Source organism: Fibrisoma limi BUZ 3, from assembly GCF_000296815.2.
GTDB lineage: Bacteria > Bacteroidota > Bacteroidia > Cytophagales > Spirosomataceae > Fibrisoma > Fibrisoma limi.
Genome location: NZ_CAIT01000006.1, coordinates 1785145 through 1842815, shown reverse-complemented (window position 1 = coordinate 1842815; position 57671 = coordinate 1785145). Strand labels below are relative to the sequence as shown.

40 protein-coding genes and 2 pseudogenes (2 of these 42 only partly in view) are annotated in these 57671 nt (G+C 49.5%); 24 read left to right on the top strand and 18 right to left on the bottom strand.

Annotated features, from left to right (window positions below; translation table 11 throughout):
- The 5 genes from BN8_RS31820 to BN8_RS15480 all read left to right on the top strand — a co-directional run.
- Positions 1–3636: the 3' portion of a sensor histidine kinase gene (locus BN8_RS31820; protein WP_009282849.1), read on the top strand. 42 nt of this gene lie to the left of the window's left edge; the window shows 3636 of its 3678 coding nt (coding positions 43–3678); the start codon falls outside the window, past its left edge; its stop codon occupies positions 3634–3636.
- 9 nt (positions 3637–3645) lie between these two features.
- Positions 3646–5793: an ATP-binding protein gene (locus BN8_RS32170; RefSeq protein WP_009282848.1), complete on the top strand. Its 2148-nt coding sequence runs from the start codon at positions 3646–3648 to the stop codon at positions 5791–5793.
- 10 nt (positions 5794–5803) lie between these two features.
- Entirely contained in the window at positions 5804–7939 is a 2136-nt protein-coding gene (locus BN8_RS32510; RefSeq protein WP_144051677.1) for an ATP-binding protein, read from the top strand.
- Positions 7940–8038: 99 nt separating this feature from the next.
- Positions 8039–11521 (top strand): sensor histidine kinase, encoded by a 3483-nt coding sequence (locus BN8_RS15485; protein WP_192579057.1) that lies wholly within the window; start codon positions 8039–8041, stop codon positions 11519–11521.
- Positions 11522–11690: 169 nt separating this feature from the next.
- A complete protein-coding gene (locus tag BN8_RS15480) occupies positions 11691–13682 on the top strand; it encodes a hybrid sensor histidine kinase/response regulator transcription factor (protein WP_009282845.1) in 1992 nt (663 codons plus the stop codon).
- Positions 13683–13801: 119 nt separating this feature from the next.
- On the opposite strand, the gene BN8_RS15475 is transcribed toward BN8_RS15480, so the two are convergent.
- The 9 genes from BN8_RS15475 to BN8_RS15435 form a co-directional block, all read right to left on the bottom strand.
- Entirely contained in the window at positions 13802–14278 is a 477-nt protein-coding gene (locus BN8_RS15475) for an RES family NAD+ phosphorylase (protein ID WP_009282844.1), read from the bottom strand.
- A complete protein-coding gene (locus BN8_RS15470; protein ID WP_040005848.1) occupies positions 14279–14851 on the bottom strand; it encodes a hypothetical protein in 573 nt (190 codons plus the stop codon).
- 86 nt (positions 14852–14937) lie between these two features.
- The gene (locus tag BN8_RS15465; RefSeq protein ID WP_009282842.1) at positions 14938–16011 is read right to left on the bottom strand and encodes a hypothetical protein; all 1074 of its coding nucleotides are present in this window, start codon (positions 16009–16011) and stop codon (positions 14938–14940) included.
- Between the two features lie 275 nt (positions 16012–16286).
- A complete protein-coding gene (locus BN8_RS15460; protein WP_051041060.1) occupies positions 16287–17006 on the bottom strand; it encodes a VOC family protein in 720 nt (239 codons plus the stop codon).
- A gap of 108 nt (positions 17007–17114) precedes the next feature.
- The gene (locus BN8_RS15455) at positions 17115–17612 is read right to left on the bottom strand and encodes a hypothetical protein (protein WP_192579056.1); all 498 of its coding nucleotides are present in this window, start codon (positions 17610–17612) and stop codon (positions 17115–17117) included.
- 516 nt (positions 17613–18128) lie between these two features.
- Positions 18129–20099: a sigma 54-interacting response regulator gene (locus BN8_RS15450; RefSeq protein ID WP_009282840.1), complete on the bottom strand. Its 1971-nt coding sequence runs from the start codon at positions 20097–20099 to the stop codon at positions 18129–18131.
- A 72-nt stretch (positions 20100–20171) separates the two neighbouring features.
- Positions 20172–22418, bottom strand: coding sequence for a tetratricopeptide repeat-containing sensor histidine kinase (locus tag BN8_RS15445; RefSeq protein WP_009282839.1), 2247 nt, complete (start codon positions 22416–22418; stop codon positions 20172–20174).
- Positions 22419–22649: 231 nt separating this feature from the next.
- Entirely contained in the window at positions 22650–23897 is a 1248-nt protein-coding gene (locus tag BN8_RS15440; protein ID WP_009282838.1) for an MFS transporter, read from the bottom strand.
- Positions 23898–24354: 457 nt separating this feature from the next.
- Positions 24355–25803, bottom strand: a complete 1449-nt coding sequence (locus BN8_RS15435; RefSeq protein WP_040005845.1) for an amino acid permease — start codon at positions 25801–25803, stop codon at positions 24355–24357.
- A 494-nt stretch (positions 25804–26297) separates the two neighbouring features.
- Here BN8_RS15435 and BN8_RS15430 point away from each other — a divergent pair, with 494 nt between their 5' ends.
- From BN8_RS15430 to BN8_RS15395, 8 genes are all read left to right on the top strand, one after another.
- Entirely contained in the window at positions 26298–27635 is a 1338-nt protein-coding gene (locus BN8_RS15430; protein ID WP_009282836.1) for a glycosyltransferase, read from the top strand.
- A gap of 528 nt (positions 27636–28163) precedes the next feature.
- On the top strand, positions 28164–28919 hold the full coding sequence (locus BN8_RS15425; protein WP_192579055.1) for a DUF5602 domain-containing protein: 756 nt from the start codon (positions 28164–28166) through the stop codon (positions 28917–28919).
- A gap of 152 nt (positions 28920–29071) precedes the next feature.
- A complete protein-coding gene (locus tag BN8_RS15420; RefSeq protein ID WP_009282834.1) occupies positions 29072–29845 on the top strand; it encodes a crotonase/enoyl-CoA hydratase family protein in 774 nt (257 codons plus the stop codon).
- 39 nt (positions 29846–29884) lie between these two features.
- A complete protein-coding gene (locus BN8_RS15415) occupies positions 29885–31756 on the top strand; it encodes a feruloyl-CoA synthase (protein WP_009282833.1) in 1872 nt (623 codons plus the stop codon).
- A 299-nt stretch (positions 31757–32055) separates the two neighbouring features.
- Positions 32056–33996 carry an acyl-CoA synthetase gene (locus BN8_RS15410; protein WP_009282832.1) on the top strand — a complete coding sequence of 647 codons (1941 nt, stop codon included), beginning with the start codon at positions 32056–32058 and terminating at the stop codon, positions 33994–33996.
- Positions 33997–34158: 162 nt separating this feature from the next.
- Positions 34159–35199, top strand: a complete 1041-nt coding sequence (locus BN8_RS31815) for an alpha/beta hydrolase (protein WP_009282831.1) — start codon at positions 34159–34161, stop codon at positions 35197–35199.
- Between the two features lie 142 nt (positions 35200–35341).
- Positions 35342–35746: a hypothetical protein gene (locus tag BN8_RS15400; RefSeq protein ID WP_144051675.1), complete on the top strand. Its 405-nt coding sequence runs from the start codon at positions 35342–35344 to the stop codon at positions 35744–35746.
- A gap of 322 nt (positions 35747–36068) precedes the next feature.
- Positions 36069–37415: an NAD(P)/FAD-dependent oxidoreductase gene (locus BN8_RS15395; protein ID WP_009282830.1), complete on the top strand. Its 1347-nt coding sequence runs from the start codon at positions 36069–36071 to the stop codon at positions 37413–37415.
- Positions 37416–37438: 23 nt separating this feature from the next.
- On the opposite strand, the gene BN8_RS15390 is transcribed toward BN8_RS15395, so the two are convergent.
- Positions 37439–37789 carry a hypothetical protein gene (locus tag BN8_RS15390; RefSeq protein ID WP_009282829.1) on the bottom strand — a complete coding sequence of 117 codons (351 nt, stop codon included), beginning with the start codon at positions 37787–37789 and terminating at the stop codon, positions 37439–37441.
- Positions 37790–38089: 300 nt separating this feature from the next.
- Between BN8_RS15390 and BN8_RS15385 the strand changes: the two genes are divergently transcribed.
- The 7 genes from BN8_RS15385 to BN8_RS15355 all read left to right on the top strand — a co-directional run bounded on the left by BN8_RS15385 (position 38090) and on the right by BN8_RS15355 (position 50424).
- Positions 38090–39043 carry an NmrA/HSCARG family protein gene (locus BN8_RS15385; RefSeq protein ID WP_009282828.1) on the top strand — a complete coding sequence of 318 codons (954 nt, stop codon included), beginning with the start codon at positions 38090–38092 and terminating at the stop codon, positions 39041–39043.
- Between the two features lie 619 nt (positions 39044–39662).
- Positions 39663–43076: a PQQ-dependent sugar dehydrogenase gene (locus BN8_RS15380; RefSeq protein WP_083882504.1), complete on the top strand. Its 3414-nt coding sequence runs from the start codon at positions 39663–39665 to the stop codon at positions 43074–43076.
- A gap of 837 nt (positions 43077–43913) precedes the next feature.
- Positions 43914–44804 (top strand): cytochrome c, encoded by an 891-nt coding sequence (locus BN8_RS15375; protein ID WP_009282825.1) that lies wholly within the window; start codon positions 43914–43916, stop codon positions 44802–44804.
- Positions 44805–44948: 144 nt separating this feature from the next.
- A complete protein-coding gene (locus tag BN8_RS15370; protein WP_009282824.1) occupies positions 44949–48014 on the top strand; it encodes a sensor histidine kinase in 3066 nt (1021 codons plus the stop codon).
- Between the two features lie 82 nt (positions 48015–48096).
- A complete protein-coding gene (locus tag BN8_RS15365; RefSeq protein ID WP_009282823.1) occupies positions 48097–48741 on the top strand; it encodes a response regulator in 645 nt (214 codons plus the stop codon).
- Between the two features lie 69 nt (positions 48742–48810).
- Positions 48811–49578, top strand: coding sequence for a cyclase family protein (locus BN8_RS15360; protein WP_040006126.1), 768 nt, complete (start codon positions 48811–48813; stop codon positions 49576–49578).
- 204 nt (positions 49579–49782) lie between these two features.
- Positions 49783–50424 (top strand): isochorismatase family protein, encoded by a 642-nt coding sequence (locus tag BN8_RS15355; RefSeq protein WP_040006125.1) that lies wholly within the window; start codon positions 49783–49785, stop codon positions 50422–50424.
- Positions 50425–50521: 97 nt separating this feature from the next.
- On the opposite strand, the gene BN8_RS15350 is transcribed toward BN8_RS15355, so the two are convergent.
- The gene (locus BN8_RS15350) at positions 50522–51319 is read right to left on the bottom strand and encodes an SDR family NAD(P)-dependent oxidoreductase (RefSeq protein ID WP_009282821.1); all 798 of its coding nucleotides are present in this window, start codon (positions 51317–51319) and stop codon (positions 50522–50524) included.
- Between the two features lie 262 nt (positions 51320–51581).
- Here BN8_RS15350 and BN8_RS15345 point away from each other — a divergent pair, with 262 nt between their 5' ends.
- Genes BN8_RS15345 through BN8_RS31810 form a run of 3 tightly spaced genes read left to right on the top strand, consistent with a single transcriptional unit; the run spans position 51582 to position 53603 of the window.
- A complete protein-coding gene (locus tag BN8_RS15345; RefSeq protein WP_040006124.1) occupies positions 51582–52706 on the top strand; it encodes an alkene reductase in 1125 nt (374 codons plus the stop codon).
- On the top strand, positions 52703–53092 hold the full coding sequence (locus BN8_RS15340) for a nuclear transport factor 2 family protein (protein WP_040005843.1): 390 nt from the start codon (positions 52703–52705) through the stop codon (positions 53090–53092). Before BN8_RS15345 ends, BN8_RS15340 begins: the two co-directional genes overlap by 4 nt.
- A 34-nt stretch (positions 53093–53126) precedes the next feature.
- Positions 53127–53603, top strand: coding sequence for a cupin domain-containing protein (locus BN8_RS31810; protein ID WP_051041057.1), 477 nt, complete (start codon positions 53127–53129; stop codon positions 53601–53603).
- 62 nt (positions 53604–53665) lie between these two features.
- Here BN8_RS31810 and BN8_RS33910 read toward each other — a convergent pair.
- From BN8_RS33910 to BN8_RS31800, 7 genes and pseudogenes are all read right to left on the bottom strand, one after another.
- Positions 53666–53806, bottom strand: a pseudogene (locus tag BN8_RS33910) (IS3 family transposase); the annotation flags it as partial.
- Positions 53787–54041: a DDE-type integrase/transposase/recombinase gene (locus tag BN8_RS33905; RefSeq protein ID WP_374755528.1), complete on the bottom strand. Its 255-nt coding sequence runs from the start codon at positions 54039–54041 to the stop codon at positions 53787–53789. The gene BN8_RS33905 and the pseudogene BN8_RS33910, both read right to left, overlap by 20 nt.
- Before the next feature lie 14 nt (positions 54042–54055).
- Positions 54056–54478: an IS3 family transposase gene (locus BN8_RS32495; RefSeq protein ID WP_083882501.1), complete on the bottom strand. Its 423-nt coding sequence runs from the start codon at positions 54476–54478 to the stop codon at positions 54056–54058.
- 4 nt (positions 54479–54482) lie between these two features.
- Positions 54483–54854: a transposase gene (locus tag BN8_RS33900; RefSeq protein WP_083882500.1), complete on the bottom strand. Its 372-nt coding sequence runs from the start codon at positions 54852–54854 to the stop codon at positions 54483–54485.
- 100 nt (positions 54855–54954) lie between these two features.
- Positions 54955–55800: a DUF1206 domain-containing protein gene (locus BN8_RS15325; RefSeq protein WP_009282819.1), complete on the bottom strand. Its 846-nt coding sequence runs from the start codon at positions 55798–55800 to the stop codon at positions 54955–54957.
- 761 nt (positions 55801–56561) lie between these two features.
- Positions 56562–56636, bottom strand: a pseudogene (locus BN8_RS33895) (hypothetical protein); the annotation flags it as partial.
- Positions 56637–56666: 30 nt separating this feature from the next.
- The gene (locus BN8_RS31800; RefSeq protein WP_262493838.1) at positions 56667–57083 is read right to left on the bottom strand and encodes a Fic/DOC family N-terminal domain-containing protein; all 417 of its coding nucleotides are present in this window, start codon (positions 57081–57083) and stop codon (positions 56667–56669) included.
- Positions 57084–57292: 209 nt separating this feature from the next.
- Between BN8_RS31800 and BN8_RS15315 the strand changes: the two genes are divergently transcribed.
- Positions 57293–57671, top strand: the 5' portion of a protein-coding gene (locus BN8_RS15315; RefSeq protein ID WP_009282816.1) for a VPS10 domain-containing protein. The gene runs 2729 nt beyond the window's last position; the window shows 379 of its 3108 coding nt (coding positions 1–379); its start codon is at positions 57293–57295; its stop codon lies beyond the right edge, outside the window.

Here is a 57671-nt window from a genome sequence, read left to right as displayed (position 1 = left end):
CTTTTCGGGCAGAATCTGTCGGCCCAGCAACCTACACAACCCCAAAAGGTCGGCCTGGCCCAGCCCTCAGCTTCAGTACTCCAGCCTGACCGCATCCGCTTCGAGCACCTGACCGTAGCCGATGGCCTGCCCGAGAACTCCGTAAGCTGCATGATTCAGGACCATCAGGGCTTTATCTGGATGGGAACGTACGACGGTCTGGTTCGGTATGATGGCACCCAGATGGTCGATTTCCGTTCAGACGCTAATCTGCCATACGCGTTCAAAGGCAAGCAAGTCAGATCAATGCATGAAAGTCGCAACGGCGATATATGGATTGGTTGTGAACGGCTGATTCGTTATGAACGGACCACCGGCCGATTTATCGAATATCCGCAACAGGCCCCCGAAGGTAATCGAACCCGGACCTTCGTGGCATTTATTCACGAAGATCAGCAGGGCAACATCTGGACCCTTACCTGGAGTTATTTAGACGAGGTTATATTATTGAACCGATTGAATCGGAAAACCGGCACCTGGACCTATTTTCGCCATGACCCCGCCCATCCCTATAGCTTAGCCGCCAACTCGATCTTTGTAAGCAGTACGTACGGGATCGATACCTTCGCCTTTCTGGAAGACAAGTCGGGCACCATCTGGGTGACAACCTCGGGCGATGAACACGTCCTGCACCGCTTCGATCCTAAAACGGATCGCTTTAATCGCTTTACTCCGACCGCAAACCCGGCTGTTTTGACTGATTTCAAGCGAATCAAAACCCTAACCGAAGACGCACAAGGTGAACTTTATGCCTCCTCAGAGGGCAAAGGTTTGTTCCGGATCAATCCCAGGACAGGACAAGTGACCCAGTTCAGACACGACCCCAAAAACCCGTATTCGATTCGGAACGATTCTGTAACTCACGTCTGCGTGAGCCGGGACGGGACCGTTTGGGTGGCTACAACTCAGGGCATAGATCGACTCAACCGGACCGCCGGACCGTCCCAAACCGGCAGTGGGCCGCTGCCGCGATTTACTCACCTTGTGTCGAAACCCAGCGATCCTAACAGTCCCAGCCCGGGCCTGCTCCAGTTTCTGGCTGAATCACCCAACGGCGATCTGTGGTTTGCCACTGCCGATGGATTGAACCGGTATAACCGTCGCCGACAGGCGTTTGAGCGATACCTAAGAAGCAACGAGCCGGATGAATTAAACACTGGCTATGGAATCCGATCGTTTCTGGCAGACCAAACCGGCGTGGTCTGGGTAGGTACGTCTAATGAAGGCGTGTATAAACAGAGCCGAACGGTTAACTTTTCGTCCATCACTCAGGAGCCTGATTCGACCAAACCGGGTTCCTCTGGTTCAGTGGCCAGCTCGACTATCATTCGTCTCTACGAAGCTCCCTCCGAGCCGGGCATCATCTGGTTGGGTACGGAGCTTGGATTAGAGCGGCTGGATCGAAAAACGGGCCGCCGAACGCTGTATCGGCACGAAGATGGGAACCGCTACTCAATCGGTAAGGGCGAAATCTTTGCTATGGCGGAGGATAAGCAGGGCCGGTTCTGGGTAGGAACAGTGGGCGGAGGGCTGCATCTGCTCGACCGAAAGCGGGGGACGTTTACCCGGTTCGTTCGCGACCCGGCCAATCCCAATAGCCTGATAGACGATAATGTCCGGGAAATCCTTCCGGCTTCGGATGGTACGCTTTGGATTGGCACCTATGGGGGACTTGACCATTACGACCCGGTTCGTCAGACGTTCGTCCACTATCGCCGGACCGATTCAGTTAAGGACTGCGTCAATGGCTTGATCGGCGACGCTGTTTTCGCGCTTGCAGAAGATGCTCAGAAACGAATCTGGATAGGTACACGGCCAGGTAGTTTACAGGTGCTGGCCCCCCGCACGGGCCAGTTTACGACCATCCTACCTATCTCAAACGGCCTTGCCGCCGTCCAGTTCCTGTTAGCCGATACGCATCCCAATTGTTTTTGGGTGGGTGATTTTACCAGTGGTTTGTGGCTGATCAATGACAAGGGGCGGGTGCTGAAACACTATACCCGCACCAACGGCCTACCGATTAACACCGTATTTACAGGCCATCGCGACAAAAAGGGGTTCCTGTGGATAGGTACAGGTAACGGCATGGTCCGGCTCAACCCGAGTACCAATCAGATGCGCCATTTCACGCAGCGTAACGGGCTAAAGGGCTTGTTTACACCCACTTGGTGCGCCAGCAATGGTGAAGTTTATGCGGGCAGCAACAATGATGTTTTGGCGCTTTTCCCCAACCAGGCTCAGGACGACCTGCTCCCTCCACCCGTAGTATTAACCGATCTGGCCATCAATGGACAACCAGCCACCGTAGGCGAAGGCGGGCAGCTGCCCACCCACATTTCGGTAGCCAAATCCATCACGCTGCCCCACGACCTGAACGACCTCACCTTCCAGGTTGCCGCCCTGAGCTACAATCGAGGCAGCGAATCGAAGTATGCCTATCAGTTAGCCCCGATTGATAACGACTGGGTGCAGAATGGCATCATTCGCCAAATACGTTACAGCGATCTGCGGCCCGGAACATATACCCTGCACGTGAAAGCGGCCAATGCCGATGGGGTATGGAATGAGAAAGGCGTGAGCCTGACTATAACGATTCGTCCGCCCTGGTGGCAGACCTGGTGGGCATACCTGCTGTATGGACTGGTGCTGGGTGGTATGGTCTGGACGTTTATCCAATACCGGTCGCGGGCTTTGGTACGCGCGAATCGCCTTTTGGAGGAACGAGTGACCCAACGCACCAACGAAGTGCGGGAGCAAAAAGAAGAGATCGAAGCGCAACGTGACCACCTCGAACAAACCTTAACCGAACTTCAGAATATGCAGGCCCAGCTTATCCAAAAAGAGAAACTCGCCAGTCTGGGCGAACTGACCGCTGGCATTGCCCACGAAATTCAGAACCCGCTCAACTTCGTCAATAACTTCTCAGAGGTGAGCAGTGAACTTCTCGAAGAACAAAAAGAAGCTCTCGCCAACGGCGATTTGGAAGAAGCCGGAGTCATCGCCGACGACCTGAGCAGTAACCTCCGAAAGATCCATCACCACGGCGGTCGGGCGGCCGCCATCGTGCGGGGCATGTTGGAACACAGCCGCACCGACTCGGGTGAGAAACGCCCCACCGACCTGAATGCCCTGGCCAATGAATATCTCAAGATTGCCTATCACGGTTTAAGGGCGAAGGACAAGACCTTTAACTGTGAGTTAGTCACTGATTTTGCCGCAGACCTAGGCAGGTTGGAGGTCGTACCTCAGGAGATTGGCCGGGTGTTGCTGAACCTTTACAACAACGCCTTTTATGCGGTGCAGCAGCGACAGTTTCTGGCCGAGGCTGACTATCAACCTACGATCAGTGTCTGTACAAAGCGGCTGATTGATAAGGTCGAAATTCGCGTCTCGGACAACGGCACAGGCATTCCGGAGCCGGCCAAAGCCAAGATTTTTCAGCCTTTCTTCACCACTAAACCCACGGGTGAAGGCACAGGGCTGGGGCTGAGTCTGAGTTATGACATCGTCACCAAGGGGCATGGGGGAACGCTGGCGGTGGAGACGGAAGAGGGAAAAGGAACTGAATTCATCATCACATTACCGACGCCGACTTAACCCATTGGTATGAAACCACTGCTACTGATTTGGTTTTTGGGGCTTACCAGTCTGACGGGGCTGGCCCAATCGGTTTTCCGCATCGACAGCCTGCCCCAGCAAGGCGTCGTGCTGGACAAAAACTGGCGATTTCACCTGGGCGACGATCCAGCCTGGGCCAAACCCGGTTTCGATGACTCTCGTTGGGATACACTTAACCCCACTCAGTTAGTCGCGCAACTGAATCGACTACCACAAGATAGTATCGGCTGGCTAAGAATTCGCCTGCATATATCACCCGCGCTACGGGGAAGACTGATCGGTGTGAATATTCAACAGGCCGGAGCCGCCGAACTCTTTTTGAATGGGAAAAATGTGCATCGATGTGGAGTGATTAGTAGCCAGAAGCGTATAGAAGTAGGCAGTATTTATCAGTACCACGTATTTATTTCTTTAGGTGCTGACTCCATACCAGTGCTTGCTATCCGATATGCTTTTTCAAAAGATCAATTACTTCCTCGGGCAATACCCTCCGCCTTCTATACCCTGAAGCTGACATCCTTCGAAGTAGCCGAAGAGAATGAGAAATATTTGAGCTTTAATATTGTCATGGAATTTGCCCTGTTTGGTGTCTTTTTAGGACTGGGCTTTTTACAGCTTCTTCTTTATCCAACGGCCACTAAACAGCAGACCACTCTTTCCTTAAGTTTATTTCTAATTACGCAAGGAGTTGTTCACTTATTAAACGGATGCTCATTGTCTTATGCTATTTCTAGGCTGTTTGCCTTTACCAATAGTTTAATTACTTATGAGTTATCCTATATAGTTTGGGTCATCGTCATAGTTATTTCTTCATTCTATTATCTGATAGGTACTTATCAATATTTTGAACTCCCCAGAAAGGTATCTTTTTGGATAGTAATTGCCCTTACCTTTACAGCCATTCCAGCAAGTTTATTTCTCAAATTTCCGTATTCTAGTTTGGCTCAATATATTCCGGCTATTATAATTCCCTTCATTGAAATTTTACGAGTTGGCCTATTAGCTGTTAAGCGAAATCGATCAGGAGCCATACTTTTTACGCTCGCTCATGGAATTACATTACTAGTTTTTTTAAGCTGGACGATTAGCACGTTTTTGCCAACAATTAGCGAATTTTTGGCGAAAAATGGACTTTATTTATTCAGCGTATGTTATCTGGGTCTAGCCCTGACTATTTCGCAGTTACTAGCACAGGAACGTGCCAGCCTTAACCAACTTCTTCGGAAACAACTTGTCGACTTAGAAGTTTTGTCCCAAAAAAACCTCGCTCAGGAACAGGAAAAACAACAACTACTTGCCACCCAAAACGAACGGCTCGAACAACAAGTCGAAGCCCGTACCGCCGAACTAAAGGCCTCCCAGGCCCAACTGATTCAGAAAGAAAAACTCGCCAGCTTAGGTGAGCTGACCGCCGGTATTGCCCACGAGATTCAGAACCCCTTGAACTTCGTCAACAACTTCTCCGAAGTGAGTGCCGAGTTAGTGGGGGAACTGAAAGAGGAATTAGCCAAAGGCGATACCCAAGAAGCCCAATTCATCGCCGACGACCTGAGCAGTAACCTGCAAAAGATTCACCACCATGGCGGACGGGCGGCAGCCATCGTGCAAGGCATGCTCGAACACTCCCGCACGGACTCAGGCGAGAAGCGCCCTACCGATCTCAATGCTCTGGCAGATGAATACCTCAAGATCGCTTATCATGGTTTTAGGGCGAAAGACAAAGACTTCAATTGCCAACTGGTGACCGAGTCCGACCCAGGCCTAGGTCGGGTGGAGGTCGTACCGCAGGAGATCGGACGGGTGTTGCTCAATCTCTACAACAACGCTTTCTACGCCGTTTCAGAGCGACAAAAGCAGGCCGGGAACGATTACCATCCCAGCGTCCGGGTAACCACGAAACGCTTGGCAGACAAAGTTGAAGTCCAAGTATCTGATAACGGAACGGGCATTCCGGAGTCGATCAAAGCCAAGATCTTCCAACCTTTCTTCACCACCAAACCCACGGGTGAGGGTACGGGGTTGGGGCTATCGTTGAGTTATGACATCGTCACCAAGGGGCATGGGGGATTGCTGGAAGTGGAGAGCAGGGAGGGAGAAGGCACGGAGTTTAGTATCTCCTTACCCAAACACAATTAACCGACCTAACATGAACCAAACCCCACTTCTTCTCGGGCTCTGTTTGTTTTCCTCGGTGGCCTTTAGCCAACCCCTTTTCCGCATCGACAGCCTGCCCCGGCAAGGGATAGTGCTGGATAAAGGCTGGAAATTTCATGTAGGCGATAATCCCGATTGGGCCAACCCCAATTTTGACGACTCCCGCTGGGATTCGTTCAATCCTGCGATCCAGTCGAGGCAATTGCCTCAACAAGGTATTGGCTGGCTCCGGATTCGCTTGCAGATTGCTCCTCCGTTAAGAGGAAAAACCATAGGCTTACTCATTCAACAGAGCGGAGCCTCTGACCTGTTTTTGAATGGAAAACTTGTGGGGCAAAATGGTCAAATTAGTCCGCAGAAGCGTATTGAAGTGGGAGCTGGAAGAGGCAATCTACCTTTTATTGCTTTAAGTGCTGACTCGGTGCAACTCCTGGCAATTCGATATGCCTTCTCAAACGAACAATGGCTTCCCGTTAAATGGCGGGAAGCTTTTGTCGTGGTTCGCGCCGTATCGACAGAATTTGCTCAGGTAGACAGCGTGGATCAACTCTCAACAAGCATGTGGGAAACCCTTCTTTTTGGTATTTTTCTGGCTTTAGGCATCTTACAACTCCTACTCTATGTAGTATCGACCCAACAACAAGCCACGCTCAATTTAGGCTTGTTTTTAGTAACGCAGGGGATTACACATCTTATCGCCACTGATTCATTAATTAAAGTGACAGGCGTTACTCAGGTGGGGTTGACTTTAGATCTTCTAAAAATCCTGTTTACGATAGCCCTGACATTGTCTGGCTACTGTTATCTGATAGGCATCTACCAATACTTCCAACAACCCAAACGGTTTCTCTTTTACACAACAGCTGCTCTTACGCTGGCGACAACCCCAATTTGTTTCTTTTTCCCTAGCTTCGAAGGCCTTGCCTTGTTCATTCTTGCCATACTTGTTCCCTGGCTAGAAATCTTGCGAATTGGCGTTGTTTCCCTAAAACAAAAAAAATCGGGAGCGAAGTTGTTTACAATTGCCCATGGCGTTCTGGTAGCTGTGTTTATCGTGTATACGTTAGCCGTTTTTGTTCCCTCGTTCAGTAATTTCATAGGCCATTTCGGGGATAATTTGTTTCTCATTAGTTTTTTGGGGCTGGCCCTAACCATTTCGCTCTTACTGTCGAATGAACGGGCTGCCACTAATAAACTGCTTCGCAAGCAGCTTGCTGAGTTGGAGAAGCTTTCGCAGAAAACCATTGCTCAGGAGCAGGAAAAACAGCACCTTCTCGCTACCCAAAACGAACGGCTCGAGCAGGAAGTCGAAGCCCGCACGGCCGAGTTAAAAGCCTCTCAGGCCCAACTCATCCAGAAGGAGAAGCTGGCCAGCCTGGGCGAGTTGACCGCAGGTATCGCCCACGAGATTCAAAACCCCCTGAACTTTGTCAACAACTTCTCGGAAGTGAGTGCCGAGTTAGTGGCCGAACAAAAAGAAGCCTTAGCCAAAGGCGACCTGGAAGAAGCCGGATTTATCGCCGACGATCTCAGCAGCAACCTCCACAAGATTAATCACCACGGTGGTCGAGCGGCAGCCATCGTACGGGGCATGCTCGAACACTCCCGCACTGACTCGGGCGAGAAACGCCCCACCGACCTCAACGCCTTGGTTGATGAGTATCTCAAAATCGCCTATCACGGTTTGCGGGCTAAGGATAAGAATTTTACTTGTGAGTTAGTCACCGATTTTGATGGAAAGTTGAGTAAGGTTGACGTGGTTCCTCAGGAAATTGGGCGAGTGGTGTTAAATCTGTTTAACAACGCTTTATATGCGGTCAATGAGCGAGCTAAGCAAACCAGTGCTCCTGACTACAAGCCGAGAGTTGGGGTTCGTACCCGACGGCTGGCAGACAAAGTTGAAGTCCAAGTATCTGATAACGGAACGGGCATTCCGGAGTCGATCAAAGCCAAGATCTTCCAACCTTTCTTCACCACCAAACCCACGGGTGAGGGCACGGGTTTGGGGCTATCGCTGAGTTATGACATCGTCACCAAGGGGCACGGGGGAACGCTCACGGTAGAAAGTACAGAAGGGAAGGGCACCGAGTTTGTGCTCAGCTTGCCCACTCAACATACGACAGTGTGAATCGGGTCAATCACGGAAGTAGAGCCCAATTTTGGCTGTCATCTTGCTATGATTTCTTTTGATCTAAATCGTTTCATGCCGACTTTTCTGCCTGAACCTATGAATCGATCCATTAGTAGATACTTCCGTAGTGGTTACTGCCGCCGGTGGTTTCTGGTTGTCCTGCCTACGTTGATTACCTCCTTTGTGTTTGGGCAGCATCCACTGGGGCAGTATCCACTGGGGCAGCATCCACTGGGGCAGCAATCATTGAGGTTCGAGCACCTGGGTACCGACCAGGGCTTGTCACATAACCGAATTTTCTGTGTTTATCAGGATCGGCAGGGGTTCATGTGGTTCGGGACCGGCGACGGCTTGAATCGCTACGATGGGTATACGTTCACTGTGTATAAACCTGATCCCAGTGACCCCAATAACCACATGGCACACAATACTGTCTGGGATATGGTGGAGTCGCAATCGGGGGAAATCTGGTTTGTTACGCCGGGTGGGGGGCTGCACCGACTCAACCGGCAAACGGGTCGGATCAACTTCTTTCGGGTGGAACGGGATGGATCAGATCGGTTTGCGCCGTACGACATCTGTTATACAATGATCGAAGATAAGCAAGGAATTTTCTGGATTGGCTCAGAAGGGGGACTGGCCCGATTTGATCCTCGCACCAAGCAATACCGGCTCTACGACATACCCGTTGCCCAGGGAGCAGACGACCGGGTGTGGGCTATTCAAGAAGATCGGTTCGGCACCTTGTGGATTGGTACATCCAACGGGCTATTTACTATGAACCGACAAACCGAGAAATTCACCCCATTTTACTTTGGCCCCGAACCAACCGGAAAGCAGCCCAGGGTCGAGTCGATGTACCTCGGTTCCGATAATAGCTTGTGGATAGGGACTAAATACCAGGGCCTGCACCGACTACGACCGTCAAAAGGTCCAACCCCCAGCCGGAGCAGAGCAGCGACTACATACATGCCCACGGGCCAGGTGTATTTGATGAACCTGGAGATACTACCGAAGGGATTGGGCGAAGATGAACGCCATCAGCTGATGGTTGGTACCAGGGATGGCCTGTTTCAACTGAACCCTGAAACAGGGGAATACATCAACTATCAGGAAGACCCCAGCGTTGCTGGTGCATTGAGTCACAATGTAGTGTGGGCACTGCGGGCCGATAACCAAGGAACCTTCTGGATTGGTACATCCAATGGAATTGACCGGTACTCTATGTTGACGCCCCGGTTCGCCTTCTATCAACCGATTCCGGATCACAACGCAACCCCCCGGTCGACGAACAATGTTACCATGCTGTCTGCCGACGGGCAGGGTAATATTTGGTTCTGCAACCCGATTCAATCTTACATTAAGGGTGTTTTCCGGCTGAATCTGTCGAGCCATCGGACCTATCTCAACAACACCTCCAAGCCGCTCACACCTGATGTGTTTACACCGGAACGTGTTGTGGCGCAATCACCCGCCGATGTTATCTCGAACCTCCACTGCGACCGGAGTGGACGAATCTGGATGGCCACCCCCTCGGGGCTACACACCATAGACGCGAAGGGACAGTCGCTGCACTATCCGGCCGGCTTTCCTATCACCAGTATCGACGAAGACGAGGAAGGGAAGCTGTGGGTCGGCGGTCAGTCGAATCTGGCTCAGTTCGACCCAATTGACGGCCGGTTTACGCTGTATCGAATTGATAAGGACAAGCCCATTGGCAAAGGAGGAGGTCAGGTTAACGACATCCTGATTAGTCGTTCCGGAGACGTCTGGGTGAGTGTAGGGGGCTTAGGCCCCTGTAAACTGAACCGCCGTACGGGTCGGTTTAAATGTTACCATCCACACTATGGCACAAGTCAAAAGGTTTTTTATGGCCGGGATGTGACCGCGTTGAGCGAAACACCCGACGGAGCCATCTGGGCGTCGACCAACATTGGTGGCTTGTTCCGTATAGACCCGATGTCGGGCGCTGTCTCGACCTTTACAATCCACGACGGCCTGCCCGACAACCATGTCGTTGCGCTGGTTACTGACCAGCAGGGGATGCTCTGGATGGCTACCGGCAAAGAATTATGTAGATTGGACCCGGTGACGCGCACCCTACGGGTATTCGACGAACAGGATGGCCTGCTAAGCCAAATCTTCTCGGGCGCTTGTACCCGAACGCCCACGGGCGAGCTGGCCTTTGGCAGTACGAATGGATTCGTGGTATTTCGGCCATCGGAGATAATCACGAATGGGTATAAACCAGCCGTTTATATCACCCAGGTGCAGGTATTGGATTCGGCCCGACTCTTCCCATCTTCGCCCCTGAAACTGAATTACCATGACAATGTCATTTCATTCAACTTCGTAGGACTTAACTACATAGCTCCGAAGAAAAATCAGTATGCTTACCAGCTCGAAGGGGTGAATAACAAGTGGGTGTACTGCGGAACCCAGCGATCGGCCACCTATTCGTTTCTGGCCCCGGGCAACTATGTGTTTCGGGTAAAAGCGTCGAATAACGACGGAATCTGGAACGAGAAGGGAGCCGCGATTAGGCTGGTAATTCTGCCGCCCTGGTGGCTTACCGGGTGGGCCTATATCCTCTACACGGGGCTGGTGGCGCTGGGCGTATGGGGCCTAGTTCGTTATCGGTCGCGGCAACTGCTGCGGGCCAATCAACTGCTGGAACAGAAAGTTGCCCTGCGTACGGAAGAAGTGATTCAGCAGAAGCAGGAAATAGAAATCCAGCGCAACCACCTCGCCGATGCCCTGGCTAATTTAAAAACCACCCAGGCCCAACTCGTCCAGAAAGAGAAACTGGCCAGCCTTGGTGAGTTGACGGCTGGTATCGCCCATGAAATTCAAAATCCGTTGAATTTCGTAAACAACTACGCTGAGTTATCGACCGACTTGGTGGATGAATTGTCTGGCGAAGCCTTGGCTGGTCGCAACGAGCATGTACTAGACATTGCCAATAGTCTCAAATCTAACCTGCGCAAAATAAACCACCATGGTAGTCGGGCCAGCAACATTGTGCTGGGGATGCTCGAACACAGCCGGGCGGATTCGGGTGAGAAACGCCCCATTGACCTCAACGCGTTAGCGGATGAATACCTTAAGATTGCCTACTACGGTATGCGGACAAAGGATAAGACCGGTTCGCCCGGGGAGCCAAACCGATTTAATTGCAAGTTAGTCGCCGATTTTGATCCAACTTTAGAACGGGTAGACGTGGTGCCTCAAGAGCTAGGTCGGGTGTTGCTGAACCTCTACAACAACGCATTCTACGCTGTTGCACAGCGAGCAAAAGCACAGTCTGAGGGCTACCAGCCGACGGTTCGGGTCAGCACACGACGCCTTATGAGTGCCCTTGAGATTCGAGTATTAGACAACGGGACGGGCATTCCGGAGTCGGTCAAAGCGAAGATCTTCCAACCTTTCTTCACCACCAAGCCTACGGGTGAGGGCACGGGCTTGGGGTTGAGTCTGAGCTATGACATCGTGACGAAGGGGCATGGGGGAACGCTTACGGTTGAAAGCACAGAAGGGAAGGGCACCGAGTTTAGGATTGTATTGCCCTTAACCAGATAATCCATACCAGAGAGCATGGCTTGATTCAGTTAGTCAAGCCGGTTGGCAATGAAAAATACTAGTATTGCCGGGTGCACGTATTCGCAGTTGATATTGCGACAATGTGAGGGATTCGCCTATTTTTGCTTGGTACAGTTCTGATAACCAATCAAAAAGTCCACATCGGCCCATGGCAATAAAAATTCTGCTGGCTGACGACGAAGAAGATCTCGAAGATCTTTTTCGGCAACAGTTTCGTCGGCAAATTCTTGACCACACCTACGAGTTCATTTTTGTTACCGATGGTACCCAGGCATTGGCCGCCCTAGAGCAGCACCCCGACCTGGACATCTTCCTAAGCGACATCAACATGCCCGGCATCGATGGGCTAAGCCTGCTGACCAAAGTGCCCACCATTAACCCCATCCTGCGTACGGTCATTATTACCGCCTATGGAGATATGAGTAATATCCGTACGGCCATGAACGAGGGCGCTTTCGACTTCCTGACCAAACCCATTAATTTCCGGGATCTCCAAAAGACTCTGGAGAAGACTATTCGCTCGGTAGCCCAGCAGCGGGAAACGGCCCATCTCAAAGCCATGGACGACATGAAAACGCGCTTCTTCGCTAACATCACCCATGAACTCCGCACCCCGCTTTCGCTGATCATTTCGCCCCTGGACAACCTGCTCGAAACCGCTGACTTAACTGCAACGCACCAACAGCAGCTGGCTACCGTACAGCGCAACGCCCGCCAACTCCTGCGGCTGATCAATCAACTCCTGGACATCAACAAGCTGGAAGCCGAGCAGATGGAAGTTGTTTATGAAGTAGGCGACCTGCCAAGTTTTGTCGGCCAGATGGTGGATCTGTTCCGGCCGTCTACTGACATTAAACAGCTGGCGCTGACCTACCAAACCGACCTGCCGGCGGGCACTTATCTGTTTGATACGGACAAGTGGGCAAAAATACTCTACAACCTGCTGTCCAATGCCATCAAGTTTACCGACACCGGTCAGATTACCGTTTCCCTCACCCACACGTCGACTGGGGTCCAACTCCAGGTCAGCGACACCGGCATTGGCATTGCGCCCGACAAACTGCCGCACATCTTCAACCGATTTTACCAGGTTGACTCCGCCCGCAACCGGGCCTACGAGGGCACGGGCATTGGCCTGGCGCTGGTGCGGGAACTATCTACCCGGCTGGGAGGAAGCGCCCACGTGTACGCCCAGGAAATAGGACCCGGAACTCGGTTTATGGTCGAGATTCCTTTGCCACGTGCTCCCCTCGACCAGCCAACACAACCGCTTACCTTCCCGCCTGCGGTATCTCTATTGGCTGATAGGGTTTTTTCAGTAGCTGATCCACCCAGCGTTCATAGCGTTTCTGTTCCCGAAACGGCCAGTTCCCTGGCAGAAACAACCCCCTTGCTGCTGTTGGTGGAAGACAACGCGGAACTGCGTGAGTTCATCGTCACTGAGTTGGCGATGCACTACCGGATTCGCTCGGCGGCCAACGGATATGAAGGCTTGCTGCTGGCCAGAGATGAACTACCCGACTTGATTATTACTGATTTGATGATGCCCCGGATGGATGGCTACGAGCTCATCGAACAGTTACGGGTGGATATCGAGACAAGCCACATTCCGGTCGTGGTCTTGACGGCTGAGCTGGAGTCAACGAGTCGATTGAAAGGATTGGCTTTAGGGGCTGATGAATTCCTCACCAAGCCATTCAGCATGAATGAACTGCGATTGCGGTTGCGAAACCTGCTGACCCGTCAGGCTAACCTACGGGAATCCTACCGCCGGCAGCTCGCCCAGGCTCCCACTCATACATCACCCGAGCCCTTGCAAAAGGTGGAGGACCCATTCCTTCGTCAGCTTTATGAGTATCTGGAAGCCCATTTGGATGACTCAACCTTAAACGTTGAGTGGCTGGCCGGGGAGCTATCCATGAGCCGCCGGAAGCTGCACCGTAAGCTTCAAACCCTGCTGCAACTATCTCCCCACGATGTCATCCGGCAGTACCGGCTTCGGCGATCTATCGACCTGCTGCAGGCAGGTTACAACGCGTCGGAGACGGCCTACCGGGTCGGCTTCGAATCACCTTCCTACTTTACCAAGGTCTTCAAGGAGTTTTATAGCCAGACCCCTTCTGAGTATCTGCGTAGGTAAGCCAGTAGCCTAAGCAACCTAGCAAAAGAATTTGGTGATTGAGAGCCTCGGCACACTGTATTAATGAAATAGCTCAATCTTTCAGCACAAAACTTTTTAAGAAAACAACGGTATGCGGTTCATGGATTAGGTATGTTCCACAACCGGCGATCAAGTGTCAGGTCATGCTCATCGACAACCTGAATCGTTTGGTAAAGAGAGTGTTGAGGGTGCAATAGCACATTGTAGGAGATGTCTACCACAGCCGAAGGCACGCCTAAACCCAGATCCGCCGGTTGCTCGAGCCACTCGGCGAAGATGGTTTGGGTCAAGGGTAAAGCCGTTGGCTCAGCCCACTCATCGGGCAACAGGTCGGCATAGATCCAGCGGACCTCTCCATCGGGCACTTCCAAGGTAAACACCCGCAGCCGGGGCAGTTGCTCATAGATGACCTTAGGAAAGTGCACCAACGTTTCTAATAAAGCCAGCTCAGGGGAGGTAGCCGTATAAAGAATGCCTCGTCCTGGTGGGTTCCACCGCCCGCCGGCTATGTCGGCTCCGATGACCGACAAGGGATCATCCCAGTAGGGCTCTTTGAGAATGCGATAGACGTTCACTTAACTGAACACGCCAGCTTCAATACGAATAAAGACGTTATCAACCAGTTTACATCCGGTGATGGTATCCAACAAGGATAAAGGGGTCGGAAAAGAACGGCCCGACTCTTTGGGCGCTTGAGCTGCCCGTTGACGACGGGTTGAAGCAGCCGCAGACAGACTAACCGGCCCCTGTTTGGTGCCCATTTGGTCAATGGGTATAGGCGTATAAGCTGCCGTAGGACCTGGGAAGCCAACTTCAGGTGTCGCCAGTTCAGCTAACGGCGTGCGTAACCAATCCTGGAAAGGGATCTGCTGGCCATCGAACACGGCCAGGCCATGCTCAAAGAGCTTCTCCAGAATCAGCAATCGTTCCGACAGGGGTACTGATAAACTACCCGGATGCTGGTTATAGAGATTGCGCTCGGTAACGCCTAGTATTTGAGCCATCTCTTTTTTGGTCAACCCCGCCAACAGGGCCACTTGATCAATGCGGTCTCGGGAAAGCTTCTGGCGAGCCAACAGGATTAGGTCATTGGTAGGGAAGCCCCACCCCGATGAAGTGCGGGTTGCCATAATACTGAAAGTTTGCATAAAGGTAACAGAAGTTTTTCAACTTTAGTTGTCCACTTGTGCATGCTACGACTTAGACCTCAGCCGTATCGATATAACCACCTAATCTAGGTATAATCAAAGCAGGATGTGTAGAGCGGTTTTAAGGTGAGTAGTCTCTGCTCCGAAACACCAACCGCTTTGATAAATACGTGGGTGGCTACATCTTTTTCAAACCCACTGAGAAAGCCCATAGCTTTACTTATGAGGACAGGAACCAACGGATCGGACTGGTCAATTTCGCACATGGCCGAATGCTGCCCAAAGTGAGCAAGTACGCTTTCCAATAAAACAGGTAGCAGGTTGGGGCGGCCTTCTTCAAAATAGATCCCTTCCAATACCAGAAAACAGTTCTGAGTCGGATTGAAAAACCTACGAGTCAACCCGAAGCGAGGTAATATGTTCATAAACATCCAGCCTCTGATACCAGCGATCTGATGAAAACGCCAGCAAATTGGATTGGCCTGCACCCCAGCTACGATCTGCCCCGACTCTTTCAGCACGAAGTAGTGCTGGTTGTAGCCGATATTGTCGAAGGTTTTGAAGGTATGCTGTTGATAAAATTGATTTAATAGGGAACGTATCTCAGGCAATTCTTCGGCGGATGCTACAACCAATCCTGGACTTTTTTGAGGTGAAAAACGCCGAAAAAAATAAGTGTTTAACGTAGCGATGGACTCAAAGCCCTGCTGTCGGGAAATTGCGATCGAACGGGTGTTTTTCGCTTCAATGTAAGAATAAAACAGGATAGGAGGTTGGGTGCACTGCTCGACAAAGGCAACGGCCTGTTCTTTCATCAGCCGACCGTATCCATTGCTAACGTGGTTCTCGTCGATGGATAGATAGCGTCCGTAAAACGCGGTAATTAACTGTGAGTCAATATCAAGCGGGCGCTCTACTAGGCAGTACGTCCCAATCAGTTGTCCTAACCGATAAAGATGGAAGAACAATGGATTCTGTAAACTACGGATTTTTGTCTCCTGATTCGTATGCTGATAACGTACGCCAGATGTACCGTAAATTGTACGCTTTAACAGAGTAACCGCTGCCGGATCTATCTGCCGACTTACTGATATGATCAAGCCTGAATTTCGATAAATCTCGATCTTTTCTGGGTTATTTAACGTAGGCAAGTCAGGCATAATATATAGTATTTCTCCGGGAACCACAACACACAAACGAGTGAACTAGCTCCGCTTTCCAAGTCTATGGATTCTCGGTGATGTCGCCCCAAGAAAGATCGAAGGAACCTTATTCAAAATTGAAGTAATCGAACCGCACCGAGCGAAAATAAAGGACTGCCCAATCCAAAGCATAGAAGACAATGGAAATCGTATATAAACGTAAAAATGAATTTACTCTAGTAATTAGTCGGTTAGTAGCTGCTAGCTTTGGGCGACTTTATGGTATGTAAATTTCATGACAAAATGGATTCAATGCTTTGGTGAAGACGGATGTCTTCTTGTTGTGGTTTATACAGCTCATGGCTATTTATTACTTGAAGTCGAGCATTTGTGTCGGTATGAAACACCGTGTACGAGTAACTTAATTTTGCCTTCACTTGGGTAAAAGGCCAGGAACTATTCAGTCGCGAAACAATAAAAAGGCCATTATCATCGCCCAGCATGTTTAAATCTGGTGAGGGCTTGGCGTTAGGGTGCTGCCTAATACCAAATTGCTGGAGGAGCTGAGATGTTGTTTGGGCAACGTTTAGAGTGCTGATTCCAAGTTCGCAGATGCCTTGGAACAGATCGGCTAGGGTAAGGTTAGGGTCGTCCAGCGGTAAATCGGCCCGACTAACAAATTTGATTAGATTGCCATTGTTGTCGTAGAAGTAACAGGCCCGCGTCCGGAAGACGGGAAATTCAGCAATGATCTGTCCCGGCGCTTGAAGTTGAAGGTAATCGAACGCAAAGTAATAGGTGCATTCTTCCAGCAAGCTATATGGCACATTAATACCAAAGTGGTAGGGCGCGATTGGCAGGTTGACGGAGTAAAACGTCAAACGGGTCCAGCCGACCTGAAAGCTCAGATGAAGTGGTGATTCGCTAACGATGGGCAGGCTCAATTCGCGGCTATAAAACGCGCGAGTCCCGGCTAAATCATTAGTATACAGGTTTATTTCGAGTAGTTTCATAAAAAGTCGATTGAAGGCTACACTTCCTGGTAGAGCTATAAGCATAGGCCGCCCTACCAGGAAGTGACACAACCTTTCTTAAAATTGCATGAAGCCGAACGGGGGAGCTCAGTTCGTCAGGACTAAGTTGCTTTTGATGCTCCGGCCTTCTTCCGTGATATCCATGCGTACCATAAGCTTTTGGCTCTCATTGACCAGCACCTGCCAGTTAAGTACGTTGTCTGGATTGGCTACATCACGTAACTGGAGCATATGAGTAGCCTTGTTGAAACGCCAAATGTACACTGGTTTGGTTGCAGGTTCATCAGCGTTACAGTGTTGCTGACCAAGATCGACTATGACTTGCCCGTTTGGTAGAAAGATTATTGAGTCGTCCTGATAGCAGTCACCTGGAAACGTGGTCAGATTGCTGTCGGGCTTATTGTCGCCGTCCAAATCGATTGGGGCATCGAGTGTGAAAGATGCCATTTTCCATTTTTTATTGACAAATTCGGGTTCACTCTCAGCCATGGGCCACAGAGTGCTTGGTAAACGCTCGCAGGCAGTAACGAGCCAAAGGAAACAGGCAGTTAATAGTATTCGTAATAACGACTGTGGAAGATTCATAATTACTTGAGTTAGTTGAGGTGCCGAACAGCGTTATCGTTAATACAACGCCAGATTGACGGTAGCAAAATTGGAGCTTTTTGCTACCGTTTCTTTACCCAAAATGGGGGGCATCAACTACCCTTGATTGGGGAGCTTGTAGCAGGATAAAACAAATTTTCCTGGGTACTAAAATTCAGAGCCGGACCAAGTGGATGACCTGAAGATAGTTCATAGATTAAGCTAAATAATCCTGCGGACCAATGTATCATTAAGAGAGTTATGGGAAGGGTGCCAAATCGGGCCAAACTTTTTTGACTTAAGTAATCCCTCAGGTGAACCAGAAAAATCTGCCTGCTGATCGGGCCGGTATGAGAACGTCCAGTGAAATTGTTGTTTACGTTTACATGAACGGTCTGCTTGGGGAAAGGTCAAACAGAGTTTATGTAAACAGGTATGTCTGTCGCGTCAGTCGACGCTTATTCAACAGTCGTCGCTGCCAGGAAAACAATGATCCGTTAATAACACTTACGAGTGTCAATCGAAAATATCCTCTTTCTTAATGCCCAGCTTGGCCATCCGTGACTCCAATGTCGTTGGCTTAAGGTTCAATACTTCGGCCGCACCACCATGTCCGCGTATACGCCCCCGGGTACCTTTCAGAATGGAGAGCAAATAATCTTTTTCGGTTTGCTCCTGAATTGTCTTCACATCCAATAAGGTTTTAGGCGACTGATGAGCAGAAATCGCACCCCCGTTGACAAACGGCCCACTTACTAGCGGCCGTTTTAATTCCAGGGGTGTCAGTGCATTATGGAGAATGACGGATTGCTCTATGCAGTTTTCCAGTTCCCGGATGTTACCCGGCCAAATCCACCTTTCCAACTCCGTCATCATCGCATCGCTGATACCAAGAAAAGGTTTATTGTATTGCTGGCAGAACTGGCGGGCAAAGTGATTGGCTAGTGGTTTGATATCATCGCATCTTTCCCGCAGGGGCGGAAGCACAATAGGAAATACGTTCAGGCGATAATACAGGTCTAGCCGGAAGCGACCTTCGGCAATCTCTTTTTCCAGGTTTCGGTTCGTGGCTGCCAAAATTCGCACATCTATTTTGATGGGATCTTTACCGCCCACTCGTTCGATTTGTTTTTCCTGTAAAACGCGCAGTAACTTCACCTGTAAATCCAGCGGCATCTCGCCAATCTCGTCCAGAAAGAGCGTCCCCTCGCTAGCCATTTCAAACTTTCCGATGCGTCGGTTCACCGCGCCGGTGAAGGCGCCTTTCTCGTGACCGAAGAGTTCGGACTCAATTAGATTTGCTGGCAGCGCACCACAATTTACGACTACTAAGGGCTTTGCATGTCGGGGCGATTGCTGATGAATGGCGCGGGCAATGCGTTCTTTTCCCGTACCACTTTCGCCTAAAATAAGCACCGAAGTTTCGTACGGAGCCACCTGCGTCAACTGATCGAAAATCGATACCATTGAGGGACTGTTACCAATTATTTCTTTCAGCGGTGTTGTCCCGGCAGATGCAGACATTTGCTGGGTATCCAGCCGGTTTTGCTCGCCAAAAGCGTTGTTTTTTTCTGCAACGACTGATTGGATGACTTCAATAAGCGCAGGTTGTAAACAACTCAGGAACGCCAGCTGCTCGGCTTTGTAAGCATCCGGACTACGGCTATACAGGGCTAGGACAAGCGTTGTTTCGGCAGACAGGTGGAGGGGGAGGGTAATATTCGATTGCAACCGAAAGGTAGTTGCCAGCAATTTCCGGAGCGGTTGCTGCTGACAGATGCGTTTGAAATCGTCATTAACGAACCGAACTGGTGTTTCGGGAACCAACGTAGTGGCTTGCATAGCCGTTAAGGCCCCTTCTTTTACGCCCGTTATGGCTGCCAGTTCGGACAGTCCGGCCGTCTGATACTCATCATAACCAATTCGTAAAAAAGAACGGTTCACCGAAACGGCTCCCAGTGGTTGTTCCAGACCGACGGTCAGGCAATCGAACGGCACGTAGGGCAGTAAGGCCTGTCCAGTTTTCAGCAGTTTTTGGTCGCTGCCAATGGGTTCCGTTACGAGTTGATCTAATGCGTGTTGAAGCAGTTGCCGCTGCCGTCGATCAACCGCCCGATTCTGCTCATAACGATAATGAGCAATGTCCAAAGAAATTAATACGTCTTTTTCCCGAAACGGCTTAACGATAAATCCGTAGGGATGCGTCGATTTGGCCGCTTCCAGCACGGACTGGTTCGTATTGGAAGACAGATAAACAAAAGCAATTGCTTTTTCCTGAAGTTGATGGGCCAGATCAATACCCGTCAGGTTGCCTTTCAACTGGATATCCAGCAATACCAAATCGGGAGTCTGATCCCGTAGAATGTCCATCGCTTCGGTCACTGACTTGGCGATGCCACATACGGTGTAGCCATTACGCTCCAGTAACAGACGCAAGTCTTTGGCAATGATGAATTCATCTTCAACAATCAGAATCTTTTTATCCATACGATCGAAGTGTACCAAATCGTCAGCCGCACAGCTCGCAAGCCACACAAATTAATAGATACGTTGCCGGATTTATACTTCTTTAATAATCAGCTCCTCTTCGGCAAAGACCACCGAAATGTTTACACCATTGTCATTTTCTACCGTAAAGTGTCCATCCAGTTGCTGACAGAATCCTTCCATCAGGCTAAATCCTAAAGAGTTGGTTTCGGAAACGTCGAAATCTGGCGGCAAACCCACACCATTGTCCGCCACGCTCAATAGTATACTTTTGGGTTCAATACGCTTCAGGGTTAGGTTGATTTGTGCCTCCTGTTGATTGGGAAACGCATACTTAATTGCGTTTGTGATGGCTTCATTCAACAGTAAGCTCAGCGGAACAGCCTGGTTCACGTTTAGCTGAATGGGGTCGATCCGCAGGTCAAAAACGATCTGGTGATCTACGTCAAAAACTCTTTTGAGATAATTAATGAATTCAGGAACGTAACCCGCCATATCGACGGCCGCTACGTTTTCCGATTGGTACAGCCGCTGGTGGATCAACGAGATCGCCTGCATCCGCTGTTGCATGTACCGAATCGCACCCACTGCAGCCGGGTTTTCCTGGTACGCGGACTGCACATTCAACAGACTCATGACGACCTGCAAGTTATTTTTTACCCGGTGGTGTACCTCTTTCATGAGCCATTCTTTCTCCTGGAGCAGCTTGTTCTGCCGCTCGAGCAATTGCTGGAGCGCCGTGTTTTTTTGATGAATGACTGTCTGCTGGGCCTGAAGTTGCTGATTACTTTTCTGCTTGAGTCGGTAGCCTTTATAAAGCAGGCCGACAATGGCACACAGTAATGCCACGCCCGTTAGGGTTATGTTTCGCGTAAACGTAGCCTGTTGCAACTGGGCTTGCTGGATCTGTGACTGTTTTACCAGCAATTGAATATTTTTCTCTTTCAGCTTGATGTCTTTGTTTTTCTTTTCGGTTTCGAAACGTATTTCGAGCTGGTTGATCTGTCGGCTCTTGGACTCATCGACCAGCGAATCGCCCAGCGCTTTAAACTGTTGGTACTGCGTAATAGCCGATAAATAATTACCCTGAGCCGAATCCAGTCTGAACGCCCACAAATGACTAATCATCAGGCCGGCTCTTAACTGGGTTTGCTCGGCAATAGCTCGGTGAGCCTTCAGATACTTTTGAGCCAGTGCATACTGTTTGGTGGCGAAGTAAAATTTGATCAGGCTCAGATAGGCGACCCGTTGCAATTCCTCACCTAACTCATGGCGGGTTACTAAGGTTACTAATTGATTACAGTAGCGCTGACCCAGCGAGTATGGCTTCAAGGTTCCGTAAATGGTAACAAAACTGGCCATCACCCGAACCCGGTTGTCAATGTTTATCGGTGCGTAGCGTTCAGTAATATCTCGGAGAAAGACCAACGCTTTTTTCGGTTGGTTCAAACGTAATAAACTGTTGGTGATGTTCAAGGCCAGTACATGTACAGTATTGGCATCGTGATGCTTTCCCGCAATGGTCAGCGCCCTGCGAAAGTATGTATCCGCTTTTACGTATTCTTTTAGTTCATAATAACTGATGCCCAACTGATTGTACAGGGTGCTCATCTGAAGCGTGCTATCGTTAAGCGTTTCGCCGGTCTGAATCGCCAGCAACCCATACCGAATGCCTTCTTTCAGGTCGCCCGCTGAGGCTGAAGTGGCACCCAACAGCCCATAAACCCCCTGCAACTGACGGTAATGCACCGACTGATACAGAGTGAGTGCCTGCTTTAGTTCGTTTAAAGCCTGATTGTAATCGCCCATCGACTGGTGCAGATCGCCTAATTCCTTTAAGCAGTCGGCTTCATGTTTGGGTGATTTTCCCTGAAAAATTAGTTGCGCTTTCCTGACTAGCTGAATGCGCTTTTGTAATTCCTGACCCGTTAAATCATAGTTTCGACTTAGTGCGAGGTAGCTTTCTCCAAGCGCTTTCCAGTCCTTGTTGCGCGTGAAAACAGCAATGGCGCGCTGCAGAAACGTCTTCCCCCGTTCGAGATCGCCTTTTTCCCGATATACCTGTGCCAGCAACCGAAGCGCGTTTCCCTGGCCTTTGTCGTACGGAATGGCCGTGCTTAAAAGCATCGCTTCCTGTACGAGCGACAGCGCCTTGTCCAAATCTGCGGCCTGCTCGCCGGGCTTAACGATATACGCTTTAGCGGTCTCCAGGAACTGGTTGATTCGATTGGTGTCAGCTACCGTATAATCCGCTGACTGGGCAGTCAGCGGATTATACGGTAGAAAGAAAGCGCTCACAAAAAGCAGTATTTTCAGCATGTGTCCAGATTCTGTTAGAACCCAAATCGCCCGGCTTGGATGGAACGGTGACTCGTTAGTCTGATCAATACGCTTAATTTGAGCTTTAGGTTGCGTTCCAAAATGAGTTATTCGCCACCGTTGTCAGTTCCCTCCGGAAATCATGATATACTCCCTAGCAATCTGTGTATCAGAAGGTATTTAAAATTAACTGAATTCCCTGGATTCTCCCAATAATCGGTTGTTGACCGTTCAGTCTTCTGTATAATCCAGCTCTTTCCCATAAGTCTCAGTCATCGTAATCAACGAGAGAAGTGCTAAAGAAAAGCTAAGGATGGCCACAATGGAAGCTGCGTTTATAACGCCAACTACGGGCTTCATGGCCTGGAACGCTGGGATGCTTAGCAAGGTGGTCGCCCGAACGTTGTTGGCTACGGAACTTGTTGCGGTGGCCCGAAGATCAGTACCGAAACTTTCAGCCGTTATGGTCAGGAACATGGCAATGTAGCCAATGCCAAAACCCATACCGAAACAAAGCCAGTAAAAGGTATCGGCCGAGTCGGCGACGGCAGTTAGATAACAGTAGAGTAGAACGGCTGTCATTCCCATCATTAGACCGATGGCTTTTTTGCGCGACTTGAGTATCTGGCTCAGCAAACCACTGAATAGATCACCTACTACAGTACCGGCGTAGGTAAACATGATACATCGCCCTGGCTGAATTACCTCCTCGATACCAAGCACTTCACCAAACTCATTGCTGAACGTAGCCAGCAGACCAAGAACGAGATAGGTAGGGAGGGCAATGCCCATGCAGCGCAGATAACGAAGTGCCCGGGCGCGGGTACCAAACAAGGCCCAGAAATTACCGCGTGCGCTTTTACGCTGCTGTGTTTTTCGAAACAGGCCTGACTCAAGCACGTTTACCCGCAGGGCCAACAAGCCCAAACCTAAGCCACCCCCCACAAAGTAAGTGATGCGCCAGTTGAAAAGCGTAACCGTAAAATAGGCTACCACCGCGCCCAGCAAACCAACGCTGGCCACCAGCGATGAGCCGTATCCGCGTACTTCTTTAGGCAGAATTTCGCTTACAAGAGTAATACCCGCGCCGAGTTCACCCGCCAGTCCCAGACCCGCAACGAATCGTAGCCAGGCATACACGTCGGCATCCTGAACAAATCCACAGGCGATGTTGGCCAGCGAATACATCAGAATAGAGCCGAAGAGAACCGACATACGCCCGCGCTTGTCGGCAAGTACTCCCCAAAGAATACCGCCTACTAATAAACCTGCCTGCTGAAAATTGAGAATTTTTCCACCAACAGCCGATATGGCAGCTTCTGACAGGTTGAGGTCCTGCAAACTCGGAACCCGTACGATGTTAAATAATACGAGGTCATACACGTCTACGAAATAGCCTAAGGCGGCTATTAAAACAGGAGCTGTGAACAAGGAACGCCAAACGACGGGCGTAGCGGGGGAAAGCGTTGATGATTGCATAGGATTATGAGTAGCTGCCCAAATCAGGTGGTTAATACGTAGTAGTGAATGTGGTATGGTCTCTGCCGAATTGGTGTTCTGTCCGGGCAGGTACGATAAAGGCGGATTCGGTGGGGACCTTTAATGCTGCTTAAGCGGTTTTGTTTTGCCTAACACCAGTTCCGGTGGTGAATGAATGTCCATTACGCTACGGTATAAGCATCGTTAACGCGACATATCCGTTGGGGTGGGTTCGTTTGACGGAATAGGTTTGGTTTCGCCATTGCTGATCCAACACGCCGACGTACCACAACGAAGCTTTTCTTTCTCTGTAAGCTGATGGTGATAGACGCGGCTAGGCAATACGGCGCCCTGTTAGCCCTGTAGCGGCAATCATGCCGTTCTGCCCACACCCCAGGGTCCGGCTTAAATAAATACCGAAGGGTACGTCAATCTGTTGGCTAATGATTATAAACTGTTAACGAGCTAGTTTACTGTGCTTTCGGCTATAGAAAAAGTAGATGAGCAGTCCAAGAAGCAGCCACAAGGCCAGTCTGTACCAGCTTTCGACCGGGAGCGAATACATCAGATACAGACAAACCAGAACTCCCAGTACCGGAACCAGTGGCACAAATGGCGTTCGGAAAGAACGGGGGTGATCAGGAAGATTTACCCGAAGGAGCCATACGCCAATACAAACCAGACAAAAGGCGAATAGCGTTCCGATGCTGACCATGTGTCCAAGATCGCTAACCGGAACGAAGCCTGAAAAAAGGCTTACAAAGCCCATAAAAAAGAGGTTTGTTTTCCAGGGCGTACGGAATTTTGTATGTATCTGACTGAAAAAGGAGGGAAGTAAGCCATCTTGGCTCATGGCGTAGAATACGCGGCTCTGGCCCAGCAGCATCACTAGCATGACAGACGTATAACCCGCCAGGATAGCAACGATCAGCGCCGTTTGCAACGAATCGTAACCGGTTTTGGCGAAGGCTGTAGCCGCCGGTTTAGCATCGTTGGCAAATTCAGTATAGTTGACCAGACCAGTCATTACATGGGCAAACAGCACGTAGAGAATTGTGCAGATGAACAGGGATCCCAAAATGCCAATCGGCATTCCTTTCTGCGGATTACGGGCTTCCTGAGCAGCGGTAGAAACGGCATCAAAGCCAACAAATGCGAAAAAGACAACAGCAGCCCCTGTAGCAATACCACTCCACCCGAAATGCTCATACTGACCGGTGTTGGCCGGAATATAGGGAACGTAGTTTTGTGGGTCAATGAACTGCCAGCCCAGCGTAATAAAGAGTAAAACCACGGCTACTTTCACTATCACCAGCAGATTATTAATTAGGGCGGACCCCTGCGTACCCAAAATCAGAATTAAAGAAAGTATACAGACAATTAGAACGGCGGGCAGATTTATCAGGCCATTACTGATGTGGGTGCCATCGCTGAGTTGTAATGCGTCAAAGGGCGAACAAATTAACCGGGGCGGCAAATGAATACCGTATTTACTCAGAAATTCAAGCAAATACCTCGACCAGCTAACCGATACAGTGGCTGCGCTCAGGGCGTATTCCAGTACGAGATCCCAGCCAATGATCCAGGCGATAAACTCGCCCATGGTCGCGTAGGAATACGTATAGGCGCTGCCGGCAATTGGAATCATGGAGGCAAATTCAGCATAACATAAACCGGCAAAAATGCAGCCCACGGCTGCGATTACAAACGAGATGGTGACGGCAGGACCCGCGTGCTCGGCCGCGGCAATGCCCGTCAGGGAGAACAGTCCGGCCCCAATAATGGCGCCTATGCCTAACGCCACCAAACTGATCGAGCCCAATGAGCGTTTCAGAGAGCCGTTTTTGCCGGTGGTATCTTTCAACAAGGCACCGATGGGCTTTTTAGCCCACAATTGATTTTTCATAGCTGGATAATGGATGTAAGCCAATAAGGCGTGATTAGGGTAGCCAATGGAAAGCGGTAATCCTGTTGGCGAATTGCATTTCAAGCTGCAAAGATCCCTACGGAATCAGGCCGTTTCCATCCCTGAAAAAGGGAGTATGGTCTACCCCCAAATGGGGACTCTAAAGCGAAATTTACGAGCCGCTTTCAATCTGGACTGCTCATGGTAAGGTACATCTGGTTCCGGCCCCACTAATGGTCAGTTCCTAAGTTGGCAGAGCTAAAAGAACATATAAAGCCGCTACGTTCCCGATATTGTTTCATGCATTTTCTTGAAATGCTATGAAGGTAAGGTGTTGATTGTGTGGGGGTTGTTCTATGATGATGGATGCGTTATCCTCTGGGTGAGGGACTGATTTCCCCACTTTTGGGGATGGTAGGCCGCCTGCCCGACAGCCAATTTTGCAGTCTCGTTTTGACGCAGGTCAATTGAAAAGGAGTAAACCAACTACAACCATGAACATTTCACTCAGAGAACAAGTGGCCGGTAAGAAAATATTGGTGGCTACTTTTTCCGCCGATGGTCATTTTAACCCACTGACTGGTCTTGCTAAGCACCTGCAGGAAGCCGGTTGCGATGTACGGTGGTACACGTCAGACATCTACAAAAAAAGGCTTGAAAAATTAGGCATCCCTCATTTCCCGGTTTTAGCCCATGAAGATGTTAATGCCGATTCGGTAGATGAGCTGTATTCTGAAAGAGCGCTCCTTACCGACGTAGGTGATAAAGCTAATTTCGACATGCTGATTTTTGGCAAGCTGTCAACCAGTTATTTGCAGGACCTTCGGCAAATACAACAAATCTTCCCATTCGAACTGGTCATTGCCGACAGTTTGTTTTCGGCCATACCGCTGATTAAAACCCAGCTTAATGTGCCGGTGCTGGCGATTGGTGTGATTCCGCTGGCTGAAGAGTCGAAGGATACTGCACCTTTCGGACCGGGTCTCTATCCGCCTGCCAATGAGGACGAACGGAATGCCTACGCTCTGATGTGGAAGCACTTCAATGAAGTAGTATTCAAGGAATCAATTGATGCCTATGCCGCCATTCTGAGCGAGCATGGAATTACGCCCGGGAACTCATATCTGTTCGATACGCTCATCAAGCACGCCGACCTGTATCTGCAGATTGGCACTCCATCCTTTGAATACCAACGAAGCGATTTGGGTGAAAATGTCCGCTTTATCGGGGGATTGTTGCCTTATTCGTCCGACCAGCTTGATCGGTTCTGGAACGACGACCGCTGGCGAAAGTATAAACGAACCGTGCTGGTCACTCAAGGCACGGTGGAACGCGATACAGCCAAATTAATTGAACCGACGCTGGATGCGTTCCAATACAGCAGTGATACACTGGTCATTGCCGCTACCGGCGGTAACAACACGGAGCAACTGCGAGAAAAATACCCGTGGGACAACATCATCATTGAGGACTATATACCGTTTCGAGTCGCGATGACCTACGCTACGGTATACGTAACCAACGGCGGATACAGCGGTACGTTGCTGAGCATTGCCAATCAGTTACCCATTGTGGCGGCTGGCTTACACGAAGGAAAAAGCGAGATATGCGCACGCATTGGGTATTTCAAAATCGGTATTAATCTGAACACGGAAACGCCAACCCCACAGGCCATACGCGATGCGGTAGAACAGGTCATTCAGGACAATACGTACCGGGAAAACATTGCCCGGCTGGCCCAGGAAATGAGTGATTACAACGCAAAAGAACTTTGTGTACAGTACGCGCTTCAGGTCATCAACGAGCATAGTCAGCAGTTGTCGGTGCACTGAGATAAGAGTATCAACTGAATCGAACGATTCTGTAGCTGGTTAAAAGGATCTTGTCAAATGGCTACGGATCTTTTTATAAAGTCTTCAACAATCTAAAATGAGAATATTGTGTCTACAGGCAGTGGCTTGTTTAATTGCAGGTTCTACCTCTTATCAACAACCAACTCCCCCAAAAAAACCGGCAGAATTGGTTAGGGCGCTGCGCCCGTCGAGGCACGCAGCAACGAACTACAAGATGCCATCCAATGGTTCTGATACAGAAAATCAGGTCATTACAATAGCCGATTATCGACGATCGATTCGGTCGCAAAACTATAAGCAACATAACAGTTCTGTTGCTGATGCGGCTATATGTATTCCAACCAATAAATCAATCAGTCAGCGCAGCTATAAATGGCAAAATCCGGAAAAGCCAGCTGCCCAAAACGGTCAGTAGACTAAGCAACGACTAAGCGCAGACCACGCCGGATCCTTTTTTATTCACAGGTTAATTTTAGTATGAAAAAGCAAATCGTAACGCCATTGATTATGGCGACAAGTCTTATTATTCTGTCAACAGCGTTTTTTTATGGCTGTGATAGGGACAACGAAAATACCCCAGGCAATCAAGGGGTAACGCGCGGACCGCAGGTAAAAGTTGGGAACGGAACCGCCCAAAGTTTTATCAAACTCGATCAATCAGGCAAGGCTACATCAATCGGTTTCACCATGACCCGTGGTGCGCTTGACAATCTGCCTCAGCAGGGTGAACACGGGGCCATTTCGTACGAATTGCCATTACCGGCCGAAAAACAGAAAACGGCGTATGACCACATCTCGCTGGACTGGGCCCCGCATGGTCATATGCCTAACGGGGTATACAATGTGCCCCACTTCGATATGCACTTTTACATGATTAGTCAGCAGCAACGAGCGGGCATTAAACCGGGAACAGCCGAAGCGGAAAAACTGCCGGATGCCAGCTTTTTCCCGCCCAACTACGCATCGACACCCGGTGAAGCAGAGCCTGCTATGGGCAAACACTGGGTAGATCTTACCTCATCCGAACTGAAGGGTGCTCCGTTTAAAACGACCTTTATTTACGGCAGCTATAACGGTCAGGTGATTTTCCACGAGCCGATGATGGCGCATAAATGGTTATCGACGGAGCCAGATACGCTCATCACGCTATCCAAACCGGCCACTACGCTCAATGCGAGTGCTTACCCAGGAGCCTACACCGTTCGGTACGATAAAGCCAGCCGAGTTTTCACCATTTCACTGGAGCTGACTCAAAAACAGTAAGCCGATTGAGGACATAAGCCTGTAAATGTGGGCTTATGTCCTTATATGAAAATAGCGGTTGAGTCGGATTACTCTGTGGTCATAAACGCCATTTGTTTTGTTGCGTATATAGGTAAGCGTTAGGCAAGTTTCGAAAAGCTATTGAGGAAATTATGAAAGGAGATGCGCTGGTAGATGTAGAGCAGCAGAATGAACTGCTCCTGGTTAAACTGAATCGTCCCGACAAGCGGAATGCAGTGAACGAAGAACTGCTTCTTTGTCTTGAAGCGGTTTTCTCGGCCGTTCCTACCGGTATAAAGTGTGCTGTATTACACAGTGAAGGACCACACTTCAGTGCCGGACTCGATCTGAACGAACTGAAAGAACGCGATCTGATTGACGGCATGCAGCACTCCAGAACCTGGCACCGGGCGCTGGATCAGATTCAGTTTGGACCCGTGCCCGTGGTGGCCGTGCTTCGTGGCGCCTGTATTGGTGGAGGACTTGAAATTGCCGCTGCCTGCCATATTCGCGTGGCTGAACAGGGTACGTTTTACGCCCTGCCGGAAGGGCAGCGGGGCATTTTTGTGGGTGGCGGAGCCTCGGTTCGCCTGCCGAAGCTGATGGGCATGGCCCGGATGGCCGATATGATGTTTACTGGGCGAATGTTGACGGCGGACGAAGGGCTCACGCTAGGGCTATCGCAGTACATTACCCCACCGGATGCCGGATTAGCCAAAGGCATCGAACTGGCCCGTAAGATCGCGCAGAATACGCCCATGACGAACTATGCGTTGATGCATATTTTGCCCCGTATTACCGATTCGGCTCATGCCGAAGGGCTGTTACTCGAAAGCTTGACGGTGGCCATGGCTCAATCCTTACCGGAGGCTAAACAGCGCTTGACGGCTTTTTTGGATGGCAAAGCGCCGAAAGCATTTCAGTAATGAACTAACCGTCTTCCCGCAATAACCTTTCAGATTCTTATGAAATTTCCTTGTAAAACTGTCGCCTTTGGCCCGGTCAAAACTAAGATGTACCACGAAACCGACGGTACGATTCGGTTACGCGCTGACGAGCCGCTGGCACCCTATCCGGAGAAAATGACCGAAAAGTTGCGCTTCTGGGCTGATCGGCAGCCGGATACTACGTTCCTGGCTCGCCGAAACGCCAGGGGCGAATGGGTTCATCTATCATATGGGCAGGCGCTCCGGCAGGTTCAATCACTGGCCCAATGCCTGCTGAATCAGGGGCTTACGGTGGACGATACGATCGTTATTCTGTCAGAAAATAGTCTGGAGCACGCGCTCCTGGCGCTGGCAGCTATGTACGTTGGGATTCCGTACGCACCAGTTTCGCCCCAGTATTCGCTCGGATCAAACGGATTTGAACGGCTTACGTACTGCCTGCAACTCATGACGCCCAGGCTCGTTTTTGCGCAGAACGGGCAACTCTATGAACAGGCACTTGCTCTGGCGAAATCGCTATTGCCCGACGTTATTATCCTGACGGCTGAGCCAACGGGTAACACAAATTTCGAAGAATTGCTCCAGACCGAGCCTACAGCCGCCGTGGAAGAAGCCTACCAGCGCGTTGGGGCCGATACCGTCGCCAAGATTTTGTTTACGTCGGGGTCAACGGGTGTTCCCAAAGGCGTCATCAACACCCACGGCATGTGGAGTGCGAACCAGCAGCAGATTTTGCAGGCGTTTCCTTTCCTGGCTACCCAACCGCAGGTATTGCTGGACTGGCTGCCCTGGAATCATACCTTCGGTGGTAATTATAATTTCGGGCTGGTGCTTTATAACGGGGGTACCCTGTATATCGATGACGGAAAACCTACACCCCTCGGTATCGAAACAACGGTTCAGAATTTACGGGATGTTTCGCCGACCATGTATTTCAATGTGCCCAAAGGCTTTGAGATGCTGATCCCCTACTTCGAACGAGACTGGGCCTTGCAGACGACTTTTTTCTCCCGGCTTAACTTACTGTTTTATGCCGGAGCTAGCTTGTCGCAACCTGTTTGGGATCGCTGGGAAGAACTGACGATCGAAGCAACCGGGCAAATCATTCCAATCGTTACGGGCTTTGGCTCGACCGAATCGAGTCCTTTGGCCATAATTGCCAACCGAACCGACAGTTTTGCGGGACTTCTAGGCGTACCCGTGGCCGGTCTGGATCTGAAATTAGTGCCCGACAGCAACAAGCTGGAGGCCCGGTATAAAGCGCCCAACATCACCCCCGGTTATTGGCGCGATGAGATAGCAACCAGTAGTGCGTACGATGAAGAGGGCTATTACAAAACAGGGGATGCCGTTCGGTTTCTGGATGAAAATGACCCCGACAAGGGCCTTATCTTTGATGGTCGAATCGCTGAAGATTTCAAGCTGTCTACTGGCACCTGGGTTAATGTCGGTATGCTGCGGGAGAAAATTATTGCAGTCGGTTCTCCGCTCGTGCAGGATGCCGTGATGGTGGGACTTAACCGTGATTACGTAAGCGCGATTTTATTTTTCAACCCGGATGCCTGCCGGGAGCTGGCGGGATTATCCGACGACGTATCGACCCGGGACGCTTTTTTGGCACCGGCCGTTACGGAATTTACGGTCCAGCTGCTGAAGCAGGTGAACCAGACCGCGCGCGGCAGTGCCGACCGCCTGGAAGTGGCCGTAGTTGCGCTCGAACCGCCCGCAGCGGATCGGGGCGAAATCACTGATAAAGGGTCACTGAATCAGCGCGCTATTCTGCATAACCGTCCGCATTTGGTAGGTATGCTGTATCCTGAAAATGGTTGGTTGACCGCAGCTGATGCCCAAAATACGGTTGCCGTGACGACGGCAAATGCATTGTCTTGATGAACTGTAGGCGTACTTAAAATCAACATTGACAACTGCTTTTTCTTCAGAGCTGACCCGCCTAACTCCTGCCGTACTGGTGGCTATCGACGCACATAAATAAGCACGCTGAAGCCTCGTGCAAACGCCCACACGACGGATACCGACCTAGGTTCGACGAAGCGTTTGCTCGGTATTTTAAAAGTTGAAGAGGAAGTTAAGCCGCTGACTCTGAACGAAAATACCTGTCGAATGCTCGGGTTGACGTAGCATTCGACAGGTCTGTGTAACCACTTTTCTGCCAACCATTTTCACTGGATATGATAAAAAGCGCCGGTACGCCCGTCGACCCCCGAGATAGCACACCCGTAATTCGGTTTCCGACTGCCAACGATACGTTCTCCATGTTGCTGGCCGGAGCCGCCATTCGGCCGGATGCGCTGGCCTTTCGCTACCTTTTCGACGGCAAACTCTTTACGGATTCCGTCGATTACACCTTTGCTCAGTTGGCCGCTAAACTCTATCAGACGGCCAACCTATTTAGTGAACTGGGCTTAAAACCCACAGATGTCATTTCCTGCCTGTTGCCGAACATACCTGAAATGGCATTTACGCTTTGGGGTGGGCAGGCCGTCGGTATTGTCAACCCAATCAATCCGCTGCTGGAAGCCGGACAGATTGCGGCCATCATGCGGTCGGCCGGGACGAAGGTACTCGTGTGTCTGGCTCCTTTTCCGAAAACCGACATCTGGCAGAAGGTAGAGAAGATTAAAGACAAGATACCAACGCTGCAAACCATCGTCACGGTCGATTTGCGGCCTTATCTACCGATTGGCAAACAAATGGCGGTCTTGGCGTGGCAACTGGTTAACCCTAAAGCGCAGAGCCACACGCATCAAATTATTGACTTTAACGAGTGGTTACGTCGTCAGCCGGATGACCATCGGGTGCAGAGCCGCTTCATCCAGCCCGAGGAGATTGCCTGTTATTTTCATACGGGGGGTACCACCGGCACGCCTAAATTAGCCCCGCTCACCCACAGTAACCTGACCAGTATGACCCGGACAGCCAGCCTGTTGTTGGGGCCGGGGGCTTCCCAACGGCCAGAAACTTTTTTCTGCGGCCTGCCCTGGTTTCATGTCAACGGGGTCGTCATTACCGGCAGCATTCCCTGGTCGTTGGGGTATACGCTGGTGATGGGCAGCCTGCAGGGATACCGGGGGCCGGGTATTGTTAAAAATTTCTGGAAAATCGTCGAGCTCTACCAGATAACAGCCTTCAGTGGTGTACCGACGGTGTATAGCTATTTGCTGGATGTTCCGGTCGAAAACCAGGACATCAGTTCGTTGCAGTACGCTTTTTGTGGAGCGGCTCCGCTGTCGGTCGATGTCATACGCGCGTTTGAACAGCGCACCGGGGTACAGATCGCCGAAGGGTACGGCCTGACCGAAGGCACCTGCATCAGTACCTGCAATCCACTCAACGGGAAGCGAATCGCGGGGTCCATTGGGCTACCGTTACCCGAACAGGAGATCAAGCCGGTTATCCTTGACGAGCAAACAGGAAGCTATATTCGGGATGCCCAACCCAACGAAATTGGCGTTCTGGTGGTGCGGGGACCGAACGTATTCGGGGGCTATCAGCAACCGCAGCATAATCGGGGCATCTGGGTGGATACCGGCGACGGTGGTGAGCCTTACTACAATACGGGCGATCTGGGACGTATCGATGAAGAAGGTTATTTCTACATTACCGGCCGAAAAAAGGAATTGATTATCCGGGGTGGCCACAACATCGATCCGCGCCTGATAGAAGAGGTACTAACCGCACACCCCGCCGTTGCACTGGCGGCTGCGATCGGTCGACCGGACGCCATGCTGGGTGAAGTGCCGGTTGCTTACGTAACGCTGTCGGCGGGTAAACAGGCTTCGGAAGAAGAACTGCTGCACTTTGTAAATGAGTACATTCCGGAGCGGGCCGCTATACCGAAACGTATTTACATCGAGTCGAATCTACCCCTTACGGCCATTGGCAAACTCTTCAAGCCCGCTCTGATCAAACAGGAAATCAGTCGGGTCTATAGGGAGGAAGTGACGAAAATCGAAGGAATTCGGTTGCTGGAGATTGCCGTCCACGACGATCCCAAAGCTGGGTTTTCGGTTCATCTGGAAGGCCACAGTCCCGATACGTTAGCTACCGAACAACGCCTGAAAACCGCCCTGACCGGCTTCACGTTCCCCTACCGGATTACCTGGCGTTGAGGAAATGGCCGCCGTCTGTCAGTGCATACGGGATAGCGCCAACAACCAAGTCTTATTGGGCGTCAATCTTATCCTTGAAGGGTGTTGGGTTTCAGGTTGAAATCAACAGTCCCATGACTTTCTATCAACTCCCAACGTAAACTCTCATTCTGTCACCCCGTTATGCGCATCGCTGGAATTAGTTTGCTCGTGCTTTTTGTCCTATTGAATGGCGTGGTCGCCTTTCATGCCGCTCGGTTCACGTACTTTTATGACAATCCGGAACAGGAACCCCGCCGGAAACTAGACTCGTATTCTACCCTCGAAAAGTTGCAGATTGCTCTTTTTGGGTGGAAGCATATGAAATCCGCCGTGCATGACCAACCCGGATTTTCCTTCCAGACCGTACAGTTGGTAAACGACCGACACCAGAAGCTGGAAGGCTGGTACGGTCCGATCGGGCAAGCAAAGGGGACCGTCATTCTGTGTCACGGCCATGGAACGAATAAATCGGATGTTCTGTGCGAAGCGGCTTATTTTCGCACCCTGGGCTACAATACCTTCCTATTCGATTTTCGGGCGCATGGCAATAGTGAAGGGAATGTCTGCACCTTAGGCTTTCATGAAACCAATGATCTGAAGGTAGCGTATGACTACGTGGTGCGGATGGGCGAGAAAAACATTGTACTCTGGGGACGATCCATGGGTGCGTCAATCATTCTGAAAGCCATCCCCGAATGGAGTCTAAAACCCTCGCGGGTGATTCTGGAATGCCCGTTTGCTTCCATAAGCGATGCGGTGGAAGGGCGATTAAGGACCCTGCACGTACCGGTACATCCGGTATCGGAGCTGCTGATGTTCTGGGGAAGCACACTGCGCTTGACGTGGATGTTTGACTTTCAGCCGTCGGCCAATGCCAAGCAACTGACCATGCCGGTGCTATTGAACTGGGGGGGCAATGATCAGCGAGTACTGCGGCAAGAAACGGACCTCATTTTTAAGAATCTGGGCGCATCCCGCAAAGAGCTGGCCATATTTGAGCAGTCGGCCCATGAGTCGTACTGTGTTCGGGAAAGCGCCCGTTGGCAGACTATCATTCACCGGTTTCTGCAAACCAGTTCGAAGGCAGAAACAAATACCGTGGACCAAACCTCCGGCAATGATCGCCTTCATACCCAGTTTAGGGAAACCATCTCCCCGGATTTAGGGACAGAAAGCCGGTAAAATCCTTCGAATTTTGCACCACAATCAACAAAACCACATACGTATACGATCAGCCGGTTAAAGGATGCTTTTCTGGTGTTCAGCCGGATTTCAGTCGGCGAACTAGAGAAGGTCCAGCCGGGCTGATCCAATTTTATTAATCATGAAAAAAGCAATTAAACCAATGCTGCTTGCCTACACAGCGAGTCTGGTTATGTTGTCGGCATCTGTTGCTTCGCCGAATTCGATTGACACACCAAAAACAGGCGCTACATATCGGTCGAACATCTATACTACTGAAGGCAGCAAAGTCAGAGTCTTCGTTGATAAAGACATGGATGGTCCAGTAGATATCTACTTATGTAAAGGACAGCGGGATTCTATGCTCATTACTCATCTTGGCCGCCGGGAAAAGCATTATCGCATTCAGTTAGACTTGAGCAAACTTGATGATGGCGTTTATCAACTAGTGATCACGAACGGCATCGAAACGACCACACATAAATTGACGCTTTCGACCAGGCCGCACCAATCTTATGAGACAGATCGCCTGATTACACTTAATTGATCCGCAATGTTATGCAGATGGAAAATGGGAACGAAACAACCAACGTTATCGCATCCTGTTTTACTTATTTTAGAGTAATCAACAGCAGGCAATAGCTGCTTTTCAAAGCGGGGGTGAACTAGGTTAGCTTGGAAGCGATTGGCAGAGCGCATTGCCACGCAGCCATGCTTCCCGTCAATTCACCACCGCTACGTTTTTGTCAATTACCTTGATAGCCTTCCATTCTAAATTGTCGTACGTATATAGGTCATCGTTAATCTAACCAATTTCCGTCAGGATGCTGGCAGACAAAAGGGGAACGTAAACTTTTCTTGGTTATCTTATGCAAAGACCATCGTCCTCATCGGCTATTATAATAGGCGCTAGTATGGCGGGTCTAATGACGGCCCGCGTCCTGAGTACTCATTTTGACAAGGTGATCATCGTTGAGCGCGACTTGGTACCCGACATGCCGCAGGCCCGAAAAGGGCAACCCCATGCTCGGCATCCGCACATCCTGCTGGCTAAAGGCCTGGAAATGTTGGATTGGTATTTTCCCGATGTGATCACCGCCATAAAAAGCAGTGGTGTTCCCTTCGGCGATATGACCGAGTCTATGCAATGGTTCAATCGAGGAGGGTATCGTAAACGGTTCAAGCTGGGCAGGGAAATCCTGTTTTGCAGTCGACCATTTTTGGAATGGAAAATTCGCCGAGAGGTGCTGAACCTGCATAATGTAGATTTACTGGATGGACGTACCGTCAATCGGTTAGTGACCTCCCTGGATAACCAATCCATTCTGGGGGTGGAGCTACAGCCTAATCAAGGGGATGCATTACCCCAAGTGCTCACGGCCGATATAACGATTGACACCAGTGGGCGGGGATCGCTCGGCCCGAAGTGGCTTGAGCAGCTTGGCTACGACAAACCCGCCGAGAGCGTAGTTACCTGCGGAACTGGCTATGCCACCCGTTTCTATGAACGAGTGTTTAGTAAAAATGCTCAGCAGGATTGGGTGTTCGTCACACCGGATGCGCCAACGGAAAGGCGGATGGGTGGAGCGCTCCCGGTCGAGGATGGCCGTTGGATGGTGGCCTTAAGTGGCTGGCACGGCGATCACGCCCCAACCGATGAGGCTGGTTTTCTGGCTTTTGCTCAAAGTTTACCGGCACCTGATGTATACGATCTGATCCGTCGAGCTAAACCTTTGTCGGCCATCGTACAGTATAAATTTCCGGCCAATGTACGCCGACATTTTGAGCGTCTGCATCGGTTTCCGGAAGGCTATCTGGTGCTGGGGGATGCCGTGTGTAGCTTTAACCCATTGTATGGTCAGGGCATGACTTCGGCTATGTTGCAGGCAGCAGAACTGGACACGCTATTAAAACAACGACGGGGGGACTACCGTGGGATACGAAAACCGTATTTCAACCGAATTGCTCGAATCATTGATACACCCTGGCAGATGGCGGTGGCAGAGGACTTTCGGTTTAAGGAAACCCAGGGCTATAAAGCCCCGGGCACAGACTTGGTTAACGCCTATATGAGTCGGCTGCAACGGACCACGCACCGGGATGCGGTGGTAGGGGCGGCATTACTACGGGTCATCAATTTACTAGACCCGCTTAAAACATTATTTCATCCTTGTATCATCTGGCGCGTACTACGTCATGGATTGCGCAGGCAGTAAGTATTTTACGTGGACCTGTTTTCTCAGAGGTCAGTGAACCGGAGCCGCATCTGATAAATGTTGCTTTGATTGTCAGGCGCTTCGGAAATTCTCACATTACGTAATTGTTGCTCAAGCTCATGATTCAGAGTAGGGTTGTCTGTGAATATTTTCAGATCGGTAAGCTGATGATTTGGCGCAACCCGGAACGCGATGACCAGCAGGGCGGGTTTGCCGCTGGCAGCCAATGTGGGCGGAACGCTGAGTTGCGCAGCCAGGTCGGCCGCTATCGCCAGATCGTTGCCCTGGATCTTTAACGTTGGAGGGCGATTGATTAAAGATTCTGGAGTCTGTAATGTACCTAAGAGCAGGAGAGGCCACAATAAGGTCTTCATGAAAGTTGGACGATTGGTTTTGAGGAATAAGACAATGCTCCAGCCAGCCTAGTACGGCAACTGCTGGACAGGTGCAAAGGTGGTGATGGTAGCCCGTTCAAATTATCCCCAGATTCAGCACCCTTAATCACTAAAATGGGTGATACGCCACATAGTGAATAAAGAACACGCCGGGCAAGCTGAGCACAATCGCAAAAAAACGTTAATGCCTATTTTCGGTCAGAGTCTGACCCCAGATTAGGGGATAGAGCCCTGTCGCTGATTGCCGAATTTTGCCCTTTCAGAATAAATAAATACAATATGTCAACGAAGAGAGTAATTGCAGTGCTGGGCGCAACGGGTGCCCAGGGCGGAGGGCTGGTACGGGCTATCCTGAATGATCCCAACTCGAAGTTCAGCGTGCGGGCCATCACCCGTAATCCTGAGAGCGACAAAGCAAAAGAACTGGCTCAACTGGGAGCCGAAATAGTGGCGGCCGATGTCTACAATGTCGAAAGTTTGATCAACGCCTTTTCCGGCGCTTACGGAGCCTTTCTAGTTAGTTTTCACTGGGAACATTTCTCGGCCGAGCGCGAGTGGCAGGAACTAAAAAATATGGCTTCTGCAGCTAAACAGGCTAACGTGCAACATGTAGTGTTCTCCACGCTGGAAGACACCCGTGAGTTTATGGAACTGGATGATCCCCGTATGCCAACCCTCGGGGGTAAGTACAAAGTGCCTCATTTTGACATCAAAGGGCAGGCTAACAAGCTCTTTGTTGATATGAAAATACCCACCACCTTCTTATTGACCTCTTTTTACTGGGAGAATTTCATCACGCACGGCCTAGGACCACAGCGCGATGCGTCGGGACGGCTGGTATTTACCTTGCCTATGGCCGACAAAAAACTACCCAGCATTGCTGTCGAGGATATTGGTAAATGTGCGTACGGCATTTTTAAAGCGGGTGAGGAGTATATAGGTGAGAAAGTGGGTATTGTTGGCGAGCATCTGACGGGGGAACAGCTGGCCGAGGCATTTTCGGCTTCGTTCAATGAGCACGTAACGTACGCACCCTTTTCGCATGAGGCTTTTCGGGCGTTGGGTTTTCCGGGAGCCGCCGACATTGGCAACATGCTGCAATTCAAATGTGAATTCAATCAGGAATACGTAGGAGCCCGGAGCGTAGCGCTTTCCCGGCGGCTTAATCCCGAATTGCAAACGTTTACGGAGTGGCTAAGTGTCCAAAAGAAGGTTACCGCCGATGTAGCCTAACAGATAACTAATGCAGGGCAGGGCCAGATAGTGGGCGACATAGACAGGATTACATATTAAGCAAGCTCAATTCCTGTACGTGTCGCCTGCTGCCTGGCCATTTTATACCTGGTCGTATGGGATTGGCTTTTAACGATCCCATACAGGTTTGCTTCCAAACGCTGCCGCATCGTGGTCGGCTTCTGGACTCGGCAGTTATGCCGGGAAGCCCACGTAGCGTCCGCATCAGCCTCAGTGCCGTGTTCTAAACACTGTATGCAAAGTAGTCCTGCGTGTATTGGCCAAGTCAAGCCATTCTGGACAACCTCTTTTTAATGGTGGGAGGTCAATACCAGGTATAGGGATGTCTAAATTCAGGGATGTATATCCCCACTATCGGGGATAGTCCGCAGGCGTCTTCTGCCCCAATTTTGACCGTTCAAATTTAATAGTACAGAAACGCGCGGTTGTCGATTAAATCAATTTAGTCGGCACTTCCGGCGGTCAATAACCGATCTGATCAGATCGGTTATTGACCGCACGCCGGTAACCAGGTCTGACCTGGAGGTTGATCCGCCAGAACGCCCCGGTTCCCGGCATCACTTTAGCTGATTTATGTGCACTAACTAAAATCAACAAGATGGAAAATCGATTACCTGTCAACTCATTGAGCCGTGCCCACATTTCAAAGGTGATGCGCTTCGGGATGTGGTTGTTATTGTGGATGCCCCTGATGGCGTATGGCCAGCTACCGGCGGGATTCACCCAGCGGAAATTAGCAGATAAGCTTAAAGAAGTGATTGAACTGGTCCACGCCCCGGACGGCCGGATTTTTATGGCCGAACGGTCGGGGAACGTAAAGGTGTATCAGAACGGAACGGTTTCGACCGTACATACCGTGGCTACAACCACCGACGATGAACAGGGCCTTTTGGGCATTACGCTTCATCCCCAGTTTGCCACGAACGGCAAGTGTTATATTTTTTACACCAATCCCGCCAAGAAATACCATTACCTGGACCTGATCACCATCAACGGTACCAATCAGGTGAGTTCTTCCGAGAGGGTCATGCAGTTTGATTCGATCAAGGGTGGCCTCCACAACGGTGGCGCGCTCCGGTTTAAGGATAATCTATTATACGTAGCCATCGGTGAAAGTAGCACCCCCGCCGATGCGATTGACCTCAATACATACCGAGGCAAGATTCTACGCCTGACGGAAGACGGCCAACCCGCGCCGGGCAATCCATACTACAACGAAGCTGGGGCGAGCCGTCAGAAACGTAGCATTTGGGCTATTGGCATGAGAAACCCCTGGAAGATGGCGCTTGATCCGGTTTCTCAAAAACTTTTCGTAGTCAATGTGGGTGGCACGTATGAGGAAATCAATGACGTCACCAGTCCCGATCCGGCAAAAAAATATAATTACGGCTGGGATAGCGGACAGAAATCAGGGCCGCAGCAGGACGCCAATACCATCCAGCCGGTTTTTGCTTACACGGGCGAAAGTTGGGGCTGTGCCATTACGACGGGGGTGTTCTTCAACCCACCTACTACGAACTACCCGGCCGAATACAGAAACCGGTTTTATTTCACGGACTGGTGCCGACCCTGGTTGCGAAGCATCGACGCGACCAATCCGGGAGCGGGTCACCGCGAATTTTCGGCCGAGAGTTTCTATAGAATACTGGGTACCAGTGTGGGAATCGACGGCAATATTTATTACGTAAAGTATCACGAAGGGACTCTTTGGCGACTGGAGTACAACGCCAGTCAGGCCCCCGCCATCACCAACCAGCCCGAAAGCAAAAGTATTGTCGAGGGCGATGCGGTGACCTTTTCCGTAACGGCCAATGGCGTAAACCCACTGATGTATCAATGGCAGAAAAATGGCGTTTCCATAGCCGGAGCAACGGCTTCCACGTTCTCGATTTCGCAGGTAAAGCCAGCGGATGCCGCTAACTACCGGTGCGTCGTTACCAACTCGGCCGGGAGCATTACGTCAGCAGAAGCGAAGCTAACGGTGCTGCCGTTCAATGCGCGGCCCGTACCGCGCATTCTGCAACCGGCGTCGTCGCTCACCTACAATGTCGATGACATGGTTCAGTTTGCGGCCGAAGCTACTGATGCGGAAGATGGTACCCTGCCCGCTTCGGCGTTTCGATGGGAATTGCGGCAGTTTCACAAGGACGATCCAACCAGCGAACACTGGCATCCGGGACCGGCCATTGCCCCTGGCATTAAGTCGGGCAGCTTCAAGGCCAGCAACGGCGGAGAGTTGTCGCCCAATCTCTGGATTCGGCTGCTGCTGACCGTCACGGACTCCAAAGGGCGTACGGGTACGGATTCGGTCGACATTTACCCGAACAAGGTCACGCTTACGGCCAATGCTACCGTTCCGGGTGTTAGACTGGTCATGGCCGGGGAGGACGTTGCGCCGTTTTCGCGCGAATTGGTTGTGGGCGCGACTATCGACTTGAAGGCACCTTTGCAACATTCAGTTGGCGATAGCCTATACGAGTTTGCGGGCTGGAGTCATGGCGGTGCGGCCAGCCAGACGCTGCGGGTGCCGGGGGCAAATACTACGTACACAGCCAGCTACCAATTTAAAAGTACTGCTCAGAATCCATTCCTGGGAGCGCCCGTAGCGTTGCCGGGAAAAATCGAAGCGGAAAATTTTGACTTCGGCGGTAAAGAAATTGCCTATCACGACGCTACGACGGGTAATTCAGGGAAACAACACCGGGAAAACGACGACGTGGACATTGAAGGTTGCGCGGATGTCAGTGGGGGGTATAACATCGGCTACGTAGCAACCGGGGAGTGGCTCGAATACACCGTCGATATAACGACCGCCGGTCGGTATACGCTGGCGGCCCGTGTAGCTAATCCGGGTGGCGCCAAGAGCTTCCACGTCGAGCTGGATGGCCAAACTGTATCGGGGGCTATAGCGGTTCCGGTCACTGGCGGTTTTCAGGCCTGGCAAACGGTATCCGTCACGACGCCCGAACTGTCAACGGGCCGGAAAATCCTGCGTGTGGTGATGGATGCGACTGATTTTAACCTTAATTACCTTACGTTCGCCCTCGTTGATCAGCCCGCCAGTCTGGAGGTAGCCATCACCGCGCCCACAAACAACACGGAATTTTCTGCCCATGCCAACATTACGGTTCAGGCCAGCGTTACGGCCGGGCCGTCTACGATCAGCAGAGTAGAGTTTTTTCAGGGTAGTACTAAACTGGGCGAAGATGCCACCAGCCCATACGAATATACCTGGAGCCACGTAGCAGCGGGGACTTACTCCATAACAGCGAAAGCCACGACAACAACCGGGCAGAGCGCCGTATCCATTCCAGTAACGATTACGGTCAAGCCGGAAATGGGCGGGCGAACCAACCTGGCGTTAAACAAACCGACTGTTGTTTCGTCCACCGAGAATGGGTCGTTTCCGGGGCAGTCGGCCGTAGATGGCAAACTGAATACCCGCTGGTCCAGCCAGTTTTCGGACCCGCAGTGGATCTACGTCGATTTAGGAGCGGTCTATGCACTCAGTGAAGTGAAAATTACCTGGGAGGATGCGAGAGGTAAAGATTATCAGCTTCAGGTAGCCAATGTGGTTGGAGAATGGAATGATGTTAAATCGATTACCAACAATACGGCGTTGGTCAATACGCACACGGGCTTAAACGCAACCGGGCGATACGTCAGAATTTACGGGACAAAACGGCATAATCAGTATGGCTATTCCATTTTTGAACTCGAAGTGTACGGCAGCAGTTCGACTGGGACACGTAGTGCGTCAGATCACTCAACAACTGAATTTGCGGACGAAAAATTATTCGTTCTATATCCAAATCCAGCCCAGACAATAGTAACTATTAAAGGGCTCGAAAGTGATTGTATCTGCACGATTGTTCACCTTGGTACAGGCCACCAATACAAAGTACAAACCGTTAATCAGTACTTGGATGTAAGCAACCTGCAAACAGGGACGTATGTCATAGAATTTTCCAGTGGCAATCGACTGATACGAAAACGGTTTATAAAACAATAAGCGTACGTTATTCTGTATTGATAATCGCACAGGTGAGAAATGACCTGTGCGATTTATTATTGTGAGAAAATGACATTTGAATTTAAACTAACCGTGGGGTGAAAAGTGCACGCGGATTATCAATATCGTTATGTATCTAGTCAAGTTATTTTTCAATAAATACTTGTTTTGCGATTGTAGTTTTTAAGTCATCAAAACTCCGAAACTTTCGTAGATAAACGATATAACCTCCGAAATAAACGGAGGTTATGTGATCCTATACGGTATTTCAGCAAAATACATATTATTTGTAAATATCTGATAGTCAAAGGTATTATACAAATATGCCTTAGGTGGTACTCTCTCTTTGCATTGTGGTATGCTTTTGGTGTATAGTAGTATAAAGCAGGGCGTGTATACTAAAAAGCAGGCGCCAGACAACAAAACTAATGATGAAAAACGCTTTAGATTACGACCAGACACTACTACACAATATAATTGTGGATCATGTTATAAATAAGTCTTTTTGTAACAAGTAGCTTGCTGAATAGTTCGTATGTATCCGCATGATTGGTCGCCGTTAGAGAAGCGCAGTGGTTTATTTTCTGATTTAATTCGCTTGAAAAATTCTGCTTGTTTTTGACCCTTTCCGCACCAGTATTAGCTTCCTGTTGATAAGTGGGCTTTCTTTTTATCTGATAAAGTTTTACGGTTAGTCAGTAAAGAAAATAATACGTCGCACGTGTTATTTTGAACTCTACTAGTAATACAGTGTAAATGGAAAATTTTCGAATACACGGATCAATGCTACACCGATTACAGGATTTCCCTCGCATTTAATTAAACACATCTTAATCAATGGAAATTTTCAAAAAAATAGGCACCTGGACCCTACGAATACTGGGTGCTCTGCTTTTCATTCTTTTAATGGCTTACGGGATTATCTACTATAAAACCAAACAGCGGCTTAATAAAGTCTACCAGGTTAACATACCGAATCAGCAGATTCCTACCGATTCGGCAAGTCTGGCTTCTGGAAAACATATTCTCGACACTAGGGGCTGTGTTGACTGCCACGGCCCGGATTTAGGGGGTAAAGTATTTCTTGACGATCCGGCCCTGGGGTTCATTGCCGGGCCGAACCTAACGGGCGGAAAAGGTGGCCTGGGTCGTTCGCTAACTGCACACGATTGGATCAGAGGCATTAAACACGGCGTAGACAAAGCGGGTAAAACGCTGCTGATCATGCCCTCGCACGAGTTCTTCCACCTGACGAACAAAGACCTGACTTACCTGGTCGGCTACCTCCAGACACTCCCACCCGTTGATCGGGAGCTACCTAAAAGCACGTTGGGGCCCATGCTTCGCATTCTCTATCAGGTGGGAAAATTTCCGAATCTGGCTCCGGCTGAACTGATCAAAGACCATAATGCTCCGGTATCCTTTGCCCAGCAGACAGGCGTATCAAAAGAAAAAGGGAAATACCTGGCGGTAAACTGCCAGGGGTGTCATGGCGACAACTTCAAGGGCCGCGATCTGGGTATTCCAGGCATAAAACCTTCGGTAGACATTACGGCGACGGGCAACCCAGGTAAATGGACGGAAGCGGAATTTATGACTACGCTTCGGACGGGACGCACCCCGGAAGGGAAACAGCTAAACCAGAAGGACATGCCCTGGAACGTAACGGCCCAGTTTACCGACGAAGAGCTTAAATCCGTCTATGCTTACCTGCTCTCCTTTCAATAAGGCAGCACAGGGGGCAAGAAACGGTTCTCCGGATGATGGCTAACAGGTCCGTAGGCCATAACCGGACTGATAAAAAGAATAGAGGCCCCGTAGCTTTTCTAAAACATAATTGAATAACCTCATTGCTAACGATCAGAACGTAACATGAAAACGATGTTTCTGGGTATGATGATAGCAGCCCATATGGTTAATTCACGTACCCCTGATCCCTATTTTACGACGATTCGGGCGGAAAATGGCCTTTCTAATAATAAGGTCAACTGTATTTTACAAGACAAACGAGGATTCATCTGGTTCGGAACGGAAGATGGCCTGAACCGCTACGACGGAAAGTCATTCACCGTATTCAGAAGTTCGCCAACTGATACCACTACGCTTTCCGGAAACCGGATAACCGACATACTGGAAGACAAAGCAGGTATTTTCTGGATCGCAACCGCCGATGGTGGCTTAACCAAATATGATTATCGGCTAGCCCAGTCCTTGCAATTTAAGCGGTTCAGGCACAGCGAAACGGTGCCGGGAAGTATTCCGGAAAACCATATTAACAAGCTTGTTGACGATCAACGGGGTAATCTGTGGCTGGCAACTAGTTCAAGCCGGGTTGTTCGGTTTAATAAGAAGACTGAACGATTTGATATACCGGTCAATACGGGCACCCGTGGTATTTTATCGCTCATGCTCGACCAGGACGGGGTGCTGTGGGTAGGCCGGGAAGGGGGAGGTTTACTGAAGATAAATACTCGCACACTGGCTTATGAGACAGATGCTCGGTACAAGAACCTGTACGCAAAATTGCCCCATGCTTCTATTTCAGCCATCTATAAAAGCAGCGACCAATCGGTCTGGTTTGGCTCCTGGGACAAGGTCCTGTATCGTTACGATTGCCGGAAAAGCGCCAAGGAAGCGTTTAGCCACACCAGCAATCCAGCCTCATTTCCGGATGACGAAATTGTATCGTTTGCCGAAGCAGGTAACCGGCAACTCTGGATGGCAAGTCGGCAAAGCGGGCTGATAGTTTACGATCCGAATCGGAATCGCTTCACTACCTACCGCAACGATCCACTTAAGAAAGGCACTTTAGTTGATAACCACGTTAACGCTGTCTATATTGACCGGTCGGGTATTGTCTGGGCTTGTACCAACAACGGTGTCAGTAAGTATAACCCGCTGTATAGTCCATTCCGACGCATTTGCTTACCCAAAGGTCCTACAGATATTACTATCTACGACTTCTATAAAGACGAGCAACAACGTCTGTGGATTGGCACGAACGAAGGTATTTTCGTTACGTCTGATCAAGGCCAGTCGTTTGAAAAACGAACCGTCGTTTATAAAGGACAACCCCTGGCCGTAACCAAGTTTTTTAAGGATGTGGACAATACATTGTACGTGGGCACGGACTACACGCTCTTTGTGTACAATCCCGTTACCAATACCGTTGCACCCTTACCCAATACGGAAGCCGACCCCGTGATGAAAAAACTGATCGCGTCGAGGGTAGTTTCGGTAGTCAGAGACACCCTTAATGCGCACCCGGTGCTGTTAGTATCGCCCTATGGCCATTATCTGACCTATTATGACCTTGTCGACAAGGTGTGGGTTTCGCGGATGGATTCGGTCAGAAAGATTATTGACCGATACAGCCTAAAAGATAACCTGATCCGTAAGCTGTATAAGTCGAAAGCGGGTGTCATGTGGCTGGCTACAGCCCGATATGGCTTGGGAAACTGGCCACAGCCCGGTAAGCACCCTGTTAGCTACTTTAGAAACAGTCCGGCGAATGCATATCCCATAAGCTGTGATGATGTCTATGACATTCAAGAGGATAGAAAGGGGCAATTGTGGGTAAGTACATACGGGGGAGGAGTCAATCATTTTAATCCACGAACGGGGAAATTTCGGCACATTCGTGAATCGAGTAACCTGACAGAAGGTCTTCAAATTGACTCCCGGAACAATGTCTGGATGATTTGCAACGGCCACGTTCATAAATACGATAATGCGCTTAGAACGTACAGTTGCTATGATCTGCCCGCCTTGAAGAGCGAAAGTGGGCTAAAAGGGTATATTTATAAAGACAGTCGGGATACGATGTACGCGGCCGGAATAAACTATTATGTCGTGTTTAATCCGAAAACAATTTCACGAATTACGAAAGAGCCTCCCGTGTATTTGACGGATTTTAAAATCTTCACAGATTCGAAACCGGACCTTCTCACGAATAAATCGGTTGAGCTAACTTATCAGCAGAACTATTTTTCAATTGAGTTTTCTGCACCTGAATTCAGCGGAGATAACCTTCAGTATGCCTTCATGATGGAGGGACTGGATACGAAGTGGACGGACGCTGGAAAGAACACAGTGGCCAGCTATTCCAATTTAAAGGCCGGACAGTACCGGTTTTTGGTGAGGGCAAGTAACTGGCGGGGAAGCTTTGGCAGTCGAATAACGGAACTTCGGATACGCATTAATCCCCCGTTCTGGCAGACGTGGTGGTTTTGCATGCTAAGTAGCCTGATTTTTCTAATCATGGTGTACGCCATTTACAAATATCGAATAAAGCAGGTCTACGAAAAGCAGGCAATCCGGAATGAAATTGCCCGCGACCTACACGATCATATTGGGTCGACGCTGAGTAGCATTTCAATTTATAGCCGGGTAGCTTCCATCTACCAGGATCAGCAACAAGCGCAGGAATTAAGACAGCTGTTGACTACCATCGGTGAGACATCCAACGAAATGATTACTGAAATGGCAGACATTGTCTGGGCCATTAAACCGACGGATGACCGTATGACGAGTATTGTCAAACGAATTGAATCATACGCACGGCCGCTCTGTGCGGCTAAAAATATTCATTTTGATATGGCAGTCGATCCAAGAATTAATACGTTGAACCTGGGTATGGTCGTCCGAAAGAATATCTACCTGATTGTCAAAGAAGCCATCAATAATGCTTTAAAATATGCACACTGTGTACGACTAGCAGTAAGTATTCGGCTGAAAAACAACAGACTGGAGCTGGTGGTGCAGGATAACGGCGTTGGCTATAATCTGAACGAGGTTTTGGAGTCGTCTGCTCAGTCGCTTTCGGGTAATGGGTTGCAGAACATGAGCCGGCGGGCGCAGGAGATGCAGGCACCCTTCTTGATTGATAGTGTTATCGGGCAGGGAACCCGCATTAAATTGAGTATAAATATCACCTAATCTGGGGATAGGAACAGGAGGGGAGCTTCGGGAAATTTGTACCTACGAATGAAGTTCAGTCATCTCTAGCAAACCAGTATCTATGAGTGTGCGAATAGCTGTATTCGATGACAATAAAAACATCCGAAACAGTATCAAATTGTTGTTACTTACCGAACCTACATTTGAAGTGGTAGGCATTTTCAGCGATGCCAACTCCTGCGTTCACGATGCTATAAAATGTCGTCCTGATGTCATTTTAATGGACATCGAAATGCCGGGTCTGGACGGCATTGGTGCCATCAAGGCGTTGCATAAGGAATTGCCCTCTACTCAAATTTTGATGCAAACCGTTTTTGAAGACGATGACCGAATTTTTAAATCCATTTGCGGAGGGGCATCGGGCTATATTTTGAAAAGTCATTTAAATACCTTGCTGGTCGATGCCATTAAAGACTTACGGGATGGAGGAGCGCCCATGAGCCCCTCCGTTGCCCGGCGGGTATTGAAAATTCTTCAGCAACAGTCGCCCACCGAGCAGAAACCGGCGCAGGAGTACCACCTCACCGCCCGGGAAAAAGAAGTGCTGGTCTGCATCGTCAATGGATTAAGCTATAAAATGATTGGCTACAAGCTTAATATCAGCTACGAAACAGTACGCAGTCATGTAAAGAAAATCTACGAGAAACTGCATGTCGCTTCACTGACGGAAGTGGTTGCCAAGGCCATAAATCAGGGCTTGGTTTAAAGTGAGTTTACAGCGAAAAGTAGAGTAATTATTTAACTTTCACCTATATCAAATCAATACGTTTTGTTCGTGGCCCGCATCATTGACCTTTCGAAGCCCATTCAATACAATGCTGACGACCCTTGGTACATGCGCGTCAGGATCAAACACAAATCACATCAGCAGGCGAGATGGTTAATTCGACTACTAGGTTTACCCTTTCGGCTTTTTCCAAAAGAGTTTACCGGCTGGGCTGACGATACGATTCAACGAATGGGCGTTCATGCTACGACCCACATAGATGCTCCCTGGCACTATGCGCCTACCGTAGCTGGAGAGCCCGCTAAAACCATTGACCAGATTCCCCTTGATTGGTGCTACGGTGATGGCGTCGTTCTCGATATGACCCATAAGGTTGATTTTGATCCTATCACCGTCGATGACCTGCAGGAAGCGCTTCGAAGAATAGACGTTGTCCTTAAACCCGCTATGATTGTGCTGATCCGCACCGGCCGGGACAAGTTTAACGGACAGAAAAACTTTGCCGAAGTAGGTACTGGTATGAGTGCGGAAGGAACCCGCTGGTTAATAGAACAGGGCATTAAGGTAATGGGCATCGACCAATGGGGATGGGATCTTCCCCTGCCGTATATGATCAAACAGGCCAAACTGCTACAGGATCGAAGTTTGTTTTGGCAGGCACACCTTGTTGGCCGTGAGCAGGAATACTGCCATATTGAACAACTTGTCAACCTGGCCGCTTTGCCGCCCAAGGGGTTTAAGATCTGCGTTTTCCCGCTGAAAATTGTAGGTGCTTCAGCTGCTCCAGCCCGGGTCGTTGCCATTCTGGACGAATAGCAGTAATCATCAACTGATGGCCCCAATCCTATTTACTTATTATGAATCAGACTTTTCGGTTTTGGTAGAAAACGTCTTGGTTTCTGACCGATACGTTTTTTAGATGTGAATGTAAATAACCTTAATAATCCGGATGATCGCATCTTTTACGTCTGTTCGTACAGGTGTAGGATCTGGTATTTTGTAACTTAATCAATGTCGATAATGAAGGATCAGCAATTAGTACCATTTAAAACGTTAGCAAAGGTGTCCGATTCAATTGTTCTGTTTATAGACCATCAGAGTGTATTTATGCAGACGATTGAAAATGTACCGGTAGCAACAGTGCGCAATACCACGTCAGCATTAGCGACTGCCGCCACATTGCTTGGCGTACCCGTTATCATTACAAGTATTGACCCTGAACAGAACGGACGGGTTCTGCCAGAAATCATAGCGGGTGCACCCAATGCCGTTCATATCGTGCGCGCTGTTGAAATAAACGCTTGGGACCACAAGGAATTTGTCCAAGCGGTGAAAGCAACAAAAGCGAAAACGCTGATTATTTGCGGCATCTGGACAAGTGTCTGCGCTACATTTCCGGCGCTATCGGCTTTGCAAGAACATTTTACCGTCTACCTGGTCACCGATGCTTGTGGAGACGTTAGTCAAGAAGCTCATGAAAATGCGATTAGACGCTGCACACAAGCGGGCGCGCTTCCAGTTACCGCCAATAGCATCATTGCTGAATTGCAGGGTACATGGGATCGCCCCGAAGCAGGTCAACTAAAAAGCATATATGCAGAAATCATTCCAAGATTCAAGATTATTCTCGAAGGGACAACGCAAAGTTTGACCGTTTCCTAGAATCATAAATCAACCAAAAGGTCAGTAAAATTTTTACTGACCTTTTGGTTGATTTATGATTCTTTATAAATAATACTTAATACCAGAAATCAGTCAATTAATAACCTAAAGGATCAACGGTAACCCCACCGTCTACGGTAATAACTGATCCGTTTATGAAGCTTGCCTCATCCGATGCTAAGAATTTAACCACGTTTCCTACCTCTTCCGCTAGCCCATATCGACCTAATAGAATTCTCTGTTCAACAGCATTTTCAAAAGCTTTTAGCTTCTGCGGTGTTGTAACAATTTTTCTTTGATGAGCCGTAGGTGAAGCGCTGTGAACGCCCGTCTTGATTGCACCAGGCGATACGGTATTGACTCTAATGCTTCGAAAAGATAATTCTTTCGCTAATACCCTTGCCATAGAAACAATGGCTGCCTTACTACCCGCATATACACTTGAATTAGGAATGCCTAATAAGGGGGTAACAGATGCATTAAATATAATTGAACCACCATTACTTATCAAAGGCAATAGTTTCTGTAAAGTAAAAAATGTCCCCTTGACATTAGTATCCATAATAAGATTAAAAGACGCTTCTGTAACTGAGTCAATTGATTGGAATGTGCCAACCCCCGCATTTAAAAATAGGATATCAATTTTACTATGTTTAATTATAATCTGATCAAAGAGCGGATCCAACGTCGACAAATCTCTTTGGTCTGCGATCATCCCCGTGACGTTCAATTCTTTTGCTGCCTTCTCAACCGATTCTTCATTGCGTCCGGTTATGATGACAGAAGCACCTGCAGCGTGTAATACCTTAGCGGTAGCATATCCTATGCCACTGTTACCTCCTGTTATAAGTGCGACTTTGTTAACTAATTCATTCTTACTATTAAACTCATTCATGTTGTATACATTTTTGTTTCGACAAAATTGTATGCTGTTTTTAAAAGGTACATCACCAAATTTAGGCAGGTTCAATACCCTCATTTGGTGTGAGTAACAAGTAATTCAAGGAGTTTAGCTTATATGTAAACAGCCAGTAGCTTGGCAAATAATTCTGAGCTGAGTATATCACCTAAAATGGTTCAATAAACCCCGGAAGTGGTGATTGAGAGCGGTAAATTGGGCGCCTACTTTTGTCAAAAAAATGGTAGTTCAAATTAAAATGAATAAGCAAGTCAGCCCTACATTATTCCAGCCATATCGACATTTCGTTGTTCCTTTAAAAAACCGTATTGTCATGGCACCTATGACCCGTTCGCGGGCTTTCAACAATTTTCCCAATGACTTGATGGTAGAATATTATCGCCAACGCACTTCGGCAGGGCTCATCATCTCAGAAAGCATCGCGCCATCACCGGACGGTCTTGGGTATCCGCGCGTACCCGGCATTTTTAATGAGTTACAGACCGAAGCATGGTCTAAGATTACGAAAGTTGTTCATGACGGTGGAAGTAAGATCATTGCTCAGCTTAACCATGGTGGTCGACTTGGCAGCTCCGTTAATTTGCCAGCCGGAGCACGTATTGTGGGGCCGAGCGCGATATCGGCCAATGTAGATGTTTGGTCGGACACGGAGGGCTTCGTTAAGTCGGATACTCCACACGAGCTATCCAGGAAGGAAATACAATATGTAATAGAAGAGTTTGTAACGGCAGCCAGAAATGCGATGGCTGCTGGTTTCGATGGTATTGAGATCCATGCCGCGAACGGGTATTTGCTAGAGCAATTTCTTAATCCGAATTCCAACACCAGAACAGATCAATATGGTGGAAGTGTGAAGAACCGGTCAAGATTTGCCGTTGAATTAGCGGAGGCTCTGGCAGATGCTATTGGAGAAGAAAGAGTAGGTATCCGGTTTTCACCTTATAATACCTTGGGAAACCTTCCCCACTACGACGAGATCAACGAAACGTATCAATTGCTGGCTACTGAAATGGAAAGGGTAGGCATTTTATATGTGCATTTAGTTGACTCAGTAACTCGCTTGGATCAGCAGGGTGACCATTTAAGGCAGGCTATTGATAATTGCTTCACGGCCATCCGCAAATGTTTCAAACGTTCTCTAATTCTCAACGGAGGATTTACAAAAGAAAAAGCGCAGAAGTCGATTAATCAGAAAGAAGCTGATCTCATTTCATTTGGAACGGCGTTCATTTCAAATCCGGACTTGCCCTTACGTCTTGAACATGATCTGCCGCTTATGGACGCTGACCGGTCCTGTTTCTATTCTCCATCAGAAAAAGGATATATTGATTACTTGGATTATCAAGGATTTGAGGGTGTATGAATGCAAAAGATGCGCAACTAAAAGTGTTGCAAGATATTCGTCAGACTTTCTTCAGAAAACTTATCTGTAAAGATCTTAAAGGGGTTTCGAACACGCTTCATCGGAATTTTATTTTTACGCACGCCGACGCACGCACGCAGACTGCTGACGAATTTATTGACCAATTCATAGTCAATAACCACCTAACTGTGAAACGTATGGACTGGTCCGATCAAAAGTTTGTGGGTACTGAGTGTGTGGTGATGGTTACTTCTGTTTGTGTAATTGAATTAATGATTGATGGCATTTGCGTTGTTCAGACTGAACGCTTTACAGAGGTTTATGTGAGAGAAAATGAAGCTTGGCAGTTGCTGACCATCCACGCCACCTTTCACAAGAATGATTAGTTGACATTCACAACAATTTTTAAACAAAAATCACATGAGCAACACATATTGGCTATTAGGTATGCAGCGGGAAATTCTCGCAGACGGATCGGACACAGATGAGCGGTACGATCTTATTGCTACCATTTCACAATCGGGGCGCGAGACTCCGCCACACGTACATCAACAATACACGGAGACAGAGTACGTATTAGAAGGGGAACTGACTATTTACACAGACACTGAAGTGATTGTCATTGGGCCTGGACAGGCTTACACGATTGCTAAAGGGCAACCTCATGCGCTCTCAGCTACCGGTAAAGGCATAACAAAACTGCTAACCGTTTTTTCCCCGGCAGGCTTCTCCAAGGTGATACGGCTTGCAGGAAAACGGCCTGAAGACAGTACGCGAGAAACAACCGACCTTTCGCTTTTTAACCAACTTTCCAGCGAAATTGGCGATGTTACCTTAGGACCGATAGGTATGGACTTGCAACAGTACAGTGGAGAGTTTTTTAGGCGGCCATTGTAGTAGTGAAAAAATAGGTTTCTTGTTGACTGGGTGTTCTGTAATGTAATGTCGATTGTCCGTCGACGGTTATACCAACTCTCGATATATTCAAAGATAGCTAAACGAGCTGTTGCACGTGTGGTAAAATGCACATGGTTAACCAACTCGCTTTTGAGGGTCTTGAAAAAACTCTCCGCTACAGCGTTATCCCAGTGGTCCGCCACCGCGGCAATTCTCTTTGCGATCGCCGGGCGGCCCCGTCATACTCTGTTCAACAGGCAAATCCTTCAGCTCATCTCTAAATGCAGCGCAGGCATATTGAACACCCTGATCCGAATGAAAGATAAGATGACTGGATATTGCTCTGTTTTTGAGCGCCATACGCCAAGCGGCTACGGTTGTGTCTACCGCTTTGAGCGTATCGCTCATCGCCCAGCCTACAACTTTTCGGCCGGCCAGATCTATAATTGCTGTTAGAAACAGCCACCCTTGACCAGTGGCAATATAGCAGGGCGGCCTGTGCCGTGATGTCCGACACCCATCGCTTCGGCGCTCCGATTTTGTCCAAGTTTGTCAGCTGTAAACTCTCGGTTCAGCACGTTTTTGGCCACTGGATAATCGTGATCAGACTCAGTTGTCTGCACGCGATATTTTTTGTAGACGATATTGCGAATACCGGCTTTCTTCATGAGCCTGGCCACCCGGTTACGGGATACTTTTATGCCCTGTTCGCGGACTTCATCGGCAATCCGAGGACTACCATACCGGCTTTCACTCTGCTTGTGCACCCGGTGGATGTGGTTTACCAACTGATGCTGGTTTTGTTGCCTAACGCCGATTGGATGCTTGCGCCAATAGTAATAGCCGCTACTGCTGACTTTCAGTATCTTACACATCTTCTCAACCGCACGGCGGACCGTGGGAAACTGATTGGCATGTTCTGCTATAAATCGGAATATTTCCCACGGTCAGCCGCGCGGTCGCCCCTGGAGAAGATGCCGCGCGGCTGACGGCCTTCTTTAATATATCGCGTTCCAGCTGAGCTTCCTTCAGCTCTCGTTGCAACTGTCGGATCTGTTGCTGCTCGGGGGTAAGCGTGGAGCTGGCTGGTTGGATTTGATCCGCTTTTTTTGAGCGTTGTCGCCACTTACGGATTCGGCCCGGATCGACACCCAGTTCACGAGCCGCATCTTGGATCGAGCCTTTGACATACGATAACTCGACCGGTCCGCCGGCGCGGGGCCATCTCTTTAAAGGCTTCGTCAAACACACAGGGTCCGCCCTTGCGGTCGTTTAGTGATGGTTACATTGGATTTTGCCCCAAAGCTGCCTAAAAGCAGTATCCAGTCAAATGTAGCAAGTCCAGGGTGACCTAGCTACTCGTGTTGATCACTTCGTACCGGGCCCGTACAAACATAAATATACCATAGCAAAACAAGCCCAATGCTACAGCACCAAGCAGATAAGAGCCGTAACTGGCTTGCTCCAGAAAAACAAAAGCATGGCTGCTGCCTCCAGCTTGAGTGGCATTTGCTTCTAAAGCCGCTTTTATAAATAAGTAGCCAATTAGCCCCCAGACAACTCCCCGTGCGATATAACCAATTTTGCCCGACCGGATGATGATTGCCTTCACTTCCGTTTTGATAGAAGAAGTCTGGACATTTTTCAGGTATTTACCAGACAAGGCCCGGTAGATCTGGTATAACCCAACGCCAATGATACACAGACCAATCAGGCCGACAAGCCACTGGCCAAAGGGTTTCTGTAGTAATTCCCGAACCAGGGTCTGGCGTGAACTATCCCCGCCCTGATTGCCTTGGCTACCTACTACCATGCGGAAAGAACCATAAGCCAGGAAGCCATAGACCAACCCGCTGAAGGCATAACCTATCCGACGGCCAATGCCTTTGGCGTCAGTGCCTTCTTGCTCGTTATCGAGAAAAGCCTGCGTAAGCCGCCAGAGGGCGTAGCAGACCAGACCTGCGGCTACCAGTGCCAGCAACAGCTGTCCAAACGGTTGATCCAGTATAAATCGAAAGACTCCCTGTTTATTAAGTTGGCGTTCCGAACGGCCACCAATTTCAAAAGCAGCCATAAACGCTAGTAAACCAACTAAGCAGTAAACAACGCCTTTGGCTCCGAGGCCAAGCTTGGCAAAACGTCTTACCCATTGAGGCTGGGCCGAAGGTAGGTGGGAGGAGATGCTGGTTAATTTCATTATCTAAATCGTTTTGTATAGTTGTTGCTTTCTATAAAGTCGGTCTTCAGTAACTAACAGAATTGGTTTAGGATGGCAAATGTTTTAGTTTGGCTGATACTGTTTTTTTGTTCCTTCTGAGGTTGCCGCATAAGCTAAATCTGATGAGTATCGATTCCTCGATACTCACTGCCCAGCATGAGGGTTACTTGACAGGTGATTTTAGCAACTCAATAAGAAAATGGCTTACGAAGAGGATTCGTAAGCCATTTTCGTTGTCCAGGACTGTCAATATGAATTTACCAGCACACTGTGCTGATGAAATGGATCAATATTTCTCTATAGTAAAGAACATCTAACCTGCCTTAATCAGCTAAGATGCTGTACAACTCCCGGTTGAGATAATCATGGTTACCACTCACAGTTTAACGCTCTAAGATGCTCAACTAAGCGGTTGAGGTAATCACGGGCCGTGTTCTCGGCATACGTCCGATCCTCAATTAGGTGCCGCACCCGGGTAACGGGTTGGATGAAGATCTTTTGTGTCAACTGCTTAGGGCGACGATCCGTAGTCTGGCTGGCGATCGCTTCCTGGATGACATCGCGCGCTTGTAGTATACGATTGACCTTCTCGTAGGTGAGCTAGGCCATATGGGCCACCGCCTGTAACATATAGCTCAGCCAATTAGACCAATCACCCCGTTGCGAAACGTAGGCTAAGGCATTGTAGTACTCCTCTTTGTTTTCGACAATATAGCGGCTTAGATACAGAATGAGATAATCTAACAGCTCTTTTGGGTGATCACATAGATGTTAGCCATTCGGCTGGTTCGACCGTTACCATCGCGATAGGGATGGCTTCAAACTGAAAGTAAGCCATAGCCATCTCAGCAGGAGATCAACTGTGTACCGCTGATCATCCTTGAGAAAGGCACACAGGTTGGCCTGTTTAGCCTCCAGAATACCCGCTCCTCGAGGGGTGTGTAAATTGGTTTACCTGCATTGGGGCCACTGCCGCCTTGTCGGATGTAGACCTGCGAGAACGCCGGTCGTATGACCTCGGTCGTTTGCTTGATCTCTTGAAAGATCTGCGCAAAGTAGTCTAGGCTAAAACGGCCATGCTGTTGCAGGAAGTGAAAGCCTGTCCAGAGGGCTTCCCGATAGCGGAGTACTTCTTTTGTCGGCTCGCTAGTGAGTTCACTGTGCTGATCGCTGTAGGGGCGGTACAACTCATCATCCGTAGCTAAGATGTTTTCAATGGCCGAAGAGGCCTCAGCTTCCTGGAGGCTGATTGAATTGACCAGTATCCGTAATGGAGATGGGCATCCGTACTGAAAGTAAACTCATCCAAGACCGGTGAGCCTGGTAGGCTGGAACGAAGTAGCCAATCTGTAGTGAACCCATTGCAGTCACCAAAAAAGAATGGTTTTGGTGGCGGTTTGAATAGATCCTAGTATCTTGAAGGAGAACCCAAAAAATCGGTTTGATCCTATAATACAACCACTTATTCCTGATGAAACCATTCCTTGTACTGGGGGCGATAGCCCTTCTCACAGGCCATTTGGCCAGCGCGCAACCGCAACGCGCACACTCCGCAACCGTATTCGACCCCGTGCTGTACGAAGGCCTGCGCTGGCGCGAACTGGGGCCATTCCGGGGTGGGCGTTCTTGCACCGTCACGGGTGTACGGGGTAATCCTAACCTATACTATTTCGGAACGGTGGGCGGGGGTGTCTGGCGCACAACCGATGCCGGGCAGACATGGGGAAATATCACCGACGCGTACTTCGGCGGTACAATTGGGGCGGTCACCGTGGCCGAGAGCGACCCTAACGTGATCTATGTCGGCGAGGGCGAACAAACCCTGCGCAATAACGTGGCTTCCGGTTCGG

Excerpts from the sequence above, each read along its gene's own strand:
- BN8_RS32170 (WP_009282848.1), top strand. The coding sequence starts at position 3,646 with ATGAAACCACTGCTACTGATTTGGTTTTTGGGGCTTACCAGTCTGACG.
- BN8_RS32510 (WP_144051677.1), top strand. The coding sequence starts at position 5,804 with ATGAACCAAACCCCACTTCTTCTCGGGCTCTGTTTGTTTTCCTCGGTG.
- BN8_RS15485 (WP_192579057.1), top strand. The coding sequence starts at position 8,039 with ATGAATCGATCCATTAGTAGATACTTCCGTAGTGGTTACTGCCGCCGG.
- BN8_RS15480 (WP_009282845.1), top strand. The coding sequence starts at position 11,691 with ATGGCAATAAAAATTCTGCTGGCTGACGACGAAGAAGATCTCGAAGAT.
- BN8_RS15470 (WP_040005848.1), bottom strand. The coding sequence starts at position 14,851 with ATGCAAACTTTCAGTATTATGGCAACCCGCACTTCATCGGGGTGGGGC.
- BN8_RS15465 (WP_009282842.1), bottom strand. The coding sequence starts at position 16,011 with ATGCCTGACTTGCCTACGTTAAATAACCCAGAAAAGATCGAGATTTAT.
- BN8_RS15460 (WP_051041060.1), bottom strand. The coding sequence starts at position 17,006 with ATGAAACTACTCGAAATAAACCTGTATACTAATGATTTAGCCGGGACT.
- BN8_RS15455 (WP_192579056.1), bottom strand. The coding sequence starts at position 17,612 with ATGAATCTTCCACAGTCGTTATTACGAATACTATTAACTGCCTGTTTC.
- BN8_RS15450 (WP_009282840.1), bottom strand. The coding sequence starts at position 20,099 with ATGGATAAAAAGATTCTGATTGTTGAAGATGAATTCATCATTGCCAAA.
- BN8_RS15445 (WP_009282839.1), bottom strand. The coding sequence starts at position 22,418 with ATGCTGAAAATACTGCTTTTTGTGAGCGCTTTCTTTCTACCGTATAAT.
- BN8_RS15440 (WP_009282838.1), bottom strand. The coding sequence starts at position 23,897 with ATGCAATCATCAACGCTTTCCCCCGCTACGCCCGTCGTTTGGCGTTCC.
- BN8_RS15435 (WP_040005845.1), bottom strand. The coding sequence starts at position 25,803 with ATGAAAAATCAATTGTGGGCTAAAAAGCCCATCGGTGCCTTGTTGAAA.
- BN8_RS15430 (WP_009282836.1), top strand. The coding sequence starts at position 26,298 with ATGAACATTTCACTCAGAGAACAAGTGGCCGGTAAGAAAATATTGGTG.
- BN8_RS15425 (WP_192579055.1), top strand. The coding sequence starts at position 28,164 with ATGGCGACAAGTCTTATTATTCTGTCAACAGCGTTTTTTTATGGCTGT.
- BN8_RS15420 (WP_009282834.1), top strand. The coding sequence starts at position 29,072 with ATGAAAGGAGATGCGCTGGTAGATGTAGAGCAGCAGAATGAACTGCTC.
- BN8_RS15415 (WP_009282833.1), top strand. The coding sequence starts at position 29,885 with ATGAAATTTCCTTGTAAAACTGTCGCCTTTGGCCCGGTCAAAACTAAG.
- BN8_RS15410 (WP_009282832.1), top strand. The coding sequence starts at position 32,056 with ATGATAAAAAGCGCCGGTACGCCCGTCGACCCCCGAGATAGCACACCC.
- BN8_RS31815 (WP_009282831.1), top strand. The coding sequence starts at position 34,159 with ATGCGCATCGCTGGAATTAGTTTGCTCGTGCTTTTTGTCCTATTGAAT.
- BN8_RS15400 (WP_144051675.1), top strand. The coding sequence starts at position 35,342 with ATGAAAAAAGCAATTAAACCAATGCTGCTTGCCTACACAGCGAGTCTG.
- BN8_RS15395 (WP_009282830.1), top strand. The coding sequence starts at position 36,069 with ATGCAAAGACCATCGTCCTCATCGGCTATTATAATAGGCGCTAGTATG.
- BN8_RS15390 (WP_009282829.1), bottom strand. The coding sequence starts at position 37,789 with ATGAAGACCTTATTGTGGCCTCTCCTGCTCTTAGGTACATTACAGACT.
- BN8_RS15385 (WP_009282828.1), top strand. The coding sequence starts at position 38,090 with ATGTCAACGAAGAGAGTAATTGCAGTGCTGGGCGCAACGGGTGCCCAG.
- BN8_RS15380 (WP_083882504.1), top strand. The coding sequence starts at position 39,663 with ATGGAAAATCGATTACCTGTCAACTCATTGAGCCGTGCCCACATTTCA.
- BN8_RS15375 (WP_009282825.1), top strand. The coding sequence starts at position 43,914 with ATGGAAATTTTCAAAAAAATAGGCACCTGGACCCTACGAATACTGGGT.
- BN8_RS15370 (WP_009282824.1), top strand. The coding sequence starts at position 44,949 with ATGAAAACGATGTTTCTGGGTATGATGATAGCAGCCCATATGGTTAAT.
- BN8_RS15365 (WP_009282823.1), top strand. The coding sequence starts at position 48,097 with ATGAGTGTGCGAATAGCTGTATTCGATGACAATAAAAACATCCGAAAC.
- BN8_RS15355 (WP_040006125.1), top strand. The coding sequence starts at position 49,783 with ATGAAGGATCAGCAATTAGTACCATTTAAAACGTTAGCAAAGGTGTCC.
- BN8_RS15350 (WP_009282821.1), bottom strand. The coding sequence starts at position 51,319 with ATGAATGAGTTTAATAGTAAGAATGAATTAGTTAACAAAGTCGCACTT.
- BN8_RS15345 (WP_040006124.1), top strand. The coding sequence starts at position 51,582 with ATGAATAAGCAAGTCAGCCCTACATTATTCCAGCCATATCGACATTTC.
- BN8_RS15340 (WP_040005843.1), top strand. The coding sequence starts at position 52,703 with ATGAATGCAAAAGATGCGCAACTAAAAGTGTTGCAAGATATTCGTCAG.
- BN8_RS31810 (WP_051041057.1), top strand. The coding sequence starts at position 53,127 with ATGAGCAACACATATTGGCTATTAGGTATGCAGCGGGAAATTCTCGCA.
- BN8_RS32495 (WP_083882501.1), bottom strand. The coding sequence starts at position 54,478 with ATGTGTAAGATACTGAAAGTCAGCAGTAGCGGCTATTACTATTGGCGC.
- BN8_RS15325 (WP_009282819.1), bottom strand. The coding sequence starts at position 55,800 with ATGAAATTAACCAGCATCTCCTCCCACCTACCTTCGGCCCAGCCTCAA.